The organism is Paenibacillus sp. FSL M8-0142 (assembly GCF_038597315.1).
Taxonomy (GTDB): domain Bacteria; phylum Bacillota; class Bacilli; order Paenibacillales; family Paenibacillaceae; genus Paenibacillus_AQ; species Paenibacillus_AQ lactis.
In genome coordinates this window covers 6,568,000-6,625,670 of record NZ_CP152008.1, presented here as the reverse complement: position 1 = coordinate 6,625,670, position 57,671 = coordinate 6,568,000, and the positions used below count along the sequence as shown (strand labels likewise).

Annotated in this window: 50 protein-coding genes and 1 other annotated feature (1 of these 51 running past the window's edge); of the genes, 39 read left to right on the top strand and 11 right to left on the bottom strand. The window is 46.8% G+C overall.

What is annotated here, in order from left to right; translation table 11 throughout:
- The 7 genes from NSQ46_RS29900 to NSQ46_RS29870 all read left to right on the top strand — a co-directional run.
- Positions 1–1,630 carry the 3' portion of a DUF6138 family protein gene (locus NSQ46_RS29900; protein WP_213616477.1) on the top strand. Its footprint begins 44 nt before the window's first position, so 1,630 of the gene's 1,674 nt are visible here — the last part of the coding sequence; the start codon falls outside the window, past its left edge; its stop codon occupies positions 1,628–1,630.
- An 89-nt stretch (positions 1,631–1,719) separates the two neighbouring features.
- Positions 1,720–2,298, top strand: a complete 579-nt coding sequence (locus tag NSQ46_RS29895) for a TMEM175 family protein (RefSeq protein ID WP_007129128.1) — start codon at positions 1,720–1,722, stop codon at positions 2,296–2,298.
- Between the two features lie 696 nt (positions 2,299–2,994).
- A complete protein-coding gene (locus NSQ46_RS29890) occupies positions 2,995–3,435 on the top strand; it encodes an SRPBCC family protein (RefSeq protein ID WP_341342588.1) in 441 nt (146 codons plus the stop codon).
- Positions 3,436–3,588: 153 nt separating this feature from the next.
- On the top strand, positions 3,589–4,260 hold the full coding sequence (locus tag NSQ46_RS29885; RefSeq protein WP_341342587.1) for a response regulator transcription factor: 672 nt from the start codon (positions 3,589–3,591) through the stop codon (positions 4,258–4,260).
- Positions 4,248–5,354 (top strand): ATP-binding protein, encoded by a 1,107-nt coding sequence (locus tag NSQ46_RS29880; RefSeq protein ID WP_341342586.1) that lies wholly within the window; start codon positions 4,248–4,250, stop codon positions 5,352–5,354. The genes NSQ46_RS29885 and NSQ46_RS29880 overlap by 13 nt, the downstream gene beginning before the upstream one ends.
- Before the next feature lie 50 nt (positions 5,355–5,404).
- Complete coding sequence (locus NSQ46_RS29875) at positions 5,405–6,880, top strand: serine hydrolase domain-containing protein (protein WP_342575852.1); 1,476 nt, start codon at positions 5,405–5,407, stop codon at positions 6,878–6,880.
- Between the two features lie 294 nt (positions 6,881–7,174).
- Positions 7,175–7,720, top strand: coding sequence for a 50S ribosomal protein L25 (locus NSQ46_RS29870; RefSeq protein ID WP_342575850.1), 546 nt, complete (start codon positions 7,175–7,177; stop codon positions 7,718–7,720).
- A 127-nt stretch (positions 7,721–7,847) separates the two neighbouring features.
- Here NSQ46_RS29870 and NSQ46_RS29865 read toward each other — a convergent pair whose 3' ends face one another.
- Genes NSQ46_RS29865 through NSQ46_RS29855 form a run of 3 tightly spaced genes read right to left on the bottom strand, consistent with a single transcriptional unit; the run spans position 7,848 to position 9,828 of the window.
- Positions 7,848–8,213 (bottom strand): hypothetical protein, encoded by a 366-nt coding sequence (locus tag NSQ46_RS29865; RefSeq protein WP_342575848.1) that lies wholly within the window; start codon positions 8,211–8,213, stop codon positions 7,848–7,850.
- Positions 8,207–9,115, bottom strand: a complete 909-nt coding sequence (locus tag NSQ46_RS29860) for a pyridoxamine 5'-phosphate oxidase family protein (protein WP_342575846.1) — start codon at positions 9,113–9,115, stop codon at positions 8,207–8,209. The genes NSQ46_RS29865 and NSQ46_RS29860 overlap by 7 nt, the downstream gene beginning before the upstream one ends.
- A 5-nt stretch (positions 9,116–9,120) precedes the next feature.
- Entirely contained in the window at positions 9,121–9,828 is a 708-nt protein-coding gene (locus NSQ46_RS29855) for a DJ-1/PfpI family protein (protein ID WP_342575844.1), read from the bottom strand.
- Positions 9,829–9,954: 126 nt separating this feature from the next.
- Here NSQ46_RS29855 and NSQ46_RS29850 point away from each other — a divergent pair, with 126 nt between their 5' ends.
- The 8 genes from NSQ46_RS29850 (at position 9,955) to NSQ46_RS29815 (ending at position 20,127) form a co-directional block, all read left to right on the top strand.
- Entirely contained in the window at positions 9,955–10,890 is a 936-nt protein-coding gene (locus NSQ46_RS29850; protein WP_342575843.1) for a LysR family transcriptional regulator, read from the top strand.
- A 315-nt stretch (positions 10,891–11,205) separates the two neighbouring features.
- A complete protein-coding gene (locus tag NSQ46_RS29845) occupies positions 11,206–12,357 on the top strand; it encodes a GntR family transcriptional regulator (RefSeq protein WP_028405856.1) in 1,152 nt (383 codons plus the stop codon).
- A 40-nt stretch (positions 12,358–12,397) separates the two neighbouring features.
- A complete protein-coding gene (locus NSQ46_RS29840) occupies positions 12,398–13,216 on the top strand; it encodes an MBL fold metallo-hydrolase (protein ID WP_210094139.1) in 819 nt (272 codons plus the stop codon).
- A gap of 41 nt (positions 13,217–13,257) precedes the next feature.
- A complete protein-coding gene (locus tag NSQ46_RS29835) occupies positions 13,258–14,373 on the top strand; it encodes an extracellular solute-binding protein (RefSeq protein WP_210094138.1) in 1,116 nt (371 codons plus the stop codon).
- 84 nt (positions 14,374–14,457) lie between these two features.
- On the top strand, positions 14,458–15,486 hold the full coding sequence (locus NSQ46_RS29830; protein WP_210094137.1) for an ABC transporter ATP-binding protein: 1,029 nt from the start codon (positions 14,458–14,460) through the stop codon (positions 15,484–15,486).
- Positions 15,483–17,192 (top strand): iron ABC transporter permease, encoded by a 1,710-nt coding sequence (locus NSQ46_RS29825; RefSeq protein ID WP_251535866.1) that lies wholly within the window; start codon positions 15,483–15,485, stop codon positions 17,190–17,192. Before NSQ46_RS29830 ends, NSQ46_RS29825 begins: the two co-directional genes overlap by 4 nt.
- A gap of 108 nt (positions 17,193–17,300) precedes the next feature.
- Positions 17,301–17,566 (top strand) — a binding site (T-box leader).
- A gap of 79 nt (positions 17,567–17,645) precedes the next feature.
- The gene (gene leuA, locus NSQ46_RS29820) at positions 17,646–19,316 is read left to right on the top strand and encodes a 2-isopropylmalate synthase (protein WP_342575841.1); all 1,671 of its coding nucleotides are present in this window, start codon (positions 17,646–17,648) and stop codon (positions 19,314–19,316) included.
- Positions 19,317–19,470: 154 nt separating this feature from the next.
- Positions 19,471–20,127 carry an NAD(P)H-dependent oxidoreductase gene (locus NSQ46_RS29815; RefSeq protein WP_210094134.1) on the top strand — a complete coding sequence of 219 codons (657 nt, stop codon included), beginning with the start codon at positions 19,471–19,473 and terminating at the stop codon, positions 20,125–20,127.
- 158 nt (positions 20,128–20,285) lie between these two features.
- Here the strand turns inward: NSQ46_RS29815 and NSQ46_RS29810 are convergent, their stop codons facing one another.
- Positions 20,286–20,651: a DoxX family protein gene (locus tag NSQ46_RS29810; protein WP_210094133.1), complete on the bottom strand. Its 366-nt coding sequence runs from the start codon at positions 20,649–20,651 to the stop codon at positions 20,286–20,288.
- Between the two features lie 37 nt (positions 20,652–20,688).
- Positions 20,689–21,555: a sigma-70 family RNA polymerase sigma factor gene (locus NSQ46_RS29805; RefSeq protein WP_210094132.1), complete on the bottom strand. Its 867-nt coding sequence runs from the start codon at positions 21,553–21,555 to the stop codon at positions 20,689–20,691.
- Positions 21,556–21,893: 338 nt separating this feature from the next.
- Here NSQ46_RS29805 and NSQ46_RS29800 point away from each other — a divergent pair, with 338 nt between their 5' ends.
- On the top strand, positions 21,894–22,331 hold the full coding sequence (locus NSQ46_RS29800) for a hypothetical protein (RefSeq protein WP_251535861.1): 438 nt from the start codon (positions 21,894–21,896) through the stop codon (positions 22,329–22,331).
- 27 nt (positions 22,332–22,358) lie between these two features.
- Complete coding sequence (locus tag NSQ46_RS29795) at positions 22,359–22,970, top strand: TetR/AcrR family transcriptional regulator (protein WP_251535860.1); 612 nt, start codon at positions 22,359–22,361, stop codon at positions 22,968–22,970.
- A gap of 68 nt (positions 22,971–23,038) precedes the next feature.
- On the opposite strand, the gene NSQ46_RS29790 is transcribed toward NSQ46_RS29795, so the two are convergent.
- The gene (locus NSQ46_RS29790) at positions 23,039–23,761 is read right to left on the bottom strand and encodes an alpha/beta hydrolase (RefSeq protein ID WP_251535859.1); all 723 of its coding nucleotides are present in this window, start codon (positions 23,759–23,761) and stop codon (positions 23,039–23,041) included.
- Between the two features lie 127 nt (positions 23,762–23,888).
- Between NSQ46_RS29790 and NSQ46_RS29785 the strand changes: the two genes are divergently transcribed.
- The 8 genes from NSQ46_RS29785 to NSQ46_RS29750 all read left to right on the top strand — a co-directional run bounded on the left by NSQ46_RS29785 (position 23,889) and on the right by NSQ46_RS29750 (position 33,111).
- Positions 23,889–24,530 (top strand): YafY family protein, encoded by a 642-nt coding sequence (locus NSQ46_RS29785; protein ID WP_342575837.1) that lies wholly within the window; start codon positions 23,889–23,891, stop codon positions 24,528–24,530.
- Positions 24,527–24,817, top strand: coding sequence for a WYL domain-containing protein (locus NSQ46_RS29780; protein ID WP_342575836.1), 291 nt, complete (start codon positions 24,527–24,529; stop codon positions 24,815–24,817). The genes NSQ46_RS29785 and NSQ46_RS29780 overlap by 4 nt, the downstream gene beginning before the upstream one ends.
- 224 nt (positions 24,818–25,041) lie before the next feature.
- Entirely contained in the window at positions 25,042–26,148 is a 1,107-nt protein-coding gene (locus NSQ46_RS29775) for a glycosyl hydrolase (RefSeq protein WP_342575835.1), read from the top strand.
- Positions 26,138–27,013, top strand: coding sequence for a GGDEF domain-containing protein (locus tag NSQ46_RS29770; protein WP_342575833.1), 876 nt, complete (start codon positions 26,138–26,140; stop codon positions 27,011–27,013). The genes NSQ46_RS29775 and NSQ46_RS29770 overlap by 11 nt, the downstream gene beginning before the upstream one ends.
- Positions 27,014–27,046: 33 nt before the next feature.
- Positions 27,047–27,190: a hypothetical protein gene (locus tag NSQ46_RS29765; protein WP_340898310.1), complete on the top strand. Its 144-nt coding sequence runs from the start codon at positions 27,047–27,049 to the stop codon at positions 27,188–27,190.
- Complete coding sequence (locus tag NSQ46_RS29760) at positions 27,183–28,484, top strand: glycosyltransferase (protein ID WP_342575831.1); 1,302 nt, start codon at positions 27,183–27,185, stop codon at positions 28,482–28,484. Before NSQ46_RS29765 ends, NSQ46_RS29760 begins: the two co-directional genes overlap by 8 nt.
- Before the next feature lie 616 nt (positions 28,485–29,100).
- Complete coding sequence (locus tag NSQ46_RS29755; protein ID WP_007129095.1) at positions 29,101–29,862, top strand: AAC(3) family N-acetyltransferase; 762 nt, start codon at positions 29,101–29,103, stop codon at positions 29,860–29,862.
- A 66-nt stretch (positions 29,863–29,928) separates the two neighbouring features.
- Positions 29,929–33,111: an ATP-binding protein gene (locus NSQ46_RS29750; RefSeq protein WP_342575829.1), complete on the top strand. Its 3,183-nt coding sequence runs from the start codon at positions 29,929–29,931 to the stop codon at positions 33,109–33,111.
- Here the strand turns inward: NSQ46_RS29750 and NSQ46_RS29745 are convergent.
- Entirely contained in the window at positions 33,083–34,420 is a 1,338-nt protein-coding gene (locus tag NSQ46_RS29745; RefSeq protein ID WP_342575827.1) for a HAMP domain-containing sensor histidine kinase, read from the bottom strand. The two genes, NSQ46_RS29750 and NSQ46_RS29745, sit on opposite strands and share 29 nt — an antisense overlap.
- Positions 34,410–35,108 carry a response regulator transcription factor gene (locus tag NSQ46_RS29740; RefSeq protein WP_007129092.1) on the bottom strand — a complete coding sequence of 233 codons (699 nt, stop codon included), beginning with the start codon at positions 35,106–35,108 and terminating at the stop codon, positions 34,410–34,412. Before NSQ46_RS29740 ends, NSQ46_RS29745 begins: the two co-directional genes overlap by 11 nt.
- 220 nt (positions 35,109–35,328) lie before the next feature.
- Here NSQ46_RS29740 and NSQ46_RS29735 point away from each other — a divergent pair, with 220 nt between their 5' ends.
- Positions 35,329–37,452, top strand: a complete 2,124-nt coding sequence (locus NSQ46_RS29735) for a multicopper oxidase family protein (RefSeq protein WP_342575824.1) — start codon at positions 35,329–35,331, stop codon at positions 37,450–37,452.
- A gap of 84 nt (positions 37,453–37,536) precedes the next feature.
- On the opposite strand, the gene NSQ46_RS29730 is transcribed toward NSQ46_RS29735, so the two are convergent.
- Positions 37,537–38,433 carry an NAD(P)-binding domain-containing protein gene (locus NSQ46_RS29730; RefSeq protein ID WP_342575822.1) on the bottom strand — a complete coding sequence of 299 codons (897 nt, stop codon included), beginning with the start codon at positions 38,431–38,433 and terminating at the stop codon, positions 37,537–37,539.
- 231 nt (positions 38,434–38,664) lie between these two features.
- Between NSQ46_RS29730 and NSQ46_RS29725 the strand changes: the two genes are divergently transcribed.
- The 11 genes from NSQ46_RS29725 to NSQ46_RS29675 all read left to right on the top strand — a co-directional run bounded on the left by NSQ46_RS29725 (position 38,665) and on the right by NSQ46_RS29675 (position 51,361).
- Entirely contained in the window at positions 38,665–39,006 is a 342-nt protein-coding gene (locus tag NSQ46_RS29725; protein ID WP_251535852.1) for a zinc ribbon domain-containing protein YjdM, read from the top strand.
- A 628-nt stretch (positions 39,007–39,634) separates the two neighbouring features.
- Positions 39,635–40,090 (top strand): DUF6431 domain-containing protein, encoded by a 456-nt coding sequence (locus NSQ46_RS29720; protein ID WP_251537693.1) that lies wholly within the window; start codon positions 39,635–39,637, stop codon positions 40,088–40,090.
- Between the two features lie 41 nt (positions 40,091–40,131).
- The gene (locus NSQ46_RS29715) at positions 40,132–41,481 is read left to right on the top strand and encodes a DDE-type integrase/transposase/recombinase (protein WP_251537694.1); all 1,350 of its coding nucleotides are present in this window, start codon (positions 40,132–40,134) and stop codon (positions 41,479–41,481) included.
- A complete protein-coding gene (locus tag NSQ46_RS29710) occupies positions 41,474–42,274 on the top strand; it encodes an AAA family ATPase (protein WP_251537695.1) in 801 nt (266 codons plus the stop codon). Before NSQ46_RS29715 ends, NSQ46_RS29710 begins: the two co-directional genes overlap by 8 nt.
- 125 nt (positions 42,275–42,399) lie before the next feature.
- Positions 42,400–43,161, top strand: a complete 762-nt coding sequence (locus NSQ46_RS29705; RefSeq protein ID WP_342575818.1) for a hypothetical protein — start codon at positions 42,400–42,402, stop codon at positions 43,159–43,161.
- A gap of 626 nt (positions 43,162–43,787) precedes the next feature.
- Positions 43,788–44,000 carry a hypothetical protein gene (locus tag NSQ46_RS29700; protein ID WP_342575816.1) on the top strand — a complete coding sequence of 71 codons (213 nt, stop codon included), beginning with the start codon at positions 43,788–43,790 and terminating at the stop codon, positions 43,998–44,000.
- 117 nt (positions 44,001–44,117) lie between these two features.
- A complete protein-coding gene (locus tag NSQ46_RS29695) occupies positions 44,118–47,165 on the top strand; it encodes a hypothetical protein (RefSeq protein ID WP_342575814.1) in 3,048 nt (1,015 codons plus the stop codon).
- A 526-nt stretch (positions 47,166–47,691) separates the two neighbouring features.
- Entirely contained in the window at positions 47,692–48,987 is a 1,296-nt protein-coding gene (locus NSQ46_RS29690; protein ID WP_342575813.1) for a hypothetical protein, read from the top strand.
- A 743-nt stretch (positions 48,988–49,730) separates the two neighbouring features.
- Positions 49,731–50,303 (top strand): hypothetical protein, encoded by a 573-nt coding sequence (locus NSQ46_RS29685; protein ID WP_342575811.1) that lies wholly within the window; start codon positions 49,731–49,733, stop codon positions 50,301–50,303.
- A gap of 171 nt (positions 50,304–50,474) precedes the next feature.
- Positions 50,475–51,044: a hypothetical protein gene (locus tag NSQ46_RS29680; RefSeq protein ID WP_342575809.1), complete on the top strand. Its 570-nt coding sequence runs from the start codon at positions 50,475–50,477 to the stop codon at positions 51,042–51,044.
- A 17-nt stretch (positions 51,045–51,061) separates the two neighbouring features.
- The gene (locus NSQ46_RS29675) at positions 51,062–51,361 is read left to right on the top strand and encodes a hypothetical protein (protein ID WP_342575807.1); all 300 of its coding nucleotides are present in this window, start codon (positions 51,062–51,064) and stop codon (positions 51,359–51,361) included.
- 309 nt (positions 51,362–51,670) lie between these two features.
- On the opposite strand, the gene NSQ46_RS29670 is transcribed toward NSQ46_RS29675, so the two are convergent.
- Both NSQ46_RS29670 and NSQ46_RS29665 read right to left on the bottom strand, forming a co-directional pair.
- Positions 51,671–51,874 (bottom strand): helix-turn-helix transcriptional regulator, encoded by a 204-nt coding sequence (locus NSQ46_RS29670; RefSeq protein ID WP_342575806.1) that lies wholly within the window; start codon positions 51,872–51,874, stop codon positions 51,671–51,673.
- Between the two features lie 118 nt (positions 51,875–51,992).
- On the bottom strand, positions 51,993–53,216 hold the full coding sequence (locus NSQ46_RS29665) for a DNA adenine methylase (protein ID WP_342575805.1): 1,224 nt from the start codon (positions 53,214–53,216) through the stop codon (positions 51,993–51,995).
- A 175-nt stretch (positions 53,217–53,391) separates the two neighbouring features.
- Between NSQ46_RS29665 and NSQ46_RS29660 the strand changes: the two genes are divergently transcribed.
- Together NSQ46_RS29660 and NSQ46_RS29655 are read left to right on the top strand one after the other, a co-directional pair.
- Positions 53,392–55,191 carry a hypothetical protein gene (locus NSQ46_RS29660; protein WP_342575803.1) on the top strand — a complete coding sequence of 600 codons (1,800 nt, stop codon included), beginning with the start codon at positions 53,392–53,394 and terminating at the stop codon, positions 55,189–55,191.
- Positions 55,192–55,220: 29 nt separating this feature from the next.
- Complete coding sequence (locus tag NSQ46_RS29655; protein ID WP_342575801.1) at positions 55,221–57,122, top strand: DUF2357 domain-containing protein; 1,902 nt, start codon at positions 55,221–55,223, stop codon at positions 57,120–57,122.
- The last annotated feature ends 549 nt before the right edge of the window (positions 57,123–57,671 follow it).

Genomic DNA, 57,671 nt, shown 5'->3' with positions numbered 1-57,671 from the left:
CATTCATACATGGTTTGACGAGCAGGAGAATCGAAAGAACGCAGAGGAAGTGGTCTTGCGCACCACGCTGCAAGTAGGCATCTTTAACTCTGTCATGCTGGATTATCGGCCGGGGAGGACAAGCGTTGACAGCTTGAAACCTTTGGGGAGCGCGGCAGGCAATAAGTCGATGAGAGTTTCGCCCTTTACACGAGAGCAGATATTGCATGAGGTTCAGCCACTGCTCGTGAATATCGTACGGGAGAGGCTGAACAAGGTGGAAACGTCGCCGCTGATCGATTACCGGTTTACCTTTCAAGGAACCTTCGCGACAGCAGACGGGCTTGTCGAATTAACGGTGCTGGAAACCGAATATGAAGCGAAAAAGCAGCAGCTTCTGGAGCGAATTCATTCCTATATCGAGAAGAAACTCGAGAAGGGCACTTATCCGACAAAGCCGCTGGAAACCTTCTTTTTGGCGCGTCATCTGCTGGATCCGCATTTGTTCCCTGAACCGGAGGCCGCAAAGACAATCGCTTTATTTGACCGGATCCAAGAATTGAATAAAGGCCGGGTTGAGGCGCTTGCGGAGCATCGAAGAGATATTATTATGGCCTTGACCAGCTGGGCCGAGGATATATTCCTGCCACGCTACTATGACGTTACCCGTTCCGAATACAGGGCCAATGAGTATGTGATCAAGCCGGATGCCGTTCTTGAGAATAAGGATGAGCCGAACCAGCCTATTGACCTTCTGTTGTACGGCGGAGTAATGATTATTCGGTATGAGCCAAACTATAGCAAGATTAGAGGGCAGACTTTTCTGGAGCTGGCGGAGCAGCTTGGCAGCGGCAAAGCCTCACGTATGCTGAAACAGGGCAGCGATAGCTTCTCGCACGACGAAGTCAATATGCGCCATGAGTTGGTCGAATGCAAGGCGAACGATGTTTTTTCCCTTTTCACCATCGTTATTCGCAAGGAAGAAGCCGGGGCGTATGAGCGGGCGATATCGTTTATTCTCTCGCTGCTCCGAAAGGACTTCCCGAAAAGCTACAAAATCAAGCTAAAATCCAGCGTGAGAGAGTATTTGCCCATCAAGGGGCTGGCCAAATCGGATACGCACCGTTTTTTTGCGAATGCTCTGGCTTATTCCGAGCTGCATCCGTTATTAGAGGAGTACGCTCGTGAGGCGATGGTAGAATTCGAGTGGTATGAAGATGCGGAGGATGAAAAAAGCGTCATGCCGGGCAGTTATGCCGTGTTTGGGCTGGGGCTTTCCTCTGAGCGGTATTTTCCGCTTGTTGAAGCTTATATGGACCTTGTAGATGATGAGCATCAGCTGATGCATGACAAGTTTACAGCCGTTTTCGCCGAAACCTATGGCATTACGGAACGCTCGACGCCGACCTTGATCGCCAGTCTGCTGCGCTCCCACGATTCGTTGAAGCTGAAGATTCAGCCGGAGCTGGAGAACGAAGACAAGCTGACGCTGTTCGTGCAGCAAATAGAGACGCTGTCGGACGACGAGGCCGAGCGGGTACTGTATCCGATCTGGGGCAAGCCGGAGAAGCTGACTGCATTGGCTCGCAAGGCGCAGGGACCGCGCAAGGAGCTGCTGCTTCGTCTGCTAAAAGCGGCGGGCATAGACTGATGGCTCGGTGAAGTGACGATCTTAATAAGCAAATGGTGAGGAGAAGGTTAAGGGTCATTACTTGAAGCGAGGGGAATAGGTGAGACGCATTGAAAGCAAATCGGATGGAAGCATTCAGCGATGGGGTTCTGGCCATTATTATTACGATCATGGTGCTGGAATTCAAAGTGCCGGAAGGCCATGACTGGCATGCGCTAATCGCACTTGGCCCGAAAGTTGTTAGCTATATCTTCAGTTTCGTATATATCGGGATCTACTGGAACAATCATCATCATCTGCTGCATATGGTTCGAACCATGAACGGGAGATTGATGTGGCTCAACTTGCTGCTCCTCTTTTGGCTATCCCTTGTGCCGTTCACGACGGCGTGGATGGGGGAAAGCCATTTTGCACCTACTCCAACGGCGCTGTACGGTATTATTCTGCTCCTGGCGGCGTTCTCGTATTGGCTGCTTCAGCGCATGATCATGAACCAGCATTCCGGTGATTCCTCATTCGTTGCAGCGATGGGGAAGGACTGGAAGGGGAAACTATCACCGTTACTCTACTTGACTGCGGCCTTGACCGCTTACGTGAGTGTCTGGATATCCGGGTTCTTTTTCGTACTTGTTGCCGTGGTTTGGTTCATGCCGGATAAGCGAATCGAGCATGTCCTGAGAAGCCGCTAAGAATGGTTCTTCGTTTCATGCATGCCTGGGTTGAGGGTTTAATATGGTGGGAATGAATGGGGTATGTGGTGACTACATACTCCATTCATTTCTAATAGCACGCATATACGATTGACAGTCAGTTCCCCAAGGTATTGATAATGAAAAATGTTAGTTATCTTTAACTAACGAAAGGAGGATCCCAACAGTTCGGCTACCCTGCTCTATTTGCATCATGCGCGGTTTCCGGGTTCATTGCTTTACTGGTCTTCATGGGTTTTGTAAGACGAACCTTATTACACAGTAAGGAGGAACATGTCGGCAATATTCATGCATCAAGCTGAGCATATTTTTTTGAAGTGGGTGTTAGTTATAAATAACTAACAACAGAGTGTCGAGAAAGTCCAACGGACTTTTCGACACTCTATTTTTTATATGGGGAATCATATCTTTTAAAATAAAAATCGATTTAAAGCGCTCTGAGAACCCTACTTCAGTGACCGACGAGGCAATTTTAAACCCCCTGCAAAAAAACAGGGGGTTTCTCGACAGCCTGGTGTTAGTTATAAATAACTAACAATTTGCTGTCACGATTGCACTTGAACCTTACGCAACGTAATGATTTACATTAGAGTTACCGGTACATAGCTAGCGCAAATGAGTGGAGATGGTTCATGAAGAGACATTGGGCAAGGAAATAGAAGGGGAGGTAGGAACATGATTATAGGAGAAAATGAGCTTATTGCTTCGCGCGAGTATGATGTCCCGCAGGAACTTGTGTTTCGGGCATGGACAACCCCTGATTTATTAGCAAAGTGGTGGGGACCGAAAGGCTTCAAAAATACGTTTCACGAGTGCGATATGCGGCCGGGAGGTACGTGGAAGTTCACCATGCACGGACCGGATGGCGTGGATTATCCTAACCATAATGTCTTTGTTGAGTTTGTGCCGACAGAGCGGGTCGTGATTGATCACCTCAACGTTCACGAATTTCGGGTAACGGGTACCTTCGAAGACTTGGATGGCCGAACCAGGGTCACCTTCCGTCAACGTTTCAAGAAAAAAGAGGAGTTTGAAAAAGCGAAGCCCATCTGCATAGAAGCTAATGAACAGCAGCTTGATCGGTTGGGCAAGGTGCTGGCGGAAATGGCCGACTAGCTTTTTAGATTGAGATATACGTATACCCGAGAAGACTGCAGCTTAAGTCATGACTTTAGAATTGTCGCCGTTCACGATCCCTGTCGGGACTCGGACGGCGATTTTTGTTATGCTGGATCCAGAGAAATGGATAGGGGAGGCGGGGAGGGCAGGATGAAAAAGATACTGATCGTAGATGATGAAGCCGATCTTCGCAAACTGCTCACGGATTACTTTGAAATAAACGGGTATTTTGTGATGACGGCGAAGGATGGCAGCGAGGCGCTGCGGCAACTAGAGTATCAACCGGATCTTGTGCTGCTGGATATCAATATGCCGGAGCTTGACGGTCTGGAATTATGCAGGAGAATCCGGCATTTTGTGTCCTGTCCGATTCTGTTTCTAACCGCCCGCGACGAGGATGCGGATAAAATATCGGGATTTCAGGCCGGAGGGGATGACTATATAGCCAAGCCGTTCAGTATTCATGAGCTGGGTGCCAGGGTAGAGGCACATTTGCGCAGGGAGATGCGAAGCCAAACGAAAACGTCCGTACGATTTAGCGAAGATTTGGCCATTGATTATTCGGCTCGCGCGCTTTACATCCACGATGTACGAATTCCCTTGGCCAAAAAAGAGTTCGATATTATAGAGCTATTGTCCATGCATCCCGGAATGGTGTTCGACAAAGAGCGTATTTTTGAAAAAGTGTGGGGACTGGACGGCGAAGGCGACAGCGCCGTAATAGCGGAGCATATCCGGCGAATTCGTGTCAAATTGAAAGAGCATGGCTGCGCCGACAGGATTGAAACGGTATGGGGAGTGGGTTACAAATGGCGAAAATGATAAACTGGCTGAGCCTGAAGCGGTTCACCTTGCTGCAATCGTTCATCCTATTATGCTGCCTTACGCTCATCGCCGTTCTAGTCGTCATCACATTGGAGTTTAGATGGGCGGAAAGCATACGGTTGCGGTTTGCCGGCTATTCTTCCGTGAACAACTGGTTGCTGCCTTCCCTCGTTGCGGTTGTCCTGTTAACGGTTGCCGTCGGCATCGTCCTGATGGGCAGCTTGTTTTATCGGTGGAAACTGAAACAACCGCTTGAAATCTTGATGCAGGCATCGGAGAAAATTTCGGCGAACGATTTGGGGTTTCATATTTCTTACGACAGCCGGGATGAGATGGGGGAATTATGCCGTGTATTTGAGAACATGCGCGGTCAGTTGGAGAAGAACCACCAAACGCTTTGGCGATCGGCCGAAGAGCGAAGACAACTTAACGCTATTTTTGCCCATGATCTGAGAACACCTCTGTCCGTTCTAAAAGGATACTCTGAGTTTCTGACCGCTTACTTGCCGGAGCGCAAAATATCCGAGGAGAAACTATTGGACACGATTCAAACGATGCAGGCGCATATCGTCCGTCTTGAAAGCTTCACGGAGGCGATGAATTCCATTCAGAAGCTGGAGGATATGCCGGTACAGAGCCGCAGGATTGAAACGGATGAGCTCATCTCCTTGCTGAATGACAGCGCACGCCAAATTACCGGACGGAATGGTAAGACTTTCGGTTCATCCATTGCCGAGGAAGCGAACGAAATAACGGTCGATGTCCATTTGACGATGCAGGTTTTTGAGAATTTGATCGTAAATGCAGCGCGTTATGCCTCTAGTCACGTAAGCGTTCATTATAACGTCGGCAAGGACCACTTTTCTATAACCGTCGCGGATGACGGCGCAGGTTTTTCCGAGGTGACGCTCCGCAAGGCCGTGCTTCCTTTTTATCGCGGAGAGGTATGGGATGCGAATGAACATCACGGACTGGGGCTTTACATTTGCAAAGTTCTTTGCGAAAAGCATGAGGGGAGTCTGCAGGTAGCCAACGGCCTCCATGGCGGTGGGAGCGTAACGGCAAGTTTTTGGTACGGAGTTGATAAATAGTTGAAAAAGATCGATTAGCATTTCCTTAACATGAAATAAGGAGTGCTGGTATGAGAACCGTAGAGAAGAAAATGTGGCTAGTCTTGAGTTGTTTCCTGCTATTGATGGGCATCCTGGCCAGACCCGCTTCCGCCGTTGAAGCTCGAAGCAAAACAGAAGTCCAACAGGAGATCGATGAATACGTTAAAAAAACAATGAGCGCCAATCATATTCAGGGTGCGGCCCTTGCCATCGTTCATAACGATGAGGTGTTCTATACGCAAGGGTACGGCGCTATTTCAGAGGGCCGTGATATAAACGGCGGCACCCCGTTTCCTATTGCTTCGTTAAGCAAATCTTTTACGGCACTGGCTGTCCTTCAGCTGGCGGACAAAGGATTAATCGAGCTTGATGCGCCGTACGTTTCTTATTTTCCCGACCTCGCACCTAAGGACGAGCGCGTTCGCGATATTACCGTTCGGGATTTGCTCAACCAGACAAGCGGACTTAATGACAAGGTGAATCCCGACATGACCCGTTCGTCCCCATATCAATCGCTGCAGCAGGTTAACGAGTCGTTGAACGCGGTTCAGCTAGCGAATGATCCTGGGGCAACCTATAGCTATCACAATCCGAACTATCAATATTTGGCTTTATTGGTCGAAACAATGAGCGGACAGAACTTCTCCGATTACTTGGAGGATCATATCTTTAAGCCTCTGGGAATGAGAGATACCTTTAATGTCAGCAACACACGGCAGATCAATGAGAACTCCGCCATTCCGCGGGGACATTATATATTGCTTGGCCATCCTGTAAGCCAGTCTGAACCCTCTTGGTTCGTTGACGGACCCGCCGGTATGATTTCGACTGCCGATGATATGGCCAAGTGGATGCTCGCCCAATATAATGGCAGGCTTCTTACGCCAGAGCTGATGGAGCAGTACCACACGGCCGGACAGAAGGGACCGTATGGAATGGGGTGGCTTGCGGATGAGGATGAGCAAGGGGGCCGGAGGATTTCCCATAGCGGAATTTTATGGACGTATAAGGCGGAAGAGACGATCGATTTGGATCAGCGGCTGGGCATTGCGATGATGTTTGACTCCGGTTTAAACGCCTTTGTCGATTATTCGGCTTTTGTTGACGGAATCGCAAAGATTATGAAGGGAGAAAAGGCCGAATCGCCGATTGTCAACAGCAAAAACATGGAGACGGTTATGATTCTCCTGGTGCTTGCGACGATTGCTTGGGGGATATATAGGCTCTATCGTATCCATCGAAGCAAAAAGGCCATGACAGCCGGGAAAATGATGGTTTCATTAGCAGGAGGACTGCTCCCAGTCTTGATTCTCTTATTTCTGTCGCCGTTAGCTACATTTATTGGAGCCGGGCGAGTATTGCCTTGGTATGGACTATGGACCGCCATGTCATCGCTGATCATATGGCTGGTTGTATTATCGCTTGTGAATATAACGGTTATGGTCTGCCGACTCAGATTGTATTACCAGGTAAAGAAGTTGAAGGGAATAACCGCCTCACCTTAGGAGGCGATTCTGAGCCAGCGAAGGTGACTTTACCGGCAAACATTTGCTACAAAATTAACCCCTATACCAATATCCATCAAACTATGATATGGTAGATGAAACCCATAGGCATTCCACTCTTCGGAGTGGGGTGCCTTCGTCTGTATTTGCGGGTTTTTTACATTTAATGTATTGCGATCGATCGGATAGGATGGAGGTCTGGATGCTATGTTTCTCTATTGATCCCCGCTCAGGGGAGGTTCGACGGCTGCTATTTACAGCGCTAAGATCACTCATGTAAAGGAGAGGTAGAGCATGGCTGCATGCATTCATACAGAAAAACGTCCGCGATTAAATTCTTCGGGACTTCGTAATTTACGTCAGAAGGGGCGTTTGCCAGGGGTTGTGTTCGGTAAAAACGCCGCTAACGAAATCATTCACATTTCCACGAAACAATTTGAGAAATGGCTAAAGAGAGGGGCATCTGGCTTTATTGAGCTGCAGATGGAAGGGGACCGATCCATGACGGTGCTGCTGGAGGATCTTCAGCGGAACCCGGTAACCCGCGCCCTTGTGCATGTCGACTTTCAGCTCGTCCAGACGGGCGAGATCATTCGTACGAAGCTCGGGGTGAAATTCGTAGGGACTCCGATCGGAACCAAGTCAGGCGGCGTTGTGCAAATCCAGGACCCTTATGTTGAAGTAGAGGCTCTCCCGAAAGACCTGCCAACCACCGTTGAGCTGGACATCAGTGCGATGGAAGTTGGAGATACACGCTTCGTGAAAGACCTGATCCTGCCGCCTGAAGTGACGGTCATCTCCGGGGATAACGAGCTTCTCGTATCCGTATCGAAGCCTTAAAGCTTAATGTCTTATAATTGAGAAAACCACGCAGAGCGTGGATTCCAAAGGTAATATATTGTTGCTGGGCGAGTATCAAAATGCTAAATACGCAAAGCCAGGAAGCATCTTCCTGGCTTTGTCTTTGTTAGAGAACGATCGGCAAGAAACCGTCTTTTACATATTGACCGAAAGGAATATGCCCACCCGAACCCTCGTTACCGATCAACGGGATGCCAGCGTTCTCGATTTGCTCCGCCACCTCGAAAAATCCCGAGCAAGCTTGACAACCTCCTTTAATGATTCCGGATTTCATCACTTGCTTGAACAAAGCGTGAAATGGGTGCTCCGGCTTGCCGAACTCATCGGGCCACTGCGTCCCTAACCCGTCAAATACGATTTCAACCTCGCAGCCTGCTTCGTAAAGCTCTTGCCCGTACAAAAGTCCATGAACCGCCTTGCCGACATCCTGTTGGTTCGCATGAATCACAATCAGAAACTTTTCCGCTACCATCGTTCTTCCTCCTTGTTTTCGATTACCCAAACTCGATTTGTACCATTTTCGGTATAAAGCACCTCGTCGATCTCGAACCGTACCAACCGCTCCGCACCTGGAAAGCGGGATATTTCGTTATCTTCCCATATGATTTCCGAGCGCCCCGTCAGTTGCAAGTAATGCCCGTTATCGAAATCGACGAATAATAAACCGGTACTTGGGTTGCAGTAGATGTTGCCTAACGTATTGAACATGGAATTGCCGTAATAATCGGGAAAAAGAAGCGTGCGTTCGTCAAGCGTCTTTACAAAACCCGGCGGCCCTCCCCGATGCGAAGCGTCGGCATTCCCTTCCGGGCCGATACTGCCGATGAAAAAAGTGTCCGCATTCCGAATCTGCGCCGATTGCACGGCATTGAGCTCCGAACTGCGCTCAGCTAATTTAGGAACTCTCCGGGAATCGGCTTCGAACAACGCTGTTCTTCTTTGAATGTATTTCGGACAATTGCCGTAAACTTGTTCGATGTTGATAACTAGCCGATGATCGCTGTCAACTACGGCCTGGCCGTTCATTCTTAATCTCGATTTCTTGTAGAGGTCGATCGCTAGCAATCCGAGATTCGAATGGCCCCCTAAGTGATGAATCAGGGGATCTCCTTCCACGGGAACGGCGTCGATCACCAAAGTGACTTCGTCTAACAGCTCGATAAATCCGGGGCTGCCGGTTAACAGCGAACACCAGACTTTCCCGTTCTTGTCAATGGAAGAAGCGATGATTAGCGTCTGCTTTGATAAAAAAACCGCCGCTCCCTTAGGAAATCTGCTCTTGATCATTCTTCCGTTCTGCTCTGCGATCGCCTCGACGCCTGCTAATCTTTGTACGGCCAATTCACCGGGATGGTACACATTGTCGCTGGACATGCTGCTTAACCACTGATTGCCGCGCGGCCCGGATCGATATCGTTCCGGTATCCGTCATACGCCTGGTGATATTCCATAATTCGCGCTACCTCCGAAATAAAGGTTTCGTCATAGCCCGCCCGGCGCAGCAGGTGAAACCCGAGTTCCATGCCGGAAGCGATGCCGCCGGCGGTGATCATCCGACCGCTGTCCACGACCCGGGCGCGGCTGATCTTGCACGCCGGGGCGATTTCCGCGAGTCGGTCGATCGGCACTTTGCCGAGCGTTGATGCCTCCAATCGGTCAGCTTCCTTCCGGCTCGTCGCGGCGATGCCATCGAGCAGTCCCATCTGACCGTACACCCAGGAACCGGTGCATACGCTCGTCAGCAGGCATGATTCCGGCAAAGAACGGATGTACCTGTGCAGTCGGCCGTTATGCATTTCCTGTCGGGTACCGAAGCCCCCTGGAATCAGGAACGCATCCATGTCAGGCTCGTCGTTGAAACTATAGTTGGGCAGTACGGTAAGGCCAGCTTGCGTCTGAATAGGATGCATTGCGTCTGCAACGAGAAATGCCTCAAGCTCGGGAGCCAGTCTGCGGGCCACAGAGAATACCCCGTACGGGGCGGCATAGTCCACGATTTCCGCATCCTTGAACACGTATATGCCAAGGCGGAAGCCCGGGATGATGTTCTTTTCCTTTTCCTTTTCCTTCTCCATCTCCATCTCCATCGTAACCCTCCTACATTTTCATTGTTCCGGAACTAACTCCTATGCTATCATCGTATTACATATTCGAAAAACGAAAATAAACGATGCGTGATATCGAATAATTCGATATCACAAGGAGGACAAAGCGTGCTGGAGAAGCTGGAAGGGCGGTTTCTGGTCACATTCCTAACCGTAGTGGGAGAGGGAAGCTTCAGCCGTGCGGCTGATAAGCTGGGGTACGTGCAGTCGACCGTCACCTCACAGATTCAAATGCTGGAGCAAATCTGTGGGAATAAACTGTTTCACCGGCTTTCCCGGGGCGTAAAACCGACGGACGCCGGAGAGAAGCTGGCCGTTTATGCCAGGCAATTTGTACAGCTTGGGCAAATGCTGGAGGAGGATTTAGGGAGTCTGGAACGACCGCGAGGGCCTGTCCGTGTGCGGGCGCTCGAATCGTTCTGCGTTACGCGGCTAAGCGGATTCTTGAATCCGTTTTTCGCCGAATACCCGGAAGTGACGCTTCTGCTCGAGACCGGATTCCAAGGAGATATTGTCGACCAGGTCGCCTCCCATGAGATTGATTTCGGTATCGTACCGAAAGACCCCGAGCGGGAAGACATTCTGTTCGAGCCACTCGTCGAAGAAAATTTAGTGCTCGTTTGTTCGAATGAACTCGCCAGCCGGATCCGCTCCGAAGATTGGAGCGGATTAACCGGTGTTCAGGTGATCGGCTTTGGCAGTCGCTGTGTCTACCACAACGATGGTCTGCGCATATTGGCGGAGCTGGGACTGCCCGCTTCCGCACCACAAGCAGAGTTTCCAAGCACAGAGATGATCCGCTCTATGGTCGCATGCGGACTCGGCATTGCGTTTGTGCCGGAGATCACCATGGAGAAGGAGCTCGCCACAGGAACGGTTGTCAGTATTCCGCTGCCTAAGCCGGTCCGGATGAACCACGGACTGATCTGGCATAGGGACAGGGTGCTCGGCACACCTGCCAAAGTATTTCGAGGGAAGCTACTGGAGTACATTACGAGACATCCTAATAGAGACTTCGAATTGTCCGATCGGGATCCAGCATGATTTCACCTCGGTATAATACTTTGGAAATATATTTATTTATGTGGATAAAGTATGAAAATTGAGGATGAACCGACCTGAAAATGGGTCGGTTTTTTCTTTTGAAATCGCAATGTCGTATGCCAAAATAATCGGTTCCTCATAGAAAAGGGATATCACTGATATACAATTCCTGATTTTGGAGCGTAAAATCCGGATTTAACATAGATTTTACAAGACATTTACATATATATCATTGAATATGTCAGTGACATTCTTTATGTTCAAATTAGATCCCTTGCGGATTCGAGTCGACTCAACGATTAGAGGGATAATGTGATGAAAGATATCCGTTTGACCAAACAGAACCAACTCTATCACCGGGTGGCCGATCAGGTCATCGAGATTATTCAAAGCCGCCGGCTGCGGCCGCATGATCCGGTTCCTTCGGAAGGCGAGCTTGCCAAGCTGTTTGGCGTCAGCCGGATGACGAGCAAGCTAGCGCTGCAGAAGCTGGCCGATCAGGGTCTGGTGTACCGTCTGCCCCGAAGAGGAACGTTCCTCGCCGAACCGCAAGACGGGCGGATCACGCAAGGAGGGTTCCCTCCCCAGGATCCCGAGGCGGCTCCGGCGGTCGAGAAGCGGAGCGGGCAGATCGCGCTTATCATGCCTCACCTGTCCGATTATACGGCCCGAATCATCGCCGCCGCCGAGGCCGAAGTGCGAAAGCACGGCTGCGACCTCATTTTAAAAATGACGAAGGATTGCGACGATGAGGAGCTTTGCCTGGAAAGGCTGGCCGAAGGAGGAATCACCGGCATTATTTTATTCCCTCAGGGGAGGAAGACCTGCAGCGACCAGGTTTTACGGTTAAAGCTGCAAAAGCTGCCGCTTGTCATCATCGACCGCATTTTCCATGAAGTAGAGATCGACTGCGTCTATCACGACCACTATATGGGCTCCTACCAAATGACCAAGTATTTGATCGGGAAGGGGCACCGGGAAATCGGCTATACGTCGAACGCGATCGATCATATCACAAGCAGGGAGGAGCGGTACCAAGGATATATCCAGGCGCTGCTCGACCATAAAATCCCGGTAAAATACCAGAACATTCACTTCAGAAGCGTGGCTTGCAATACCAGCCGCATTCATGAGCGAGATCCGGAACAGGAGCGGTTCATTCAGGACAACCCCCACATGACCGCCATCATGTGCGGTGATGACCACGTGGCCATTTCGACGATATATACCGCACTCCATATGGATATCCCGGTCCCTGACAAGCTGTCCATCGTCGGGTTCTCCGATATCCAGTTGGCGGCCTATATTCCGATTCCGCTCACGACGGTTCGACAAGATACCGAGAGGCTTGCCCGATCGGCCGTTGATTTGCTGATGAAGCGTGTTGGCAGCTCCAACGAGAATCCAATCACCATTAAAATTCAAACATCGATTGTAGAACGAAAATCCGTTCTGACCAGGACGTAACAAGGATCACTACAGTTTGCAAGGTAAGGAGAAATGACTTTTGAAAATACACTTTCTAGGAACCGCAGCCGCAGAGGGCTTTCCCAATGCATTTTGCCACTGCGAGTATTGTGCCAAAGCGCGGGAGCTAGGCGGCAAAAATATCCGCACGCGAACTTCCGCCATCATTGACGATGTCATCAAGTTTGACTATTCCCCGGATTCCTATATGCAGGCGCTGCGGGACAACATTGACCTTGGGGCCATCGAGCATCTGCTCGTCACCCATTCCCATTCGGACCATTATAATGCCGCTGATCTGGAATGCCGGAGGGAAGGAATTGCGCACGGCCTTCAGCATCCGATGCACATTTATGGCAATGGTACCGTGATGCATCATACGCGTGCCGCGATCGGCCGTTTTGAAGGACAAAGGTATGCGTTCCATCTGGTGCGTCCGTTTGAGACGTTCATGATGGGCGATGCGCGGGTAACGCCGTTGTTGGCGGATCATGACCGCATGGAAACCTGCCTGCTGTACGTGATTGAGAAGGATGGAAAAGCACTGCTGTACGGACATGATTCAGGGTGGTTTCCGGATGCGACGTGGGCGTGGTTAAAGGGCAAAAATCTGGATTGCGCCATCCTCGACTGCACGCACGGATATACGGGAAATTCCCGCGACCGCAATCATATGTGCGTGGAAACGGTGCTGGAGGCTCAGCGCGAGTTCCAGAAAGAAAGCATTCTGAAGCCCGAAGGCAAAATCGTCGTCACGCACTTTAGCCATAATTCCAAGCTGCTTCACGAGGATTTTGTCCGCATCTTCAATCCCGTCGGAATTGTGCCGGCATACGACGGGTTAATCATAAACATTTGAAACGAATAAGAAGAATGATTAAAAGGAGAGTTGGGATAATCATGAGAAAATGGACGATGGCAGCTTTGCTTCTCATTTTGTGTCTGGTCGTATCGGCTTGCGGCGGCAACAATGCCGGCAATGCAAACACGGGCGATTCGGGGGCCGCAGCGCCGGCCGGAACATCAGCTGGGACGGATTCTTCTTCCGAACCGGCCAAGAATGAGAAGCTGATCGTGTACACGAATGCAAACTCCGACGGCCGCGGCGAATGGTTAATCGAGCAAGCGAAGAGTGCGGGCTTTGACATCGAAATTGTCGGAGCGGGCGGCGCCGATTTGACGAACCGGCTGATCGCCGAGAAGAACAACCCGATCGCGGACGTTGTATACGGCTTGAACAATATGCTGTATGAGAATTTGAAGAAGGAAGACGTTCTGGCTAAGTTTGTTCCAAGCTGGGCCGGAGATGTTGAGCAGGGCCTGAATGATCCGGAAGGCTACTATCATGGTCTTGTGAAGCAAGCGATTCTGCTTGGGTACAACCCGAACGAATTCACGGCCGATACCGCCCCGAAGGACTGGACGGACCTTTATAAGAACGACGCGTTCAAAGGGAAGTATGAAGCTCCGACGCTCCTTGGACAAAATACCCCTCGCCTTGTCGTAGCGGGGATTCTGACCAGATTCCAGGATCCAAATGGTGATCTCGGCATCTCGGAGGAAGGCTGGAACGAAATTCAGCAGCTCTATGATAACGGGGTTAACGCTGTCGAGGGCGAAGACTTCTATGCCAATTTGGCCAGCGGCAAAACACCGCTGGGAGCGCTGGTGTCCGGAACCCTGGAGCAGAAGGAAGAGCAGTATAAAGTGAAGGCAGGCATCGTCAGTCCGGAAATCGGCGTGCCGATGGTTGTAGAGCACGCTGCGATCGTGAACGGAACGAAGAAGCAGGCAACGGCGGAACGATTCGTGGAATGGATGGGCTCCGCAGAAGTCCAAGGACAATTCGCGGCACAGTTCAATGCGATGCCGGCCAATACGAAAGCGGCCGAGCAAGCCAACGCGTCCGTCAAGGAGCTGTATTCCACCTTAAAACCGCAGGAGCTGGATTGGGCCTTTATCGCCGAAAACATGGATCAGTGGGCGGAGAAAATCGAGCTGGAGATTATGCAATAAGAAGGAATGGAGTCAAGCCGGCTGTATATTGGGAGGCCAATATACAGCCGTTCATTCAAGAACAACAAAAAGGAAGAGTATACGATGATTACATTCCAGAACGTTGATATTAAATTCGGAGCGTTTCATGCGGTCAAGAACCTCAATTTGCATATTCGGGAAGGGGAGTTTTTCACGTTCCTTGGTCCTTCGGGCTGCGGGAAAACGACGACCCTTCGCAGTCTGGTCGGGTTTATTACGCCTACGAGCGGACGGATCCTGTTGAAGGATACCGACATTACTCATCTGCCGATCGAGAAAAGAGAGATCGGTATGGTGTTTCAAAGCTATGCACTGTTTCCGACAATGAATGTGTTCGAGAATATCGCCTTCGGCTTGCGGGTAAAGAAGATTTCCAAGGCTGAAGTGGACCAAAGGGTACGGGATATTGCCCGTAAGGTCGATTTGAAGGATGAACAGCTGTTCAAGAAGGTATCGGAATTATCCGGCGGCCAGCAGCAGCGCGTGGCGATTGCCAGGGCGCTGGTGTTAACGCCGAGTATCCTGGTGCTGGATGAACCCTTATCCAATTTGGACGCTAAGCTGAGGGTACAGCTTCGAAACGAGCTGAAGGAATTGCAGAAGAAATTCGGGATCACGACGATCTATGTCACGCACGACCAGGAAGAAGCGTTAACGCTGTCCGATCGGATCGGCGTATTCAATCAGGGGGTTCTGGAGCAAGTAGGCACGCCCCAGGAGGTCTATAACCAATCCCGGACGGAGTTTGTGTGTAATTTTATCGGGGATATTAACCGGATCGATCCGCAGGCGATAACAAACAGCCGACTGCAAGAGGTGGTCCATCCGGGGAACATCGCCTATGTCCGGAATGAAAAGGTCAGCCTGCTGGCCCTGCCGGGCATTGATACGGTCCAGCTGAAAGGCAAGATTGCGGATCGGGAATTTTACGGATTATACAGCAAATATGTACTGGAGATTGCCGGCGGCGGACAATTAAAGACCATCGAGAAGGAAAGCAGTCTCGTTCAGCATGAGGTCGGCGACGATGTAGATATCTACATTCCCGTAGGCGATATATTGCAATATCCGATGAAGGAGGGGGAAGCATGAATGTCCGGAGCCTAAACACCCGGCTGGCTTCCATGAACCCGATCGCCATCATCCTGTACGGATTGATTATTTGGTTCGTCATTGCCTTTCTGATTTACCCGAACTTGAATATTTATGGCGAAATCTTCTTTAAAGACGGCAAATTTACGCTGGAGGCAGCGGAAAAGCTGCTGTCGTCCGAACGCGCGATGAGAAGTTTGTACAACAGCTTTATCCTGGCGTTCTCGCTTGTCGTTACGGTAAACATCGTGGGCATTACGCTCGTGCTGATCTCGGAATACTTCGATATCAAAGGCGCGAAGATCTTAAAGCTCGGATATTCGACGACGCTGATTTACAGCGGGGTCGTGCTGGTGTCCGGATATAAATTCGTGTATGGCGAAGAGGGGTTTATGACCAAGCTCTTGGTCCGCTTATTCCCTTCTTTTGATACAACCTGGTTTCATGGCTACTGGGCGGTTCTATTCGTCATGACGTTCGCCTGCACGTCCAACCACTTCCTGTTTATGGGCAATGCGATTCGCAAAATCGACTTTCAGACCATAGAAGCGGCGCGAAATATGGGAGCCTCAACGTGGTACATCCTAAGAAGAGTTGTGCTCCCGGTTCTGAAGCCTACCATTTATGCGCTAACGATCCTGACTTTCCTGACCGGCCTTGCCGCCACGTCTGCACCGCTCATCCTGGGCGGGAAGGAATTCCAGACGATTACGCCGATGATCCTGACATTTTCGAAAAGCATGACGTCGAGGGATCTTGCCGCGCTGCTGGCCCTTATTCTCGGTTTGGCAACGCTGGTGCTGTTAACCGTGATGATCCGGTTTGAACGAAAGGGCAATTTCATGTCGGTCTCCAAAGTCAAATCCGAGCTGGTAAAGCAAAAGATTCGCCACAAATTCGGGAATATTGCCGCTCATATTCTGGCTTACGGCCTGTTTGTGCTCTATATCGTTCCGGTCGTGCTCATCATCCTCTTTTCGTTCACCGATTCGGCCAGCATTACTACCGCCACGCTGAATCCGAGCAGCTTCACCTTGGACAATTACATTCAAGTGTTTTCATCCATGTCCGCATTCAAGCCTTATCTCGTGAGCATCGTCTATGCCGCGGCAGCCTCGGTCATCGTCGTAGCGTTGACGCTGGCGGTCTCAAGATTATTGCATAAATATAATAACAAGTGGACGCTTGCCCTGGAATACTCGCTGCTGATCCCATGGATCCTGCCTTCGACATTAATCGCGATCGGACTGATCGTAACGTTTAATACGCCCCAGCTGGTGATCGGGAATTCGGTTCTGGTGGGAACGGTCTGGATGCTGTTGATCGCGTATGTGATCGTTCATATTCCTTTCACCCTGCGTATGGTAAAGGCATCATTCTTCAGCTTGGACAGCAATTTGGAAGATGCGGCAAGAAACCTAGGCGCCAAACCCTTCTATACGTTCAGGAAAGTGCTGCTGCCGATCATTCTTCCGTCGACTTTAGCGGTACTCGCTTTGAACTTTAACGGGATTTTGGCGGATTACGACGTTACGGTGTTCCTCTATCATCCCCTGTACCAACCGTTAGGAATCGTCATCAAGAACAGCACGGATGCGCAGGCCGCAGCGGATACCAAAGCGTTGACCTTGGTGTATTCCGTTATATTGATGATCATGTCCACCATTACGTTATATTTTGTATATGGCAGAAACAGCAGAACTTGAAGGTAAAAATTCCGAAATGGCGGCATACTATAGAACAATGCACATCCCTGACACATGAAAGATAATACTTGACATCAAACGTATTGGTGATATACATTGTTTCTAATATTTAAAACGTTGAAAAGGAATAGTACGTTTTTCAAAACGTGAAGAGAGCTGTTGGATGGTGCGAAACAGCCGTGGAGAAAATCGGAACTCGCCTTGGAGTTGCTCGCTGAACCCGTAGAGTAGGTGGAGCCGGAGCCTGACCGTTATCTTCAGGAGGATGCAAGGATTGTGCGTTGCTGCCAGCCCTGTATCCGTAGAGTGCATGCTGATGACGGCATGAATTCGGAGTGGTACCGCGTAAGATGTCAAAGTCTTTCGTCTCTGTTATTGGAGATGGAAGGCTTTTTTTGTGCATCCGGATCTTTTGCAGTTAAGCACAGGAAATCGATGAGAGGAAGGATATCCATGAAAAATGTTGAGAAATACGCCAGAGGATATTTTATGCCGCCGGAGACAAGCTTGAGCTGGACCCAAAAGGAATACATTACCGAGGCGCCGATTTGGTGCAGCGTCGACCTTCGCGACGGAAACCAGGCATTGATCGTTCCGATGAATTTGGAGGAAAAGCTGGAGTACTTCAAATTGCTTGTGGAGATCGGGTTCAAGGAGATCGAGGTCGGATTTCCCGCGGCATCGGAGACGGAGTTCACCTTTCTGCGCACATTGATCGAGCAGGATTTGATCCCGGATGATGTTACAATTCAAGTGCTGACCCAATCGAGAGAGCACATCATCCGCAAAACGTTCGAATCGCTGAAGGGCGCGAAGAAGGCCGTTGTCCATTTGTACAACTCGACCTCCGTAGCGCAGCGGGAGCAGGTATTCCGCAAGTCCAAACAAGAGATTATCGACATCGCCGTGAGCGGCGCCAAGCTGCTCAAGGAATGCGCTGCTGAGACCGAGGGCAACTTCCAGTTCCAGTATTCGCCGGAGAGCTTCACCGGTACGGAGATCGAATTTGCGCTGGACATCTGCAACAGCGTGCTCGACGTATGGCAGCCGACGGCCGAGAACCCGGTTATCATTAACCTTCCTGCAACAGTCTCCATGTCGATGCCTCACGTCTACGCGAGCCAGATCGAGTATATGAGCGAGCATCTGAGCTTCCGGGAGCATGTCATTTTGTCGGTCCATCCACATAACGACAGGGGAACGGGCGTGGCGGATGCGGAGCTGGGAATGCTGGCCGGAGCCCAGCGCGTCGAAGGCACGTTGTTCGGAAACGGCGAAAGAACGGGGAACGTCGACATCGTGACGCTGGCGCTCAACATGTACTCGCACGGGGTGGACCCGAAGCTGAATTTTGAGAACATCCCTGCGATCATCTCCGTCTATGAACGGCTGACCAAGATGAGAGTAAGCGAGAGACATCCATACGGAGGCGAGCTGGTATTCACCGCTTTCTCGGGTTCGCACCAGGATGCGATTGCGAAAGGAATGAAGTGGCGCGAGGAACAAGAGCCGCGGCATTGGTCGGTTCCGTATCTGCTGATTGATCCCAAGGATATCGGCAGGGAGTATGAAGGCGATATTATCCGAATTAACAGCCAGTCCGGCAAAGGCGGCATCGGATATGTCCTGCAGCTGAAGTACGGGCTCGATCTCCCTGCGAAAATGCGCGAAAACTTCGGATACTTCGTGAAAAACGTATCGGATCAGCAGCAGAAGGAATTGATGCCGGACGAAATCTACGACATTTTCGTGAAGGAATATGTGAACATAACATCACCTGTCGAGTTTATCAAATACCGGATGACGGACAATGAGGACTTCCATACGACCGTCACGATCCGAACCGGCAATGAAGTCAAGGAGATTGAAGGCACCGGAAACGGAAGACTTGATGCCATCAGCAATGCGCTCCAAACCGAGCTTGGAATGAACTACACCGACTTGATCTATAAAGAGCACGCTTTGGAGACAGGCTCGAAGTCACAAGCGGTCTCTTACATCGGTATAACGGCTGCTGACGGCAGCGTATACTGGGGCTGCGGCATTGACGTTGATATTATGACCTCGTCTGTAAAAGCGCTGTTTAGCGCCGTGAATCAATTTAGCCGGAATCGAGCCAACTAAAGTCCGAGTTCATGGACGCTTATGGAACAAGAATAACCGACCTGTTTTTGGGGTCGGTTTTTTTATTTGGCGTCCTCAGCGATCATGTCACAAAAGACATCTGCTATTTGTCTCATCTATGTATCAGAACTACAGGATAAGGGAGAGATCGAAATTGGAAACACTGCTCGTTATCAATGCTCACCCCATGGTGGATGCCGATTCGTCGTTAAGCCTGCAAGTGCTCCATCATTTTCTGGAGTCGTATCGAGAGATGAATCCGGAAGGGCCAATCGAACAGATCGATTTATATCGGGAGCCTATTCCTTGCATAGACCGTACCTTTCTGAGCCTGCAGGAGAAAAGGAGAGGCGGGGAGCCCTTGACTGAAGAAGAGCAGGCGCTCGACTCCCGCATGACCGAAATTCTGCAGCAATTTAAGCGTGCGAAGAAATATGTCATCGCCATGCCGCTCCATAACTTTAACATTCCCTCCAAGCTGAAAGACTATATGGATAACATCATGATCGCTAAAGAGACGTTCGCCTATACGGACAAGGGCTCGGTCGGTCTGCTAAAAGACGGCAGAAGCGTGCTTGTCATTCAAGCAAGTGACGGTATCTATACGAACGAGGATTGGTACACCGAAGTCGAGTATTCTCACAAATATTTAAAAGCGATGTTTAACTTTATGGGCATTGACTATCAAATCATCCGTGCCCAAGGAAGGTTACGGGGGAAAGATCAAGTATTGGCCCAGGCTTTCCATGAAGCCGAGTTTGCGGCGGTGTCCTTTGCAAGGGCGGATCATGTTGAGGGAGTGATCAAGTAATTACAGGGCTGCATAACGCGCAATGGTCCGATGAGGACGTTATCTTGAGATCACTCCGTTGATGAATTGGCACCTCGAACGAGGTGCCCTTTTCGTTACGGCGAGATTTGGAACAGTGTACATTCAGCCATTATGTTATCTTGGGCAATCCGGCTCGTTCAGAAAATATTAGTCAGCTCGTTTGCGTTGATGGATAGGACGATGATATTCAATGCAGCGAATACGAGGGCAGGTGCTGTTTTTCCGAAAGTGTCCCGGGCTTTGAGATGCACGAGGCATGCGACCAGCATCGTGATACCAAGCCATACCCCGGCCCAAGCGATTGCCCAGCTATACCAGTAACCAGCGATAAGCCCGGCAGCTCCGACTAATTGGACGAAGCCGGTAACGACGCGAAATCTCTGGGAGAGCCCAAGGTGGGCAAAGATATCGGCCCAGTACTTGGCTCCGATGATTTTGGCCGTGCCCGAGAATAGATAATAAGCCACAAGTAAGCTCTGAAGTACGATCGAGAACAGGATCATGCAAATCCCTCCATATAAATATAGAATGAAAAGCCTTTTACTCGCTCAACGTGACCAAGTCCAGTTCCTTCATACGTGCCGGATCGGAAATCACATCGATTCCGTTGATCTTCCCGTCCGCATAGTCGATAGCCAACACGAGGAGCAATTGCCCCCCAGGCGAAATGACGACGCCGACCTCTCCGTTGACGAGAGCCGGCCGTGCCGCTTTGGCGCGTCCCCACATCAATTGTTCGGCTACAGCATGGGTACCGCGGACTTCTTTCGGAGCGTTCTCGCGATCGCTGCGCAGCACGACTCCCGGGTTGAGGACCTGAAGCAATGCGCCGAGATCGCCGCTCCGCGCCGCCGCCAGAAAGGAATCAACGAGTCTCCTCTGAATGGAGAGGTCCGTCTTGGACGAAGTCTTTGCTCCTTGTATGCGGCGGCGCGCACGGCTGGCCATTTGCCTCGCTGCGGCCTCGGAGCAGCCTATAATAGGAGCAATCTCCGCATAAGGGAGGGCAAAAATGTCATGCAGCACGAATGCAACCCGCTCATCGGCACTCAAGGTGCCAAGCACCACGAGCAATGCCAGGCCGATCGAATCAGCCAGTAACGCCTCCCGCTCCGGGTCACCCCCAGCTTCAAGATCGGTGAGCTTTCCGATTTCGTAAGCCTCCATTGATTCTTCGCGCCGTGCCTTTCGGGAACGCAGCATGTCAAGGCATACCCGGGACACAACGGTTGTCAGCCACCCTCTGATATTCTCGATCGCATCCGTTTCGGAGCGGTTCAATCGAAACCACGATTCCTGAACGGCATCTTCTGCCTCGTTCCAGCTTCCGAGGATTCGGTAAGCTACCGATCGCAGATGGGAACGATGGGCTTCGAATTGATCCGTAAGCCAATGGGTGTCGGTCATTGAAAAGTCTCCCTTCTATAAGCTCTCATTGGATTGACGTATGGAAACGAGCCGATGTGACAGATCAAAAAAATAATCATGCCCATCGGATCAAACAAAGCCGGGTGAAGCTCCTTTCATGAAGGTTCAAACATAGGCCAAGCCGCGGCTTGCTCCCCCGCGGAATGGTCGAAAGTATATGCTTACACTTTACCTTCAATATTAAGAAACCAGAAGTAATATTGGGTATATTTTTTCGAACGCGGTTGACAGTTAATGGAACAGAAAATATAATGACTATATATTCAGTCATTTATTTAATTGGAAATCACTCTAAAAAGAGGTTGGAGGAATAAACCATGAGCGAAGTAAGCCAAAGAATTCAGAACTATTTCAAAGATTTCGAGCACGCGAACAATATGTACGATCCGGAGCTTCTCGATCCCTTGGTGAATGACCCCTTGGCGGGCGCCTATCCATCCGGTGACGTACATGCGGTGAAGAAGGAGGATTACTTGGCAGGGACGAGAGAATCGGGGGAATACTTAAAATCTTTAGGATATCAGTTTTTCAAGCTTACGCCCGTAAAGGAAACCCCTTTAAAAGACAACTATGTGCTGGTAGAAGTTAAAGGCACGGCGAGAGTCGAGCAGGCTTCGGGTAAATCCTTCGATCTGGTTCATGATTCTTTTTACATTTTGCATGTTAAAGAAGATTCGATTAAGATGGTCTTTACGATTACCCATGATGCCCCTACACAAATGATGGAGGATCAAGGATTCCTAACAGCAGAATAAGGTGAAGAACGGGAGGAGCAGTGAGCGTTGAGCAAGCAGAAAGAACGCTTTGAAGCCATGAGAGCCGAGGCTACGGAGAAGATTTTATTATCGGCGGCTAAACTTTTCGCTACAAAAACGTTTGGCAAAACCACAATGCAGGACATTGCGGATGATGCCGGTCTCAGTAAAGGGTTAGCGTATCGGTACTTTGCTACCAAAGAAGAAATCATGAGCAGGCTGATCGAAATTTCGATCCCCGGCCTTGACCGTATGGCAGGACTCTTTGAACAAGAAGGCAATGAAAAAGATGTGATCATAAAGGCAACAACATTTTTGCTGAGCAACCTGCAAGAGGACCCTTCCTCCACCGATGGGCTGCTTCTCCTTAGCCAGATCGATAGTTTTACCGATCAAGAGCTGAGCCCGGATCTGAAGAATGCCGTACGGGCCTCGATGAACCGATTGATCGATAGCCTATCAGAGCTCATTCAGGCCGGGCAGGGGCAAAGCGTTTTCAAGCCGGGGGACCCGCGAAGATTGGCTTTGTTCTATTACAGTACTTTCCAAGGTGTGGCATTTACTAGCCGAAGTTTCCATGCCAATTATCTGTTTCCGACGACGGAGATGTTTTTGGATTTTTTGATTCAACAAAGGTAACAACCTTAAAGGCTGCCAGCACGCTGGCAGCCTTTTTCTGTACTAACTTCTGCGGGTATCCGTTTCAATTAAGCGATACGCCCCAGGAAGGATTGCAGAATGCGCCGCAAATCTCCCGGCCTGCTGAGCATCGGCAAGTGGCCGGATTCCAGTTGTTCAACGGAATGCGGGGATAGATGCGAGATCATTTTATTTTGCAGGGAAGAAGGGAATTCCTTGTCCTTCGTCAGCTTGACGTACAGCTTCGGCACAGCCGGAACGTCCGCATGAGCCCGATCTGTGTATACGCGTATGGCCTCGGGAACGAAACCTTGTACGAGCCCCGTCGTTTGTTCCTCTGACAGGTCATTGCATAAGCCGGCACGGATGGCGGATTCCGGCGGTTTGGTACCCCATTTGCGCAATATGGCCGTCATGAGCATTCGTTTAGGGAAAGGAAGAACCGACACGAATGAACCGCCGTTCTTAGGGATCGCTGCCCCTACGGCGACAAAGCCGGCCAATCGATCAGAGAATTTGGAAGCGAGTTTTAGGGCTAGGACGCCTCCGAGCGAATGCGCGACGATGACAAACCTTTCGATGCCCCATTGATTCACTTGATGTTCCATATGGTTGACATAATCCTCTAAAGCAAGCTCGCTCCTTGAATCGGCCGGGCCCTTCCTGAGCGGAAAATCGAGAAGTAAAGAAGGATGACCCAGTCCCTCTGCAACGTTACTCCATATTCGGCCCTCCAATCCCGCCCCATGGATAAATACAAAACCGATCTCTTCGTGTGTGTTCTTCTTCATATAAGTTAAACTCCCCTCACAGGTTCATATTCTGCGTGCTATTTGTGAACATCGTATCACGTAAATAAGACAAATCATGTCTTATTTAAATGCTATAATGAAAAAAACTTCGAAGAGAAGGTGACCCATGCAAAAGTCGCAGCGTCTCATTCAACTGATTATGATGATCAATGCGAAAAAGTCATTTACCGTTCGAGAGCTTGCCGATGAGTTCGGGCTATCCACTCGAACGATTACCCGTGACTTGCAGGAGCTGTCCGAGCTCGGCATCCCGATCTATTCCATTCAGGGAAGAGGGGGAGGGTACAAGCTGCTTCAAGACAGGATGCTGCCGCCCATCAGCCTGTCGGAAAGCGAGGCCATCGCGATGTTCTTCGCGTGCCAGTCACTGGACTACTTCGGCTCCCTGCCATTTGGCGAAGGGGCCGAATCCGCACTGCAAAAGTTCTATCATTATCTGCCTGCCGATATCAAGGAGCAGATCGATCGGCTGGACGGGCGAATCATGTTATGGAGTCCGTACCGTTCCATGGCTCCGGGGATTCTTCAAACGCTGATGCAAGCCATCATGACCGGCGAAGTGGTCACCATGGAGTACAACTCCAGCAGCGGGATAGCCAAGCGGGATATTCAGCCCATCGGCCTTTACACGAGCTCCGGTTATTGGTACTGCCCGGCTTATTGTTTTGAGCGGGAGGATATCCGTCAGTTCAGAGCGGATCGGATCCTGTCGGCAGCGCTCAACCCCGGGATGAGATCCGGAAGATGACGCTGATGAATAAGCCGGAGAAAGGCCATCTGGATCAAACGGTGCTGCATATCGAGATCACCAGGAAGGGAGTATGGCTTCTGGAATCCAATCCCCGGTTTGCCCCGAGTATACAGCGCAACGAAGACGGCAGCGGAGCGGCAGCCATACAGATTGCCACGGAGGATTTACGTTTCTATGTAGACTTGATCTGGAATCTCGGGAGCGAGGTCAAGATTAAGGGGCCGGTTGAAGCGATCACGTACATTCAGGAAAAAGCCGAAGCGATGCGTTCCTTGTATAGCTAGGCTTTTGCGTCACTGGGCCATGAAGCTAATACCCGGCATCCCGTCCTTTACGTAGGGACAGGATGTCGGCTTTTTTTGCTGCGAGGGCCTGTAAGCATATTGAAACAATCCCAAGTACAGTTTTTCTTCAGAATGAAGTGATACACTCCTTGAGTGGCAAATCCCGGTGCGGATTTAGGGTTGAATCAAGGCGCGGCTCCGCAGTGAATGGAGGTTTAAGCAGTTTGGAATGGCGATATGGACGTAAAGTCCTGTGGACAGGACTTGGCTTATTATTAGGCGCGGTTGTAGGAATCGGTGGATTCTTTACGCAAGCCAAAGGGGACAATCCAACGAGACGTTTTATTACGATTAATATGATCAACGCTAACGGCACGCTGGCTACCTATTTACAGAAGGCGGAATCGGTCAGTCCTGAGCTGGCGGCAGGACGAGAGGCGCTCTCTGAATCCCTTGGTTTTTGGATGCAGGCAGCGATTGAAAGCCGCGATCTGGCCGAGTTTGAGAAGAGTTATGACATATTAACCCGCTATTTCATCGCTGATCGCGATTATATTGTGTGGAAGCTAAGCCCCGAGGGGGAGGCGAAGGTCAGCACGAATGCGCTTGGCGACGATTTGCGGATTATCGGGGCGCTGCTGGAGGGCTCCAAGGTATGGAGGAAGGGCCATCCGGAATGGAAGCAGACGGCCAGGGAGCTTACGGAAGCCTTGCTAAACAGGTCCCAAAACAACGGGTATTTGGTGGATTTCTACGATTTCTCCAGGCAGGAAATGCCCGATACGCTGAGTCTGGCCTATGTGGATCTCCCGGCGCTCAAAGGGCTCCAGAACGAAGGCATCCTGGATCAGGACACCTATATTCGATATCATTCCCTGCTTCGAAACATGCCGGATGACGGCGTATTCTATCCCAAATCCTTTCATGTCGTGACGCGGGAGTATATCTATGAAGACAAGGTGAATCTGATCGATCAGCTGCTGATCGCGATGTATGCCGGGGAGACGGGAAGGGACCAAGCAGCGCTTCATCAATTCTTAAAAGAGGAATTCGAGCAGGCGGGGAAATTGGCAGGACAGTATACACGCGCTGACCGAAAGGCCGCGGTAAAGTACGAGTCTCCGTCGGTGTACGGCCTCGCGATCAAGTTTGCGCTTCAAATGGGAGACAGGTCTTTGGCCGAACAGCTGTACGAGCGTCTGCAGACCTTCAAGGGGCGGGATCCCCAATATCCCGGAGGATATGTGTTCGGGAAAAACACGCATATTTTTGATAACTTGCTTCCTTTACTAGGGGAATACGCAATTCAACGAGGTGGACATGGAAAATAAAAGATTCATCCAGCGCATGGTCTGGGGATACGTACTGCTGATCGGATTAGCAATCGTGCAGGAATTGCTGATCTATTGGAATGTGTTTAGGGACCAATCCTTTACTTTACCTGAGCTGGGATTCGCCATTGGATGCCTTGCGGCTCTGCTGCTGGGCTTTTTGGCCCCGCCGGGGGCCTCGACCGTCGGTATTTTTGTTTATATCGTCGCTTATTTTGTATGGCTTACGACGGTTGCCGAGGTTGATGTGCTGTCCATCTCCTGGCTGTGGCTGCTGCCGGCTAACGTGGCCGTGGCCATGTTCATCAAATCCGGGCTGATCCGCAACAAGCGGCTGATTGAGCGGCTCGAGGAGCTGCAGCGAAGGAATCCGGAAGTGGATTTGGCAACCTCGCTAGGCAATAAGGAAGCCTTTAGGGAAACGCTGGTCAAGCAGTCCAATCTGGCCAATCGTTATTCGGATACATATAACTTCTGCTTGGCCATGTTCAAAATCGAATTTCTGCCGATGGTGCGGGAATTCCTGGGTTCACAGGGCTATGTCCAGCTGCTTGCTTCCTTGTCGGAAGGGATCCGGAATCATATTCGTTATGAGGATTACAAGTTCGCACTGGATGAGGGGCGGTTTATCGTTCTGCTTCCGATGACAAACCAGGAGTATTTAAAGGCATTGACGGACCGGATCAAGCACGCGCTGATGGACATGCCGTTTCAAGACCGGAAGGGTGGGGAGCTGAAGCTGGTGATCCGTGCAGGGGCGCTGGTGTTTGCTAAGGAGCAGTTTAGTAAGTATGAAGATGCGGATGCCGTCATTGCCGCACTCGAGCGCAATACGGAGACGGATTTGATCGGAGAATATATATAAGGTGTTTAGTTAGCAGTAGGAGGAGAAAACGAGATGTCTTATACGGAATGGTTTGTTCCGCTTTGCAAAATCGTCAGCCTGTTGTTTACCGTTGCGGTGGTGGGGCTGTTCATCGCAACGCTGACCCTTCGGGTTCGCGTACATCGAAAATACGACCGGAGGAAGATCAGTGGCTGACCTACTATTAATTTTTTGTATTATCAGCATTTGGGCTGCCGTGCTCGAGTCGATCCTCATTATGGGGGGAGCGATTCGGTTTATTTTTAGACAGAGCCGCAAGGAGTGGACCATTCCCGATGTGGAAGAGATGGAGCATTTCCCCAAGGTAACTGTTATGGTTCCCGCTCACAATGAAGAATTGGTAATCGCGGCAACGGCAGAGAATATTTTACGGCTGAATTATCCGAAGGATAAAGTGCAGCTCATTGTCATTGCCGATAATTGCAGTGATGATACCGCAGGGAAATTGCGGGCTTTGCAAGCCAAGGAAGCGTATCGTGACCGGGACTTCATGATCTTTGAACGCACGGGAACGGGCGGCAAGTCCGGAGCGCTTAATGATGCGCTGGAGTATACGAAGAACGAATGGATTTGTATTTTCGATGCGGATGCGGCGCCGGAGCGGAACGCATTGTACTTTTTGATCGAGAAAGCAATGGAGGATCCCGAAACCTACGGAGCGGTATTTGGACGGAATAAGGCCCGAAACCGCGGACAGAACTTCCTCTCCAAATGCATTAATCTCGAGCTGGTTACCGCGCAGCGCATCTATCATACCGGGCTGTGGGAGCTGTTCAAGCTGGGGACGATCCCGGGGACGAATTTTATTGTGAAAACAGAGCTGATGCGCGAGATCGGCGGGTGGGATACGGAGGCCATCACGGAGGATACGGCTATCTCGTTCGAGATTATGACAAGGGGGCAGCTGATCGCCCTGGCTCCGCAGGCGGAAGCTTATCAGCAGGAACCGGAGCAGCTCAGCGTATACCTGAAGCAGCGGGAACGATGGGCCAAAGGGAATTTCTCCGTCGTGGTTGAGAACATCCATCATTTGTTCAATCGGTCGAGCTGGCGGATCAAGCTGCAAGTGCTGTACTACGCGGCGAGTTATTTCTGGTTTTTGTTATCCATTATCGTCTCGGATATCATCATCCTCGTCAACGTGGCCTATTGGGTCGTTGCGCTGTTCAATCCGGATGTAGTATCGCCGTTCCAATTCGCCGATGATGTATACGTCTATCTGATGGTGGCCTGGGGATTGATGTATTACTTGTTTGTGCTGCAGATCAATTTGGCGCTGGCAACCGATGTCGGACAGAGCACGATCCAAAACTTTATTCTGTCCTGCGTATCGTATTTCACGTATGCCCAGCTATTTCTGCTCATTTCCTTGCGCGCGCTCTACTCGTTCGTCGTTGACAAGGTGACGGGGAGAAAAGCCAAATGGTACAAAACGCAGCGGTTTGGATAAAGGTCTCGTTTGACGGACCCGCTTCCCATTCGGCCGTTGGCCGCGAACCGCGAAGGAGTTAGCGCAGGCAAGTCGATGGGACATAGCTCTAAGCCATGCAAAAAAGAGCCTTCCGGGTTGGACAGGCTCTTATAAAATTCCCTATGTATACTCTCCGGCGATCCGGGGAGCAGGGTTTAGAAACACAAACAACGATGGACTAACATCAAGTCGGCGCGGCTAATGGCACCACTTTCCGGCCTGCAAATTTTTCTTCCTTTTACGTGAATCAAGAATGTGCGTGAGTTTACGACGTCCCTGCTTACGCTCTTCCAGTACCCGCTTGACTCCCTGGATCAATAGCTTGTATCTCATTTCGTCGTCATGGCTGAATTTGCGCATCTCTTCGAAGTACTTTTTGTTCACTTACAAGCTCACTGCCCTTTTCTGTTTTTATTTTAAGCGTAACATGGGACTCTGAAGAATTTCTAAATATGACCTGCGTAACAAGACTATTGGAAATGGTAGGTGGCTGGTCCTAAATAAGGATGGTATATTCCTGTTATAGGAATCGTTCAGCTAAGAGATCGAAACGTCAATAGGTTATGATTCATAAGCATTCGGGAGGGGAAGGAATATGCACACGAAAGAGAGCTTAATGGAGGAATTGGAGCAGCTGGGCATAGACAGCCAGGGGACGCTGCTGGTTCATTCATCGATGAAAAGCATGGGGCCGGTCGAGGGCGGCGCGGATACGGTGTTGGACGCGTTGTCGGAATATATGAAGGATGGGCTGCTGGTGTTGCCTACCCATACTTGGTCTTACATCAATGCGGATAATCCGAGGTTTTACGTGGACCGTTCGCCTTCCTGCGTCGGGATACTGCCCGAGCTGTTTCGCAAGCGGCCCGGCGTGGTGCGTTCGCTGCATCCCACGCATTCGGTGGCGGCATTGGGGCGGGAATCCGAAGCGTTCACAAGCGACGACCATCGCTTTGATACGCCATGCGCCAGAGGCTCCGCCTGGGGGAAGCTGCTCGACCGAAAGGCGACCATTTTGTTAGTCGGGGTTGATTTAAGGCGCAACACCTTTATTCATGGCGTTGAGGAATGGGTGGACATCCCGGGGAGGTTAACGGATGACCATGAGCAGCTGTACACGGTATTGCCGGATGGAACGGAAATTTCTGTGCCTTCCCGCAGACATTGCGGGCTGTCGTGGTCGGAGCATTTCTGGAAGGTCGACGAGGTCCTAGAACGTGAAGGCGCGATGCACAAGGGGCAGCTTGGCGATGCCGTTGTAAGGGTGTGTGATGCAGCTGCGGTGGCGGAGATCATCACGGCGATGCTGAAGGACAATCCGGATTTGTTCTCGGATAACCATCCCTTGGATCATTGACGCGTCTGCATTAGAGATTGGATTAGGAGAGGGATATTTGTTGGCAAAAGACTCCCCGAGTTATTTATGAAAAAGAGCCATATTGTATTGTTCATCGGATTGTTATTAGTCATTTTATCCGGCCTGCGCGTGTTATGGATGGAGTTGCTCCCTCATCAAATGCAGGTGTCCATCAAGAACGGACAATTGGATTTGCGCCATTGGCATGCAGAAGACAGCGGCGTTCTCCTGCTTGATGGGGAGTGGGAGTTTTATCCCTCGGAGTGGCTGTCAGAACGCAAGCAGCATGGTGCAGGCGGTCCGGAGCCAAAGCTCCTCCAGGTCCCGGGGCAATGGGAGGAAGCTTTACACCGTGAAGGTGAAGAGGGGACCCCGTATGGATTCGGGTCCTATCGCCTGCGTATTTTGGTAAATCCGGACAATGATTTGAATTATAGCGTTCGCTTGCCCAGCGTGCGTACTGCATCGGAAGTGTACGTAAACGGTCGGCTGCTTGCCAAATCCGGTAAGGTGGGGGAGACGAAGGAAGCATATACGGCGAAGAACCTCCCGTATTCCACAAGCTTTACGGCAGATGAGAACGGGGTCATCGAGCTGGTGGTTCAGGCGGCAAATTATGTGGATAGTCGAAGCGGCGGCATTGCCAGATCGGTTAAATTTGGCTCAGAGGAGGCCGTAGCACAGGAAATGAAGCTCTCCGTATCGATGCAGACGCTGGGAGCGGTCATATTTCTTATGCATTCGGTCTATGCGCTAATTTTGTTCTTACTGGGGAACCGGGAGAAAAGGCTGCTTTATTTTTCCTTACTGACGCTCTGCGTCACGCTTCCCAGCTTATTGAGCAGCGATGAGAAGCTGTTTCACCAATTGTTTTACATCGGCAGCGATTGGGATTTTCGGCTGACGAATGCCGCGGCGATCATCGGCTGCTACGCGCTGCTCCAATGTACGGAGCATCGGGAGCTCCCTTTTTGGAGAAGGGTATATCCGGCCTATGCCGCAGCGACTCTGGGGACGGCTGCCGTTACGTTGTTTCTGGCTCCCCATCAGATCATCAAACTTTTCCCCGCTTATTATTTATTGGGCTGTGTTGCAACTGTTGTTGCGATCACCGCTATCTTTAAAAAGGTATTCAAGGATTTCAAAAATCATCTGCTGCAGCTTCTATCGATGTTTGCGCTGGTTCACCATTTCCTGTGGACCTTATACTGGCGGGAGAGCGGCCTAAGCATCGCCCACTATCCGTTCGACCTGATCATTTCGATCGGATGCCTGGCCTCCGTATGGTTTCGGGATTATTTCCGCATGCATGCCCATACGAAGGAGATTGCCGCGACACTGCAGAGGGTGAACGATCAGAAGGATCAATTCTTGGCGAACACGTCGCATGAATTTAAAAATCCGCTCCACTGCATCCTTAACATGTCCCAATCGGTGTTGAGCAGAGAACGGGATGTACTGCAGAATCGAAGCATTAAAGAGCTTGAAACGGTGTTATCTGTAGGGCGCCGCCTGACGCTCATATTAAATGATTTAATTGATGGAATGAGTCTGCGGGAAGGCAATCCGCGTTTACAGAAAAAGGTCGTATCGATTCAACCGATTGTGACCGGCGTCATGGATATGCTGCAGTGGAACGCGGATATGAAGTCTGTTCGAATCGTAAACCAGATTCCTGAAGACTTCCCTCCCGTCATTGCCGATGAGAACCGGGTCATTCAGGTCATGTTCAATCTGCTTCATAATGCGGTGAAATTCACGAACGAAGGCATCATTTCGATTCAGGCATATGCAGAGGACGGAAAAGCCTATATCGCCGTTGCCGATACGGGGATCGGAATGGATGCAGACATGCTGAAGCGCTTATTTCTTCCGTATGAGCAGGCAAGCGCCAGCGAAACGATGATTGAAGGCGGCTTTGGATTAGGCTTAAGCATAAGCAAGCAGCTGATTGAGCTTCATGGGGGGACGTTAGAGGCGTCCTCCGAATTAGGAGAAGGCTCGAAGTTTACATTTTCGTTAGAGCTGGCGGGGATGGACGTGGAGAAAGAGGAGGTTCATACATCGTTTGAAGCATTGGCTGTACAGCCTTTGCCGATTGGGGAAACGGCACCGGCCAGTTTGGAGCTGGATGAAATCATTCCATCGACCTCCAGCCCGACAACGTTATCCGGCATGAGCGGTTATCGTCCGCACCTGTTAATCGTTGATGACGACCCTGTCAATCTTCGAGTGCTGGAAGCGATTCTGCCGACAGGCGAATATGAACTTACGATGGCAACGAGCGGTAAAGAAGCGTTGGCTCTCCTGGATAGGAAGGAATGGGATCTGGTCATTACCGATATCATGATGCCGCAGATGTCCGGTTACGAGCTGACAAGGCGGATTCGGGAGCGGTTTACGCTCACCGAGCTTCCTATATTGCTCCTTACGGCAAGAAGCCAGCCGAATGATATTCAGAGCGGCTTTATGGCGGGAGCTAACGATTATGTGACCAAGCCGGTGGAAGCATTGGAGATCAGATCGCGGATTCAGGCGCTGACAACGATTAAGCAGACGGTTCGGGAGCAGCTGCGATTGGAGGCGGCATGGCTGCAGGCGCAAATCCAGCCTCATTTCTTATTCAATGCGTTAAATGCCATAACGGCGTTAAGCGGCATTGATTTGGATAAAATGCGGGATTTGCTCGAGGAGTTCAGCCATTTTTTGCGGAGCAGATTCAGGTTCCAGGATACAGACGGCCTAGTTCCCATCGAAGAGGAGCTCAAGATGGTCCGATCGTATCTATATATTGAACAGGTCCGGTTCGGAGAGCGTCTGCAGGTTGTTTGGGAGATCGATGACCACAAGCCATTAAAAATCCCCTTCCTATCGATCCAGCCTTTAGTTGAAAATGCGATCAGGCACGGGATCATGAAGCGATCCTGCGGGGGAACGGTCCGGATCCGGATCTCGGTCCAGGCGGATGACGTCGAGATCACCGTTCAAGACGATGGCGTCGGAATGGACGAAGCTCTATTGCAGCGGATCCTGGAAAGGCGGGCAGAGCACGCCGGAGTCGGGCTAATCAATACGGATCTGCGATTAAAACGGCACTTCGGAACAGGACTGCTTATCAAGAGCACGTTGGGGGAAGGGACCGAGGTAACCTTCCGTGCACGTCTCTTCGCAAAGCCGAAGCACGGATGCTGCGGCTTTGTTATACTAGTCCCTCTGGCCCCTAATCCTCAAGCGGCAAGCAGATCGTGAACACCGATCCCTCGCCGACCACGCTTTCCACCTCGATGAAGCCTTGATGAGCAAGGATATTATGCTGCGCAATCGCGAGGCCCAGCCCGGTTCCGCCGCCGGGACGAGCCCTGGAATGGTCCGCCCGATAGAACCGGTCGAAGATATGGGGAAGATCCGCCTCGGAGATGCCGGTCCCGTTGTCTTCAACCCGGATTCGGGCGTATTGCCGCTGCCGGTCAGGCAGGTGCACCGTTCCCGCATGGACGCGGATGTGTCCGCCTGCTTTCGTATAGTACACGGCATTCGTCAGGATGTTGTACAGCGCCTGAAGAATACGGGATTTCTCCACCGAGACGGGGATCATCTGCTCTTCGGCATGCAGGGACAGCTGGATTTCTTTGTCCTCGGCCATGAACCGGGTTTTCGTCAGTAAGTCCTCCAGCAGCGCAACCAGGTTCTCCTCTTTCGGGTGCAGCTCTGTCATGCCGGCTTCAAGCCGGGACAGATCCAGCACATCATGAACCAATCGCGATAACCGCAAAACTTCATCAAGAATCGAGGCTTGCTTCACGGCAGTGAGGGGAGAGCCCGTCTCGTGCGCCAGCTCCAATTCCCCTTGGATGATCATCAGCGGGGTTTTCAATTCATGGGCGACGTCGGACATCAGCTGTTTTCGGGTGCGCTCCGCTTCCGCGAGCGAATCGTTCATCTCAAGAAGGGCCTTGGAAATCGCGCCGAATTCATCCTTCCGATGCGCGGGTAAGACTATGGGTGCGCCGCCTTGTTTGATGGCCCCGATCCCGCTGATGATTTTGCGTATAGGGCTTGTCAGCCGCCACGACAACAACAGGATGATCAGCAGCGCGGCAATGCCGGTAATCAGCAGCGAAGCAATCCCGATATTGGGCAGCATGCCGTACCACATGGTTTTGAACTCGTAGATTTTGGACTGCCGCTCGTTCATCACGTACAGTCTGCCGATCCTCTGGTTCCCCTGATCAAGCGCCAGCATGTAGCCGTCGCCGCGGAGCTTATCTACGCTTAAACTTCCTTGCTGATATAAGGTTTGTTCCTCGACAAACAATACGATTTCGACGAAGGGGGCGGCAGATTCAAAGCTCGCGGTTCCTACGTCCTCCCAAGAATCCCCGTGACTCCGGTAATATTGCTCAAACTCCTTCCTCAAGGCTTCAAAGGCTTCCTTCTCCTCCAGATATGCCAAATCGCGGGTGATATAAAACTGCACATGCGTAACGGCAAGCAGGACTAGCATAATCAATACGATCAATCCGCCCATCGACAGGGTCAGCCTGGTTCTAATTTTCATGTTCCGCTCCGAATCGGTAGCCGAAGCCGTAGACCGTCTGAATATAATCGGCCGCCCGGCCGTCTTTCTCCATCTTCTTCCGCAGCTTGCTAATATGCGAGTCTACCGTCCGTTCGTCGACGATGAACTCCTCCTCGAAGGCATGCCGCAGCAGCTGCATACGGCTGTACACCCGCCCGGGCTTTGACGCCAGCAGGTGCAAGAGCTTGAATTCGGTCGGTGTGAGATGCAGCTCCTGACCGCCAATAAACACCTGCAGGCTGCTCTCATCAATCGTTAGATCCCCTCTTCGAAGCACAGTATCGGCCTCGTCATTTCCTGTGTGGTTCATGCGCCGCAATAAGGAACGGATGCGCGCGGACAGCTCTCTCAAGCTGAAGGGCTTTGTCAGATAATCGTCCGCGCCCATTTCGAGGCCCACGATTTTGTCAGCCTCCTCCGACTTGGCCGTAACCATGATGATCCCCGGGGACCCTGACTGTCTAAGCTGCCGGCAGGTGTCCAGTCCGTTCAATTGCGGAAGCATCCAGTCCAAGATCACGATATCCGGTTTATGCTGCGCATACAGCTGCAGGGCGGTTTTTCCGTCCATCGCGGTCAGTACGTCATATCCCTCTGCTTGAAGGTACGATTCCATGAGCGACGCAATTTTTGTTTCATCCTCAACGATTAGCAATTTGATTCCCATTCCTACACTCCCAGACTTATCCATTTTGATAGCTACTTAAAGAATATGGGTGCTTTCACAATCTGTAAATACCTTCACCACAAGTTCGCAACATTTCGCTAGTAATATGGTCATCAAAGATAACGTTTGGCAGATGGGGACAAATGCTACAGGTCAACCATCAAGAAAAGGATACCGGGCGTGAGGCTTACGAAGCCCCCGGTTAAAAGGAGTGAACAGCATGTTCGAAACCATATTCAGCATCATCATTACGGTCGTTATGACCCTGTTGTGGGGAATCGCCGCCATTGCGGCAGCAGGCCTTCCCTACTCCAAGTCAAGTCGAAGCCTGAATAATAAGAGCACATTCTTGCTCTGGGTGGCAGGCATTGCTTTTGTACTGAGCGCTGCCTGGTACGGAGTAATCATCCTCCAACTCATCAAGGACGGCTGGTTGTTTGTGGAGGGGACGGTCAAGATGCTCATCCCGTTGACATTGATCCCTCAGTTGTATATCGCTGGAGCGATTCTCCCCCGGTTGAAAAGCTTATGCAATGCCGGCGGAGAACCGCCGACGCCAGCAATACTGGAAGCGGCGGCCCAGCCTTCCATATCAATATCCTTTTTAGCGGCTGCGCTCGTATCCGGCATCTCCGCGCTCAGTACGTTCTTTGTCCAGCCGGTTCTGCCCGGCCTATCTCAGATCGGCTCCCGCTACTTGGTGGTTGCGCTTCTATTGCTTGTGCCGGCGATTTTTGCAAATAGAAGATACTCGAAGTTGAAGCAGGGGAAACCACTTCGGCGCGGGCTTGGTGCCAGGCTTATAAGCTTTGTATCGGCAGGTCTGCTCACGGCCATGGTGGCTATAACCCTTCTGGTTGCCAACGTACTGGTCGGAGTCCAGGTCTCCAAGCTGCCGGAAGCCTCCGACATGATGAATCACGACTGGATTGACGAGGGAGGCGGCGCCCCTACGCTTATGTCGGGAAGCTCCAATCATCAGCAGCATCAAGCTCATCACGCGTCGGCTTCGGCCGATCCCAGCCAAGTCGAAGTAGCGTCGCTGACCGGGGATATTTCGGAGCCCGCCGATCGGACATTTGAGCTGGTGGCACAGCAGAAGAAGGTGACACTCGCTTCCGGGGCAGTCATCGATGCCTGGACATATAATGGAGAGATCGCTCCCGAGCTTAGAGTGAAGCAAGGCGAAATGATTGAAGTGAAGCTCGTCAATCAAGATATCGATCGCGGGGTCACCATCCATTGGCATGGCTATAACGTGCCGAATGCGATGGACGGCGTGCCGGGGATGACACAAAATGTCGTCAAACCCGGGCAATCATTCACTTACAAGTTTCGGGCCAATCAGGAAGGAACCTATTGGTTTCACTCGCATCAGCAAGCGGCGGAGCAAGTGGTGAGAGGGCTGTTCGGCACCCTGATCGTCGAGCCGAAGCAGGAAACGGAAAGTTATGATGAAGAGATAACCTTGATCAACCATCAATGGGAGACCGACCAAGGCCGTCGGAAAGCATTTGGAAACCAAGACGAGTTCCAATGGAAGCAGGTGAAGCCGGGGGATACCGTGAAGCTGCGGATCATCAACGCATATAACTATTCGGAAAAATTCCTGCTTCAAGGAACCGAATTCCGAATCACCAGTATCGACGGCATGCGGATTCAAGACCCCCAGCCCTTGTCCGACCAAACGGCTTTTCGGCTCGGGGCGGGGGGCCGATACGACGTGGTCTTCACGATGCCGGATCGTCCGGTCTTCTTTAAACTCGTCAATAGAAGGAACGAGGGCAACCCGGGAACCGTGTTTTATGCCGGGAGCCGTCCAGAGAGACCGGTCTTTCAGGCTGAATCTGCTGAGTTTGACCCGTCTGATTACGGGAAGCCCGTCATGAATGAGGTTACGGCAGAGGACAAATTCGATCGGGAATTCCATATGATTCTCGGCAACCGAATGGGATTTTACAACGGCCAGATTAATTTCCTATGGACGATCAACGGGGAGGTGTATCCCCGGGTTCCAACCTTCGTCGTCAAAGAGGGCGACAGGGTCAAAACGACGTTCGTGAATCGAAGCTTGGGCGAGCATCCGATGCATCTGCACGGGCATCATATGACAGTGCTGAAGAAGAACGGCAAGAAGGTGGCCACGCCGTGGCTGACCGATACGTTAAACGTCATGCCGGGCGAATCGTATGAGGTCGGCTTTATCGCGGATAACCCGGGCATGTGGATGGACCACTGTCATAACCTCGATCATGCGGCGACGGGGATGACGCTGCATCTCATGTATGATCATGTGCTTCCTTCTTATGAGGTAGGAACACGGTCAGGAAACATACCGGATTAGGGAATGGAACCGATCCATTGAGATAAGAAGAGGATTCTGTTTCAAGCAGAATCCTCTTCTTCCTGTATTTCGATGATTGGCCCATCAGGATTTCCGCAAAGCCTCGAAGACTCGTTCAAATGCATCATTGCCGTAGCCTTCAGCGACTTGCTGCGCAGCAATAGCGTGCAGGGGCTTTAACCACTCTGCCGGGATATCCAGCTCCTTGCTGGCGCGAATAATGTGTTCCAGCCCTAATTTGTTGGTATTCAGGTTGGACACGTCGGTCGCGTAATTGCGCTCCTCGAGTGCACGTGCGCTATCGGGGTTGGTTATGCTTGGGGCAATTACATGGTTGACCCAATTCGTTGCAAACGGGAGGAAAGCTGTTGGCGATATGTTTGCCGTACTCAAGAAGGCGTGGGCATGGAGGTATCCGTACACGGATCCATACAGCATGGTGAGCAGCGCCAGATCGTACAACAATGGGGCACCATGATCATCGCCAAGATAAGCCGCATTGCCTCCCAAAACCCGTAACAGCGGCGCGTGAGCTTCAAAGAGAGTCTTGGAGCCTCCGTAGAAGATGAGGGTTTCCGGCAGCCCGATTAGCTGGGGTACTGCCATGATGGCTCCGTCGAGATATTCGACTTCTCGCTCAGCTGCCCAGATGGCTGTGTTACGAGCTTGGTCTGGAGTTCCACTCGTGAGGTTGACTAGGACTCGACCGGAAAGTTCATCGGTTAATGGGGAGAGCTGTTCATGCATAACTTCGTAAGTGGATAGGCATATGATCACCACGGGACTAGCCGCTACCGCATCAGCAACGGTGGAAGCAAGAGCAGCGCCTTTTGCAACCAGTCCATCGGCTTTATTCGCCGAGCGGTTCCATACGGTTGTGGGGTGACCGCCTTTCAGGAAAGCTTCTGCAAGTGCCACTCCCATGTTTCCAAGGCCGATGACCGAAACCGCTGTAAGGTCCTGAATAATCTTTTTGTTCATTTCCTTTCACTCCTTTCGTTAATCACAACAAGCCAGAATCAACGATGATGCCATACTGGTTCCCCTCGTATTTGAAGAAATATTGCCTTCGGATCGAATTCTAAAGTATGACACTAATGAGAAGGTCAAGAATAAATTCAATACGTTGATAGCTGATGTGCTTGACGATCGGATGAAGCCATGTCAGTATGTTAGAGATTCGATTATGATCATGAATGGAGAATATGAACATTGTCTAACCTGCCTAATTGTCCGAAATGCAATTCCGAATACACGTATGAGGACGGGAGCTTGCTGGTGTGCCCGGAATGTGCTCATGAGTGGAGTCCGGGATCCAGTCAAGAAACTGCTGAGGACGAGAAAGTCGTAAAAGATGCCAACGGCAATATGCTGCGGGACGGAGATTCGGTTACCGTTATCAAGGACCTGAAAGTAAAGGGAACGTCATCGGTCGTGAAGATCGGCACCAAAGTCAAAAACATTCGCCTGATCGATGGGGATCATAATATTGATTGCAAAATCGATGGTTTCGGAGCGATGAAGCTGAAGTCGGAGTTTGTGAAGAAGGCCTAGGAGGCACCTATGTTGGCTTGACTCCAAGCAAATGGATAGTAGTCTACAAGTAAAAAAAATAGCAACCTGAGTCCGGTATTCATAGGGGCTCAGGTTGTTTGACTTTGTTGAAATACAGTGGTTGTAGGGGGTATCGGACGGGTTTTTATTGCACATGCCTGTGCTTCTTCAATTGCATTGAAATATAGTAGCCTTCTTTTTCGACAATTAGCTCTGTATGGGCCACCCTATAATAGGTTCCTTCCATTGTTATTCCGCCTACCAACCTTGTAAGACGTAGAAATTCTCCAATTTCGGATATGTAAATATTCGCCGTTGAGTTGTCGGGGAAAATACATTGGACTCTAATTGGAATCATTCCTTTCTTAAGTGTTTACGCTGAAGCATAATGCCCGAAAGCTGACGGTGTTGCCTGTCCGGGGATTGACGAATATAATGTCCGTATCACAGAAAAGGAAAAGGATGCCTCCATATAGCGTGAGCCTGTTCGCGCAAGCTCACTGGAGACATCCCCTCACAAAACGTATGATCATTGTATCAAATTACGAGCTGGTTGAGAAGATCCCCGGCGTTTTTTGTTAGGTGTGCAGAAATTGTTCCTAGTCCTTGTTGCATTGCGAGTTTGACGGTGATCGGGAGCCGAAAACGGAAGCTTGTACATGCTACGGGAGAAAAGAGCGTCTTGGTCATCCGAAGACTACGTTGTACGGCTTGCCGGAAGATTCATCATGAGTTACCGGACTGCATTGTGCCTTACAAGCGTTACGAATCAGAATGTGTGGAGAATGTCATTGCGTCTGAACCCACGGAAGTAGATGTTGCCGCAGACAACTCCACACTGTACCGTTGGCGGACTTGGCTTTGCTCAATGGCTACCTACTGGTTAGGGTGCCTAGAGTCCATCGCCATTCGCTTTCATCTAGATGTTGTGAAGGAACCGTCCGCACCTTCACAAACTGCACACCATAGATTCGGACGTTATGTCGGAGATGCCGATGGATGGCTAGCAAGAGTTGTCCGACCTGTTGTGAATTCAAAATTGTGGGTACATACCCGTTCTGCATTCTTGTCCGAAGCCCTCTGAGATAGACTCGTAAACGAATCTACCAAAAGAGGTGTAAACGGATGAAAGATCAGAAGAAAGCGGAACAGATCGCTGCGGATCGTGTGCAGCTCCTTGCCCCGTTGCTTACGGAAGGGCTCGACCCGGCAAAGGCGAGGGAAATCAAGCAAAGAATTTGCGAGCAAATCGGAATATCGGAGAGAACGCTGCGGCGGTATTTAGCAGCCTACCGGCAAGATGGCTTTGGCGGATTAAAGCCGAAGAGCAAAGGAAAACAACCCACAGCCCCCGCCATTCCACCGGAGGTCTTGGAGCAAGCGATCTTGCTGCGGCGGGAAGTGCCAAGTCGCAGTGTTGCCCAGATCATTCAGATCTTGGAATGGGAAGGCCGCGTTAAGCCAGGTCAAATCAAACGGAGCACGCTTCAAGAGAAGCTCACTGAACGTGGTTATAGCACAAGGCATATGCGAATGTATGCAAACTCAGGTGTAGCGGCTCGACGATTCCAACAGCCACACCGCAATCGTCTATGGCACTCGGACATAAAGTACGGTCCGTATCTGCCCATTGGACCGGACGGAGCGATGAAACAAGTGTTTCTCGTTACCTTTATCGACGACGCGACGAGGTTTGTCCTGCACGGTGAGTTTTACCCGGTCATGGACAAGACGATCATTGAAGACAGCTTCCGAAAGGCCATTCAGAAGTACGGTGTTCCGGAAGCCGTGTACTTCGACAACGGGAAGCAGTATCGAACTAAGTGGATGACGCGAACGTGCTCCAAGCTCGGCATTCGCCTTCTGTTTGCTAGGCCATACTCGCCCGAATCAACCGGGAAAGTTGAACGCTTCAACCGGGTGGTAGATTCTTTCCTTAGCGAAGCAGCACTTGAAAAACCAAAGACGCTTGACCGCCTGAATGAATTGTTCGAAGTTTGGCTTTCGGAATGCTACCAGAACAAGCCGCATTCAGCACTTGACAAACGAAGCCCTGAAACCGCCTTTCGAAGTGACAAGAAGGCGCTTCGGTTTGTGGAACTAGAGATACTCGCCAATGCATTCCTTCATTGCGAAACCCGCAAAGTCGACAAAACCGGGTGCATCAGCTTCTTGGAGCGTAAATATGAAGTGGGGCTTCCGTTCATCGGATGTACCGTGGATGTCGTGTATGACCCGGCGGACATCACCGAGCTCGTGATCGAGTACGAAGGTCACGAACCATGGAAGGTAAAGGAACTCGTAATCGGGGAACGTGTCGGGAAACGTCCTCCACTGCCGGATCAACTTCAGCCGCTGCCGGCAGATTCATCGCGGCTGTTAAGCGTTGCTGAAGTACAAAGTCGCGGGCGCCGCGCTGAGCAAGTGCCGGCCATCAGCTTCCGTAAGAAAGGCAAGGTGAATGGCAATGTTTGAGGCATTCTATGAGCTTAGCCGTTCACCGTTCTCCAGGGACATTCTGCCTAGTGAGTTATATGAGTCGGAAATTTTGGAGGAGACGCTGGGGCGGCTAGAATATGCGGCAGAACGGCAATGGTTTGCGGTCGTGACCGGTGACTGCGGAACCGGAAAGACAACAACGATTCGGCGGTTTGCCGAAGAACTGGATCCTGCGAAGTTCAAGGTGCTCTATCTGTCGGATTCAAAACTGACACCGCGGCACTTCTACAAGGGGCTGCTGGAACAACTCGGTTGTGAATCGAAGTTTTATCGCGGGGATGCGAAACGTCAGCTGCATCGAGAGATCGAGCTCATGCGGGGAATTCATGGACTGCAGCCCGTCGTGGTCGTGGATGAAAGTCATCTTTTGGACCGAGAGATGCTGGAGGAAGTTCGCTTTCTACTAAATTTCAAGATGGATGCTCAAAGCCCAATGGCCCTCATCCTCGTCGGGCAAAGTGAATTGTGGGATCGCATTAACCTACAAGCCTACGCTGCGATTCGTCAACGCATCGATCTTCAATGCAAACTTCCGCATTATGACCGGGCCCAAACAGGAGCCTACATCGAGAGACACATGACTTATGCCGGTGCGGAACGAGACATCTTCACTGACGGAGCTATTGACGACATCTATCGTTACTCTGGCGGAGCAGCTAGGCTAATTAACAAAGTATGTACTCATTGCATGCTCTACGGCGCACAGAACAAACACCGCATTATCGACGATCATATGGTTAAGCGCGTCATTCAGGGAGAATTATCATAATTCTCCCTCTCGTATATCCGGATGCGGTCAGATTAACCGTCAATAGCAGGATAACTTACACCATCAATCTCCGGACATTATGCGTTAGCAATAACAATAATCGCATTTCGAAAGGATGATACGACATGAATAAAGAATACTTGGAACAATGGCTCAATGTAAGTGAAAGTGTTAATGTTCAAATGCCGAATGAAATATTTGAAGACTTGTCTAAAGCTGAATTTAAAAGCTTTAACCATAAGTGCTTCGCATATGCCTATTATTATCTGATTTGCTATATATACAGAAATGCTCTTTATGGTGGGAAAACAGATCAGTACAGTCAACAGAATATAATTAATGTTTTCACATCAGATAAATCCTCTGTGTCTTACATAACAAAGTCTAAGGGAATATTGGATAGTATGAACTACACGAAGACAACGACTGATTATCCTGTATCCTATTATATGGATGATGGCGTTTTGGAATTTGGACTCATAAAAGAATTGCGTATGAAGATACCAGAATTAGAGATGAATCATAGCCCAAGATTCTTTGTGAAGGAGCCTCTAAAGGCAACGGCCAGATTCGATAGGGAAGACTATACAGGCACTTTTTATTCATTTCAAAACACACATAAGTTAGATGTGGAAGACTTCATCAAAATAATATCTGATAAAAGACTTGGACATGTTGGTCTGTACATCTATGGTTACATCAGCATGATGTGTGATAAGTACAACAATAAGTTTCAAATCACTAACGCTCAACTCGGTGACTTCGTTGGATGTAGCGAAAGAACGATGAAAAAGTATACGCAAAGACTTGAAGAGTTAAATTTAGTTGAAAGCACAAGAATAATCTATGACAAAAAACAGTTGGACAAAGTGTACTCGATCATATGAGTTCATGAACTTGGTCATGGACTAGTCTGTTTTGCTCTCAGGCAAACGGAAATGGGGTAATACGGCTTAGAATGATCTAAAGAGAGAGTTGGAGGGGTGAAAAATTAAATTAATCTGATACAGCGTGTAGCGTCTTAAAATGGACGTGCATTACTTACTGAGGCATTCAGAAAAAGTGAAAAGACCAAAAGTAATGGATTTTTCCCCTCTTATATAATTAGAAGTATTATATATATAATATACTAATATAAAGTAGTACTATATATAGTTATTATCTAATTATATAGGCGGTGCAAAATTTATTACTTTTAGGGTTTTCACTTTTTAAAGGGTAGCCAAGCTGCTACCCTTTATTGATAATTCTCAGTAATTTATACTGTACCCTATTATTTGTTTAAAGGTTTAAAAGTTCTTTTAAGCTTTAAAAGAACTTTTAACGAGGTTTGAACCTTTCAAACCTTTCAAACCTTTCAAACCTTTAAAACTCGTTCCCTGCCAAAGTTATAGAACTGTATCCCTATTAATCAGTATTAGTAGTGAGCCACCTTCGAGAAAGATATCTCGAAGGTTTTATTTTTTTTGGACAGATCACAGTGTCATTAAGTCAAAGAGGAGAGATGCTAGAGATGAATGACCAAGAATTGCGAGCATCAGTATTGGAGATTCAAAACAGGTTCGGAACGCCAATTGCCTTTATTGCAAATAAATGTGGGGTGTCGAGAGAACATATATCCAGATGGCTGAACAATGATTCGTATCTAATTTCTGATGAATTAAAGACTAAAATTAAACTGATTACTAATGGAACTGTCGATGAACAACGGGAAACACAAAATTGATGGAATCTTATTGTAGCTATGTGTGAGGGATGATGACAATCAAAAAAGGTTAATAAGTAGCAAAAGTCCACGAGGTTCCTTGATCGTGGGTATATTTTCTTTCAAGGAGTGATAGTTTTGAGCAATGCTTTAGTGTTTCAGACAAGAGAGAAAGTTTTTATTTCTGCGGATTCTGCGGTCTCAGTAACAATCGGTGGAGTGATATATAGGGATGAAGGAACAGCAGCCCAGAAGCTATTTCATGTTGATAATTCTATAATTTTCTGTAGTGGGGAGTTAGATTACTGCTACAAACTTATGGGAGCGTATAGGTTACAAAAAGATAGATGTGTAGACTCACTACGTAATTTGATATATCAAAGTTATACAAATGAAGCTATAGATATTGTTATCGCAGAGTATGTTGGAGAGCAAACCCGAGTAACTCAGCTATCTCCTTATAATGATTTTAATCCAGTTGTTACTACTAATTTGCCTGTGGATGCGGTAAATATTATTTCAGCTGGTATTCGCACAAAAGAAGCTCATGAAATCTCATATAAGTATCTAATGCAAGGGTATAAATTGGAGAGTATATATAAGGATACTTATAATCAAATAAGCTTTGAAGGTATTGGTGGAACGCTGTATGTGTATAGAATTAGTAAGGATGGAGTGCAGTTGTATTTAACGCATAAGATTACAGAGCCAAATTTTATGAGGATATTCAGCATCGATGTTCTTAAAGATTTTTATCTTAAACAGAAGAAGCACTGTATCGTTGGTGAACGCATCTACGGAAAAATCTTTATGGGTGTGAATCTTGCACTCGAAGATGAAGATGGCGTTCTGAAATTCCAAGGTTCGAAAGGTGAAATCTTTGACCGTAACGGAAGACTTGTAATGAAGCTTGGATTGGTCAATGAGAACCCTGACGTATTCGGACTTTGGTCTTTTAACGATATTACAAGAGTCAAGATGGATGATAGAGAGGGTTTTGTAATCGACAGAGCCACAACAGACCTCAACACTTATCCTGATAGTTGGCAAAAGGTAATGTGGGCTGACCCAAGTGATGGAACCCTATACACTCATGATCTGGTTGCTGAGAACATCAAGATCGTTAATGATATTGGCAAAACTATTCTGGATGCAGAGAACAATTATCTGGACATTGGCGACTTCAAAGACATTGTAATGGACAACAAGCTGACAACTCTTGAAAAGATGCAAATCATTACTGAACTGTACAAGATCGAAGCTGGATACCATAGAATGCTCGAACAGGCCGAAGAATACAAGCGTTCTCAACGTGATGATATATTCGATATGGATGCTCAGTTCTTCTCCAAATCTCCAAGTACAATTGATCTCTACTCAACGACTCCACTCACGAATGCATATTTCGACTTGTTGAATTACATGTCTCGGTATATCGAGATTGTGACACAAACACCTCTAAGCATTAACGTAAATTCTCCTAAAACAGAGCAAACAAGTGAAATTCCAGATCGGGCAGAGTTCATCTTGAAATTCAAGACCTATTACGACGAAGAGAAAAATCTTCGCAACAAAATAGAGGATGCTCAGTTCTACTCTGGTCTGAATATGGGTCAATTCTACGATAACGTTGTTATTGGCGAATATGGCTTTATTGCTTTGCGTAACGATGGAAAGTACCGATCTGTTTTAAATGCTACCAATGGTTTAGCATTACAAAAGTGGGAGCGAAACCAGTGGGTTAATAAGGTGTATGCTTCTATTGGTAACTCGACCTATGAAGATGGAACACTCATTGCAGAAGACTTGGTTGCTAAACGCTTGCGTATTGAAACAAAACTTGGTGAAGTATTGTTGGATGCTGATGCGCTGAACTTCGACTTCTCTGTACTGGATTCAATCATCATTGATGATGTAATTGTGTCCACCGAAAAGATCACTTTAGCCAATAACTATAAGAGTATTACAAAACAATACTTGACCCTAAAAGAGCAAATTAAAGACTATGTAAAAACTATTTATAATGACAGGGATTCTTCCTATTACGGTTTGGATGATGCTAGAAATCAATTGCAAGCCGCAGGAAATGATTTAGCTTATAGTTATGACGCTTTGACTGCTTATATGGCTCCAATTTTTGCCGACATGAACAGAACGACTCATATTGGCGCTGATCTTGGTTCGACAAGATTTGAGTTCCATCAGAAATGGGAGAACTTCTACAAGTCATATGAGAGCGCCAGAGCGAAGCTTGCAGACTTCCTTGAGAAGTCTTCTTTGCAGTTGGGTAGAAACTACAATAACACTGTTATTGACGCTGAGAATGGCATTGTGGTGACCAGAGGTAACATGATGAATCGAACCACACTGAATGCCACTGAGGGTATCAAGATCGAAAAGAATGTTGGTTCCGCTGGAAGTCCAGTTTGGGAGAAGAGATTCTATGTTGATCTTGAAGGTAATCTATTTGCCGACGAGTTAAGCACAAGAAGACTTCGGATTCTTGATGGTAAGCTTGGCGATGCGATCATTCTCGATTGGGAAGATGGCATTACGATCAATGGTCAGAATGGAGAGCAAATCAGACTGAACGCAAATGAAGGTATCGCTATTGATGTTAATGGTGAACCTCGGTTCTGGATTCATAATGACGGAACCCTTAGAGCGAAAAGGCTGATTATATCAGATGATGACGTTGATCCAATAGAGCTTCCAGATGGTTCGTTTATTTCCAAACTTACAGTTAATGAAGTAAGAACGATGGAAGATAGAAACAAACAGGACTATGTTTGGGTGAAAGATCAGTTTATCAAGTTTATCTCAGGAAATGGGACAAGTATCGATGAAGAGAAAATGGCTCTTTATCTCGATAATCCCACAGGAAGTCTCAATGGCATACCTACAATTAAAATGGGTATAGGTAGCAATGGTTTAAATGATAACGAGGTTGGTTACATCATCAAGGATAATGATGCATTCAAATTAAACTATAAAGCAACTAACGGAAATGAGCGTAGACTTTGGTTTAATCGTGATGGTGTAGACGGAGTTATCCTTGAATCTAATGGCGACACCCTCAAACTTAAATCTAATACGAAAATTATGCTTGAAGTAGATTCGAATAATTATATAGAACTCACTCCACATGGCATAAACCTTGTCGGAATGAGAATTGACTTGAATTAATGTAAAATTAAACAATGGAACGTTTGTGGGGAGCTGCGCTGTCATGTTTAAATGCTTTAAAAGAAATTTGAGAGTGTTTTAAACACTTTCAAAGGAATCATATTTAGTGCATGTGAAGCTTTAAAAGGTTTTAAAAGACTCTTAAACCTTTAAAATCTTTGTATTACTGTGATAGATAATAATTAAAGATTTGGCATCTTTCTAACAAGAACTTGTCGAAAAATAGAATCAACCAACTATATGACACTATATATAAAGTGAATCACCCTCCAAGGATTTTGGAGGGTTTTATTTTTACTGTTTACATCACATATCCATAAGATTATGAAACAGAGATAATTTATAAGAATGATCGACAGCTACGAGATACATTGATCACATTACAGCAGAGATTTGGAACACCAACGACTTTCATTACTCATAGTGTAGGGGTTTCAAGAAAGCATTTATCGAGGTGGCTTCAAAATGAAATTCAAATAAGCTTATAACAAAGCTAAAAACAATTTGTTAAAGGAGAAATGTTAGAATGACAACAGTAAATGTTATTGACGCCCCTTGCGGCTATGGAAAGACTTCTTGGGCAATTCAGTATATGAACGACATGAGGGAAGAATCCCATAGATTTATCTACGTCACACCATTTCTTGATGAGGTCACAAGAGTAAAAGAGTCTGTACAATCACGAGTTTTTTACGAGCCAGATTCAATTAATGGAAATACCAAGCTAGAAGACTTACATCGTCTGTTAGGGCAAGGCAAGGATATTGCCACAACCCATGCATTATTTCAAATGGCTAATTTCGAAACAAAAGACCTAATACGAAGCAACAACTACACTTTGATTCTTGATGAAGTGATGAATGTTATTGAACAAGTTCCTTTAAAGAAAAATGACCTGGACTTACTGATTGAAGCAAACGTAATTGATTTTGATGTTAATGAAAACGGATTAACATATATAAAGTGGAATGAAAGCAAGATCGACTATGATACTGAATATAATCACATCAAACAAATGGCATTAACGAATAACTTGATGTATTGTGATAATTCTGCTTTAATATGGAACTTGCCATGTGATATTTTTCTATTGTTTAACGATGTATTTATTCTTACCTATTTATTCAATGCTCAGTTCCAAAGATACTATTATGACTTACATGGGATAGAGTATAGATATTTATCAGTTTTAAAAGGACAAAATGGTTGCAACCTTATCCCATATGATAGTAGAAAAATCCATGAAAAGAAAATGCTCAACGAACTGGTATCTATTTATCAAGGTAAGCTAAATGCCATCGGTGACAAAAGAAATGCATTATCAACAAGTTGGTTTGAAAAGTCATCTAATAAAGACCTGGTAGTAACACTCCGAAGGAATGCTCAGAATTTTTTTGCTAACATGTGCAAAGCAAATCAAAGCACAGCCTTATGGACAACAGTCAAAGGCAATAAAGACAACATTATGAAGAAGGTTAAGCCAAAGAGTTTTGCTAAATGCTTTATTCCAATGACAGCAAGAGCAACCAATCTGTACAAGGAGAAGTACCATCTCGCGTATCTAATTAACAGGTTTATGAATCCGATTGAGAAAAAATTCTTCGAGCAATATGGGGTTAAGGTTGATGAGGATGCCTGGGCATTGTCCGAACTTATTCAATGGGTTTGGAGGAGTCGTATTAGAGAAGGCCACCCAATAACAATCTACATTCCTAGCAAAAGAATGCGTTCTTTGTTTCAACTCTATTTGACTTCTGATGATTTTGAATCGCCTCCGAAAGGTGCTATAGTCGACGAACCACCAAGTGATTGGCATCTCTAACATTAGGCAACCCAACTGCCTAAACACATCGGAAAAATGCAATAAATAAAAGGGTTTTAAATCAAATCCTTAAAGAAGAAGTACAAAAAAAATATTCTACATTAAGTACACTCCAAACGATTCGAAAGCGCAGCGTTCGAATCGTGACAAGGACAAATGCGAAGCTTTGTCCGCGTCAGCTATTGATAGTCAGGTATATAAAGTACTTTCTTTAACTTTCATAAATATAGTTACTAATTAATGGTTGTTGTTTTGTGGTTAATGTGGTATTCTAACCCCATAATACGATTTTCAAGAAAGAGATGTGTGTCTATGAACATCCTTACAAATCGGATTTCCGAGATAATACCATACGGTTTAACAAGCAGCGTGGCTACTAATAAGCTACGCTGCTTTTTTTATCGAAAGTTGAGGCTGTACTTTCTTTGGTATTCTCCGAAAGGAGGGAAATTAGATGTAGTAGAGATACGACTTGAGAGAATTCTATGTCCGAAGGGCAGGCTTCAAATATTATTCACACCGATATTCTAGAATCAAGGATTGGAAAGGAAGTAAAGCTGAAGATTAAGTTACTATTGGAAAAAAGATGGACTTGTGGATGAGGGAGTTTATTGATATTTGTCGAAGCCAACGGAGATCAGAACGAATATAAAGTTCAAAAATTGATAGACCATTTTAGATTTAGATTGTAAATAGAATCGATATTTTATTGAGACTATATTATTAAAAAAGGAGCGAGAGAAATGAGTGAAAACAAACGAAAATTGAGAGATGGATGTCTTTTCAGTTTCGAAGAGGTAATCATGACTTCAGTAAAAGACAAGGTGAATTATCAGAGAAAGTTGGATGATTTTACAGCTAAGCAAAGCGCATTGGGTGGCAAAAAATCGGAGGTTCAGCTTTGTTGGAAATGCAATGGTACTGAGGTGTTGTACCAAGAGGCACAGTTACCTTTAATCACAAATAACAAGCGCTTCAAAAGTGCAAAATTAATTGCAGCTATTTGTTCGAATTGTGGGGAAAAGTATTATGACAGAAAAGAAATGAAACAGTTAGAAGAAATAGATAAAATAATTAACTCTTACTCTTGTGAAGGGAATAATGCTGTTGAACCTAGTGTTAGTTACTGTGAAGTTTGTGAATCTGATAATATCGATAATGTTGAGTTGGAAGTATACCTTTTATCAAAAGACTCAAAAATCATATCTGTTACCATACAAGAAGATTATTGTACTAGATGCAATGCAGTTTACTTTGCAGATGAAGGAGACCAGATGGCAATTGATCATCTTAAAATTTTCCTTCTGACACAATAATAAAGGCGAAATCAAAGGTGAGGAATATTGCGAATCAACTTTTGAATATTCTCCTTATTCAACAGTAAAGAACAATTTTTCGAGTATTATGGACAGTAATGGACAGTAAATGGTTTCAGTCACAAATTGCTATGAATAGAATGATATTCATTGAGATAAAGGAGCGGCAAAATGTCGGAAAATATAAAATGGCAAGCCCAATATAGTTTGGAAATAATGTCCAAGCTTCTAAACCAAGTTAATGTCTCTTGTTTCAAAAAATACATCGCTGGGCAAAATCCCCAGGATGCAATGAATAACCTCGTCATTGTAAACGAGGATAATAAGATGACCATTGAATGGGTGGAGGTTAGATATTCAAATTTAGTTAGAAGTTCACTTAACACTGTAGTTAGGATTACTATTGATCTTTTGAATATTAAAAATAATGAAGAGGAGATAAACATAATAGATTTTTTGAATATGAATCAGCAAAAGATTGCTCGTAGTAATGCTCTTTTCAAGAAAAGACACTCAAAGAGTGATTATAAAGAGGATTTGGTGAATCTAATAAGCTGCTCATGTGGTTGTGATGATGTTTATAATGCTCTAATTCCTTTAGACTTTCCAGATCAAGATTCAATTTTAGGTATCACAGTAGAAGGTGCTGTTTGCTCGCAGTGTAAAGAGCAATACTTTTTACAATGTACTGTAAAGAATCTCGCAATAATTGAAGGTGTTTTGCTTCAGAATAAAGCATAGATAGGGTGAGGGGAATAGTGAATAAGGAATATCAAGAAAAGCTTGATCTGCTTTTAGAGAGTTTTAGTACGTTGAATGACAAAGTAAATTTAGCATTGAGCTATAATGAAGAAAGATTGACTGCGATAGAAAGATTAATGTGGAAAATAGAAAGAAAATTAATAGATCAGAATAAAGTCATGGGCTTGTTAGCAGAAAATGAACTAATAGATCGGTTGGTAACAATGAAATATCATAATGATCGAATAGAACCAATGCACTTACAGAGTGAAGAGTATCAGAGATCAAGTATTGAAGCAATGTATGATGACGATTGAGTAGTTACGTACAATTGAATGGGGTGATTCTCTTTTGGCAACCATCGTTTAAAAGTTGAATATAAAAGGTAATTATACAGGAGATTAAAACGGTTATAAAGGAAAGGAGTTAAATGACGATCTAGGATTAAAAACAATTCCTGGATCGAGACAATATTAAGTAACGATAAGGAAGACTCAGGTTATTTCTTAGAGCAAATAAAAGAGCAAAATCAACACTAGACAAATAGGGATAAGACAAATGAATTTTAAGTTTACAAAAAAATGTGAGAGAATATTAATCTGAGCGGGGTTACCCTGAATCTTACCTTATTTTCGTTCAAACAACTCATTGAAATCATACACATTCAATGCTTCCATTATTAGCTCTAAGTGATTTTTGTTAATAACTGTTCTTAAATCACGGGATATATCCGATAGGGTGCTTTCATGTAGCCCTGTTAATTCAGAAAGTTGCTTTTGTGTTATCCCTCGCTGTATTAGTAGCTCTTTTAATTTGAAATTGATAGACATGCGGGATCACCTCATTCAGTATTATACATGAAAAAATATACTAGTGAATAGATTGATAAGGGTCTAGGGTCTAGGATAAAGTAGAAGACCCCTTGGTATTATACCGAGGGGTCTTCTTTTAATTCGACATTCTTGCTAATAGCAGCCATTCTTCAACTTCACGATTCTTATCTTCTTTTCTGCCCATGGTACTATGAAGGTAATCCAGAGATCGGACCTCTATAGTGTAAGTATTTCCAAATGTGAGTTCTGCAACTTGTTGTAGATCGTCAAGGGATATCATGCCGGTATTACTATAACTAAGTACTAGGTTTGCTTCTTTAAATTTAATTTTATGAAACATTTCCTCAAAGGCCTTTTTCACCTTTGTTCGTATACAGAAAGGTGACTGATGTCTGTCAGTTCTGTATCTTCCCTTGTATTTAACATCTGGATAATCATATCTTACCAAAGTTTCAATTGCATGATAAAATCTAGAATAATGAACAAAACAGTACGGCGGGTCTGCATATACTGTGGTGTTTGGTTCGATTAAGTCTAAACAATCCAAATAATCAAGTGCCGTTACTTTATGTTCAAAGGAATTTCGACCTAATACTTGTTGCAATTCTTCAAACTTTCTTTGGAAATAAGGAAGAATCTCTTTTTGACGATAAATTCTAATATCATTCATAGACTCAATAGTATTTGGATCGCGATATTGCGCATAATGCCCTGTACTTTGCGAATTGTAGGACATTGCGAACATTAAACTTGATATAATTGGGTAGTAATAAGCAGTATGTTTATAATCATCTGCAACTGCCCTTAAAGCATCAATCCATACACATTGATTATAAGACCAGTAGGTACCCGAATAATATTTCGTAAATAGATGATAATCAAACTGAGAAAAATCATAAAAAACTAGTTCTTGCTGTTCCTTTTCCGTTTTTTGAAATTTTTCAAGGGGTATTGCTTGTTCATAACTGAAGCTGAGGTTTGGAAAAGCATCGAAAAATCTATTGGCGCGTTCAGTAGCTTTTTCAATAACTTCAGCTAATATTTTTGGGTTTTCGTCCCATCGATAATCGGATAAGTAGGTATTTGCAAGAAATGATGAATAATTTTGAATATCATTCGAGAAAACAGGAGCTGAGTTTCTAAGCGCACCTGCAATTGCAGCTGACCCAGCGAATAAATCACATACGTAACCACCGAGATAACTGTCTTGTATACCTTGAATTACAAATTCTAGTATTTGTTTTTTAGAACCCATATACTTAGTGATATGAGGTGGATTAATATCATAATCTATCAGTTTAGTAGAATTTCCTTCTAAATTTTTAGTTGCGTTGATCATAGTTAACACCTCTCATTCTCATAGAGTTTAATTATATCACGTTAAGCTTTGGATATATATAAGTCGTGTAGATAATTCATTATTTCATAAATTCATGAATTTGTGAATACACCTAAAATTTTTTTGTGTAAAATGAATTCTTTAAATTGAAACGCACGGATATGGAGGCAACAATATGTTATCAAGAATTAATGCTTCACAAACTAAATATGGGATAGGCTCGATCATTGGACTTGCTAAAGAAGGACGTTTGCGTGATTACATAAACGGCATATATCGTAATGAATTAGCAATAGACCCATCTCAACTTCGTGCTGCTTTAGGTCTAAATGATAACAATGAACTCCCCACATATTGGGATGAAATACTTCAGTATCCTGACCAAATAGGACTTTTTTGTTTAACAGCAATTTTATTCACTCATGAAAACTTTATACGTGTTTTTGCTGATTCTGCAACTGATAACATGAAGGGGGTAATAAGTAGGAATCAATTCGAAAATGAGAAGACATTTACCAATATTCGAGGAGTACTGGTTGCCTCTGGTGCATCCTCAGACCAGGCAATACGATCAGATATCGTAGCATATGACTATTCATTACTTTTTAAATCTGGAGAAGTAGGTAAACTTGTAAAGAAACTATTACTTGATAGGTTAAAAAAGACTTATTGGGTAGAAAATCCTACAGGAAATAATAAAGAGCACATTAGAAATTTTTACGAGCAATGCATTGCTTATAAGTTTCATTTAGTATTTTCGCTTAGAAGAGAGCAGTTCGTTAAGTGGCTGGAAGGAGAGGCGCTTAATGAACAGGTTGAGGCTCTCGTAGAGTTAAATCTATCGGATGTAGTTGAGGTGGATACCCACTTATTAGTTTCCCTTGCGACGAAACCCTTTTTAATTCTGACTGGCGCAAGTGGAACAGGTAAGACTTATGGGATACGTAAACTAGCGAATTCCATTAATCCCCAAAAAAATGTTGATGATAATTTTAATATCACATTTATACCAGTTGAAGCAGGATGGAAAGATGGAAGAAATATAATTGGTTACAAAAATCCTTTTGGTGACGATGGAGAAGTATATCAGCCAACTCCATTAATTAATATGTTATTGAAAGCGAACTCGGGTAAACATAGTAGTATTCCTTTTTTCGTACTCTTTGATGAAATGAATTTGTCCCATGTAGAAATGTACTTTGCCAGATTCCTTGCGCTAATGGAAACATCTAGGCATGAAGGTATAAGCAATGTACCACTGTTAACTACCGGCGACTTAGTTTTATTGCAAAAGTACTACAAAAATAATAATGAATTTCTTGAATATACTTATGAGGCAATTACTAAGAATGGACTATACATTCCTAATAATGTGATTTTTGTTGGTACTGTTAATATTGATGAGACGACATACATGTTTTCTCCTAAAGTGCTTGATAGATCGTTTGTTATTGAACGTAATACTGAAGCTCCTTCAAAAATATTCAATGAGTCACTTATTCCTAATAACGTTAAGGCTTACCTGGATATTGGCCAAATCAATAGTTACTTATTGTCACCATTAAATATCAGACAGTCGTTTAATGATTTAACCTCAACCTCACCTCAGTACGAACTGATGGAAAAAGTGGTAGAGTTCCTAGATCAAGTCTATACCTTAGTTGAAGAATTTACTTTTGGATATCGTACTGTCGTTGAGTGTTGTGAATATTATGTTAAGGCTATTGAACTTTCCACAGATTATAACGTAGATTTAGATTGGTTGAAGAAAGAGGAATGTTTGTTTGATGAAATTCTTATGCAAAAGGTGCTGCCAAAAATTCATGGTAACCGAAAGCAATTGGTTAACCTCCTAAGAAGTCTAATTGATTTTTGTAAAGATGGGGAAAGAGTGAGGTTTAATAAATCGTATAGTAAGTTGATAGCAATGGAAAAGAATCTTAATGTTACAGGTTATAGTGGATTTATATGTTGATATGTAAGTTTGAAAGATGCATAGACACAATGTTGGGAGTACCGCTTTCCTTTTCTGTGGTCTGTAATAATGTTTCCGATGTTGGCGCTGAATTTAAAATAGAAAGATGCAGCGATTATAATTTTTACAGTGTTGATGAAAGTGATTTTCGACTAAGAAATATGCAACCTCCATTAATGTATGTGAGGGATGAAATATCTGATTTATTCAGTGACATATGTCTTCGTGAGGAAACCGAATTTGATTTTATAATTGACTATCCAATGAGTAAAAAGGAAATCTTGTTAAGACGGAAAAGCGACGAGATTTTTCCATTTAGAAATAGAAAGTTAAAAAACCATTTATCTTTTAACAACAAAGATTCTTGGGTTGAAATTGGACAGAATCTAACACGAATATCTGGTCGATTAAATTTCAAAAGTTACGCTGGGGTAGTAAAGTTTGAATTTTATGAAGCAATTGAATCAATTCAGGTAGAAGTAATAAGCTACAAGCTCAACTATGAGGATGATTTTAGATTGCTGTTAAGTGAGCTTGCTCAATACCACAGCGAACTCATACTCTCTCTAGATCAACCTACAGAAGTTTCTATGGCTCTTGATCATATGTCCCAAAGCTCGCCACAAGTTTGTATTTTTCAACTAAGAAGACTAATGGAAAGGAATAACCTTCCCCTTGCAATTGAGACTATTTTAGCGAATCCACATGCTAAGATAAGCCACAGTATTGTGACCGATGAAATTTCTCTAGTTGCAAATCCAAACTTGTTCGAAATAATTTCAAATCCGTTTGGGTTAGACTGGGTAGAAAGAGGAAATCTAAGTAGACGTTTCAAAGGATATACTCCAACATCTCTCCCTGAAGAACATATAGATTACGTTTTCGACACACAAGAAAATCAATATGTGAAGTTTTGTCTCGAAGAATTGGAAAGTTGTATATTGTCTTTACTTGATACACTTCCAACAAAATTTCAAAACAGTAAGCTTTTTTTAGAAGCGAGCATCCAAACGATTGAGGGTTATCTACACCATCCGTTCTTTCAGCACATAGGTCCTTTTAGACGGTTATCCAATTCAATGGTTATGCAAAAGCGTAGTGGATATAAAGATTTGTTTAGACTCATGCAAGAGTTTGAATTTGGACTTCAACTAGAATCATCTGTCTCCGAGTTTGACAGTATAAATGGAGATTTACGACCGATTCATAAATTATATGAATACTGGTGCTACTTCTCGCTTTTAGGAATACTGCAAAAGTTATGTGGTCAGGTAACCTCATCTAATATTCTATCGAGGAGTGATAAAGGCTATACACTTAATTTGAAGGAGAAGTCAGAAAGTAAGGTGAGCTTCGTTTACAACAATGCTGAAGTAAGTTTATTTTATAATAGGGATTTTAAAAAATATGATAACGAAGAATGGAACGGTACATACGATGGGGGATTGTATCACCCAGATTTTAGTCTGCAAGTGGTTAGTCGAGGGAGAAATCATTGGATTCATTTTGATGCGAAGTATAAGTTAGATTACAATAAGTTTCTTTCGATGATTAGAGAAGGGGACAGTAAAGAGGCTGATATTAATGATTACAGTAGCACGCGTGAAGGTAATTATAAACGGAATGATATATATACGGTCCATACCTATCGAGATGCTATACTAGGTTCAAGGGGGGCGTACATTCTTTATCCTGATAGTGTAGAGACTCCAAGTATATTTACTAGAAACCCGCGAAAAGATTATTCCTTTAGTTTACCTTCAATCGGCGCATTTCCACTTAGGACAGGTGACAATAACTTTAATAAAAAACAGAAACAAAATCTTGAAGAGCATATTGAAGTAATCCTTAACTTACTTACTATGGAAGATGCAGGGTACCAAGAAGAGATTGGCATTATTGAATTAGAAACAAATAGTGCTATTGACTGAAGAGTTAGTTGGTTAAAGAAATAGGGTGTCGTAATTCGCGACCCCTTTTACACATAATTACGACCACTATGCGAAGAGTGGTCATATGTTTGGAATCGTTGAATTATAAACAACCTTGTTTGCGCAGTCTAGTGGTGCGGACCCTTGGGGTACTGTCACAGAATTACAATATTTATAACCCCATATCCACAACGATTGAATTTGTTCTTACAGAGGTTGACTGATGCTTTTGAACATAATAGGATATAGTTATCCAACGGTCACATACCCAATTAAACGTTTTAACTTAGACCGCTGTAGCGGTTCAACAATAAAGTGCCATAAAATCATTTAGCTCAAGGCATGGTGGGCTTTTACAATGAGGGGCGGTCTTGAAAACCGTTAGGGGGCAACTCCACATGGGTTCGAATCCCATCCTCTCCGCCATACATAATAATGACAGGCCCGTTTCCTTATTGGAAACGGGCTTCTTGCATAGCATTTTTTCTAAAGCGGAAATCGATTCTTTCCAAGGGCGGGCGTTCGGGTGCTCATTTATTTCCTTCTATA

What these genes read in the sequence shown, in the direction of transcription:
- NSQ46_RS29890 (WP_341342588.1), top strand. Translation starts at nt 2,995, where the DNA reads ATGATTATAGGAGAAAATGAGCTTATTGCTTCGCGCGAGTATGATGTC.
- NSQ46_RS29885 (WP_341342587.1), top strand. Translation starts at nt 3,589, where the DNA reads ATGAAAAAGATACTGATCGTAGATGATGAAGCCGATCTTCGCAAACTG.
- NSQ46_RS29880 (WP_341342586.1), top strand. Translation starts at nt 4,248, where the DNA reads ATGGCGAAAATGATAAACTGGCTGAGCCTGAAGCGGTTCACCTTGCTG.
- NSQ46_RS29875 (WP_342575852.1), top strand. Translation starts at nt 5,405, where the DNA reads ATGAGAACCGTAGAGAAGAAAATGTGGCTAGTCTTGAGTTGTTTCCTG.
- NSQ46_RS29870 (WP_342575850.1), top strand. Translation starts at nt 7,175, where the DNA reads ATGGCTGCATGCATTCATACAGAAAAACGTCCGCGATTAAATTCTTCG.
- NSQ46_RS29865 (WP_342575848.1), bottom strand. Translation starts at nt 8,213, where the DNA reads ATGGTAGCGGAAAAGTTTCTGATTGTGATTCATGCGAACCAACAGGAT.
- NSQ46_RS29860 (WP_342575846.1), bottom strand. Translation starts at nt 9,115, where the DNA reads ATGTCCAGCGACAATGTGTACCATCCCGGTGAATTGGCCGTACAAAGA.
- NSQ46_RS29855 (WP_342575844.1), bottom strand. Translation starts at nt 9,828, where the DNA reads ATGGAGATGGAGATGGAGAAGGAAAAGGAAAAGGAAAAGAACATCATC.
- NSQ46_RS29845 (WP_028405856.1), top strand. Translation starts at nt 11,206, where the DNA reads ATGAAAGATATCCGTTTGACCAAACAGAACCAACTCTATCACCGGGTG.
- NSQ46_RS29835 (WP_210094138.1), top strand. Translation starts at nt 13,258, where the DNA reads ATGAGAAAATGGACGATGGCAGCTTTGCTTCTCATTTTGTGTCTGGTC.
- NSQ46_RS29830 (WP_210094137.1), top strand. Translation starts at nt 14,458, where the DNA reads ATGATTACATTCCAGAACGTTGATATTAAATTCGGAGCGTTTCATGCG.
- NSQ46_RS29825 (WP_251535866.1), top strand. Translation starts at nt 15,483, where the DNA reads ATGAATGTCCGGAGCCTAAACACCCGGCTGGCTTCCATGAACCCGATC.
- leuA (WP_342575841.1), top strand. Translation starts at nt 17,646, where the DNA reads ATGAAAAATGTTGAGAAATACGCCAGAGGATATTTTATGCCGCCGGAG.
- NSQ46_RS29810 (WP_210094133.1), bottom strand. Translation starts at nt 20,651, where the DNA reads ATGATCCTGTTCTCGATCGTACTTCAGAGCTTACTTGTGGCTTATTAT.
- NSQ46_RS29805 (WP_210094132.1), bottom strand. Translation starts at nt 21,555, where the DNA reads ATGACCGACACCCATTGGCTTACGGATCAATTCGAAGCCCATCGTTCC.
- NSQ46_RS29800 (WP_251535861.1), top strand. Translation starts at nt 21,894, where the DNA reads ATGAGCGAAGTAAGCCAAAGAATTCAGAACTATTTCAAAGATTTCGAG.
- NSQ46_RS29790 (WP_251535859.1), bottom strand. Translation starts at nt 23,761, where the DNA reads ATGAAGAAGAACACACACGAAGAGATCGGTTTTGTATTTATCCATGGG.
- NSQ46_RS29785 (WP_342575837.1), top strand. Translation starts at nt 23,889, where the DNA reads ATGCAAAAGTCGCAGCGTCTCATTCAACTGATTATGATGATCAATGCG.
- NSQ46_RS29780 (WP_342575836.1), top strand. Translation starts at nt 24,527, where the DNA reads ATGACGCTGATGAATAAGCCGGAGAAAGGCCATCTGGATCAAACGGTG.
- NSQ46_RS29770 (WP_342575833.1), top strand. Translation starts at nt 26,138, where the DNA reads ATGGAAAATAAAAGATTCATCCAGCGCATGGTCTGGGGATACGTACTG.
- NSQ46_RS29765 (WP_340898310.1), top strand. Translation starts at nt 27,047, where the DNA reads ATGTCTTATACGGAATGGTTTGTTCCGCTTTGCAAAATCGTCAGCCTG.
- NSQ46_RS29755 (WP_007129095.1), top strand. Translation starts at nt 29,101, where the DNA reads ATGCACACGAAAGAGAGCTTAATGGAGGAATTGGAGCAGCTGGGCATA.
- NSQ46_RS29750 (WP_342575829.1), top strand. Translation starts at nt 29,929, where the DNA reads ATGAAAAAGAGCCATATTGTATTGTTCATCGGATTGTTATTAGTCATT.
- NSQ46_RS29745 (WP_342575827.1), bottom strand. Translation starts at nt 34,420, where the DNA reads ATGAAAATTAGAACCAGGCTGACCCTGTCGATGGGCGGATTGATCGTA.
- NSQ46_RS29740 (WP_007129092.1), bottom strand. Translation starts at nt 35,108, where the DNA reads ATGGGAATCAAATTGCTAATCGTTGAGGATGAAACAAAAATTGCGTCG.
- NSQ46_RS29735 (WP_342575824.1), top strand. Translation starts at nt 35,329, where the DNA reads ATGTTCGAAACCATATTCAGCATCATCATTACGGTCGTTATGACCCTG.
- NSQ46_RS29730 (WP_342575822.1), bottom strand. Translation starts at nt 38,433, where the DNA reads ATGAACAAAAAGATTATTCAGGACCTTACAGCGGTTTCGGTCATCGGC.
- NSQ46_RS29715 (WP_251537694.1), top strand. Translation starts at nt 40,132, where the DNA reads ATGAAAGATCAGAAGAAAGCGGAACAGATCGCTGCGGATCGTGTGCAG.
- NSQ46_RS29710 (WP_251537695.1), top strand. Translation starts at nt 41,474, where the DNA reads ATGTTTGAGGCATTCTATGAGCTTAGCCGTTCACCGTTCTCCAGGGAC.
- NSQ46_RS29705 (WP_342575818.1), top strand. Translation starts at nt 42,400, where the DNA reads ATGAATAAAGAATACTTGGAACAATGGCTCAATGTAAGTGAAAGTGTT.
- NSQ46_RS29700 (WP_342575816.1), top strand. Translation starts at nt 43,788, where the DNA reads ATGAATGACCAAGAATTGCGAGCATCAGTATTGGAGATTCAAAACAGG.
- NSQ46_RS29690 (WP_342575813.1), top strand. Translation starts at nt 47,692, where the DNA reads ATGACAACAGTAAATGTTATTGACGCCCCTTGCGGCTATGGAAAGACT.
- NSQ46_RS29685 (WP_342575811.1), top strand. Translation starts at nt 49,731, where the DNA reads ATGAGTGAAAACAAACGAAAATTGAGAGATGGATGTCTTTTCAGTTTC.
- NSQ46_RS29680 (WP_342575809.1), top strand. Translation starts at nt 50,475, where the DNA reads ATGTCGGAAAATATAAAATGGCAAGCCCAATATAGTTTGGAAATAATG.
- NSQ46_RS29670 (WP_342575806.1), bottom strand. Translation starts at nt 51,874, where the DNA reads ATGTCTATCAATTTCAAATTAAAAGAGCTACTAATACAGCGAGGGATA.
- NSQ46_RS29665 (WP_342575805.1), bottom strand. Translation starts at nt 53,216, where the DNA reads ATGATCAACGCAACTAAAAATTTAGAAGGAAATTCTACTAAACTGATA.
- NSQ46_RS29660 (WP_342575803.1), top strand. Translation starts at nt 53,392, where the DNA reads ATGTTATCAAGAATTAATGCTTCACAAACTAAATATGGGATAGGCTCG.
- NSQ46_RS29655 (WP_342575801.1), top strand. Translation starts at nt 55,221, where the DNA reads ATGTTGGGAGTACCGCTTTCCTTTTCTGTGGTCTGTAATAATGTTTCC.